Source organism: Actinoplanes sp. NPDC051470 (assembly GCF_040682035.1).
Classification (GTDB): domain Bacteria; phylum Actinomycetota; class Actinomycetes; order Mycobacteriales; family Micromonosporaceae; genus Actinoplanes.
This window is the reverse complement of record NZ_JBFBAA010000016.1, coordinates 113,760-171,082: the sequence shown is the minus strand read 5'-3', so window position 1 is coordinate 171,082 and position 57,323 is coordinate 113,760. Positions and strand designations below refer to the sequence as shown.

At 70.2% G+C, this 57,323-nt stretch carries 51 protein-coding genes and 2 tRNA genes (2 of these 53 cut by a window edge); 36 read left to right on the top strand and 17 right to left on the bottom strand.

Annotated elements, in window-relative coordinates; translation table 11 throughout:
- The 10 genes from AB0M54_RS27225 to AB0M54_RS27180 all read left to right on the top strand — a co-directional run.
- Window positions 1-560, top strand: the end of a protein-coding gene (locus tag AB0M54_RS27225) for an HSP90 family protein (RefSeq protein ID WP_364312167.1). 1,159 nt of this gene lie to the left of the window's left edge; only the last 560 of its 1,719 coding nucleotides appear in the window; its start codon lies beyond the left edge, outside the window; its stop codon occupies window positions 558-560.
- Window positions 560-1,666, top strand: a complete 1,107-nt coding sequence (locus AB0M54_RS27220) for a hypothetical protein (RefSeq protein ID WP_364312164.1) — start codon at window positions 560-562, stop codon at window positions 1,664-1,666. Before AB0M54_RS27225 ends, AB0M54_RS27220 begins: the two co-directional genes overlap by 1 nt.
- Window positions 1,667-1,699: 33 nt before the next feature.
- Window positions 1,700-2,311 carry a helix-turn-helix domain-containing protein gene (locus tag AB0M54_RS27215; protein WP_364312161.1) on the top strand — a complete coding sequence of 204 codons (612 nt, stop codon included), beginning with the start codon at window positions 1,700-1,702 and terminating at the stop codon, window positions 2,309-2,311.
- A complete protein-coding gene (locus AB0M54_RS27210) occupies window positions 2,308-3,645 on the top strand; it encodes a biotin carboxylase N-terminal domain-containing protein (RefSeq protein WP_364474392.1) in 1,338 nt (445 codons plus the stop codon). The genes AB0M54_RS27215 and AB0M54_RS27210 overlap by 4 nt, the downstream gene beginning before the upstream one ends.
- Window positions 3,642-4,523, top strand: a complete 882-nt coding sequence (locus tag AB0M54_RS27205) for a hydroxymethylglutaryl-CoA lyase (RefSeq protein ID WP_364312155.1) — start codon at window positions 3,642-3,644, stop codon at window positions 4,521-4,523. The genes AB0M54_RS27210 and AB0M54_RS27205 overlap by 4 nt, the downstream gene beginning before the upstream one ends.
- Window positions 4,524-4,642: 119 nt before the next feature.
- Window positions 4,643-5,653 carry a hypothetical protein gene (locus tag AB0M54_RS27200; RefSeq protein ID WP_364474390.1) on the top strand — a complete coding sequence of 337 codons (1,011 nt, stop codon included), beginning with the start codon at window positions 4,643-4,645 and terminating at the stop codon, window positions 5,651-5,653.
- A 223-nt stretch (window positions 5,654-5,876) separates the two neighbouring features.
- Window positions 5,877-7,145: a chaplin family protein gene (locus AB0M54_RS27195; RefSeq protein WP_364474388.1), complete on the top strand. Its 1,269-nt coding sequence runs from the start codon at window positions 5,877-5,879 to the stop codon at window positions 7,143-7,145.
- Window positions 7,146-7,362: 217 nt separating this feature from the next.
- Window positions 7,363-8,892 (top strand): acyl-CoA carboxylase subunit beta, encoded by a 1,530-nt coding sequence (locus AB0M54_RS27190; protein WP_364474386.1) that lies wholly within the window; start codon window positions 7,363-7,365, stop codon window positions 8,890-8,892.
- Between the two features lie 10 nt (window positions 8,893-8,902).
- Window positions 8,903-10,060: an acyl-CoA dehydrogenase family protein gene (locus tag AB0M54_RS27185; protein WP_364312146.1), complete on the top strand. Its 1,158-nt coding sequence runs from the start codon at window positions 8,903-8,905 to the stop codon at window positions 10,058-10,060.
- A 126-nt stretch (window positions 10,061-10,186) separates the two neighbouring features.
- Window positions 10,187-12,658 carry a helix-turn-helix domain-containing protein gene (locus tag AB0M54_RS27180; protein WP_364474385.1) on the top strand — a complete coding sequence of 824 codons (2,472 nt, stop codon included), beginning with the start codon at window positions 10,187-10,189 and terminating at the stop codon, window positions 12,656-12,658.
- A gap of 182 nt (window positions 12,659-12,840) precedes the next feature.
- Here the strand turns inward: AB0M54_RS27180 and AB0M54_RS27175 are convergent, their stop codons facing one another.
- The gene (locus tag AB0M54_RS27175; RefSeq protein WP_364474383.1) at window positions 12,841-13,344 is read right to left on the bottom strand and encodes a MarR family transcriptional regulator; all 504 of its coding nucleotides are present in this window, start codon (window positions 13,342-13,344) and stop codon (window positions 12,841-12,843) included.
- Between the two features lie 105 nt (window positions 13,345-13,449).
- Between AB0M54_RS27175 and AB0M54_RS27170 the strand changes: the two genes are divergently transcribed.
- Window positions 13,450-14,031 carry a YceI family protein gene (locus AB0M54_RS27170; protein WP_364312138.1) on the top strand — a complete coding sequence of 194 codons (582 nt, stop codon included), beginning with the start codon at window positions 13,450-13,452 and terminating at the stop codon, window positions 14,029-14,031.
- 282 nt (window positions 14,032-14,313) lie between these two features.
- Here AB0M54_RS27170 and AB0M54_RS27165 read toward each other — a convergent pair whose 3' ends face one another.
- Window positions 14,314-16,506 (bottom strand): hypothetical protein, encoded by a 2,193-nt coding sequence (locus tag AB0M54_RS27165; RefSeq protein WP_364474381.1) that lies wholly within the window; start codon window positions 16,504-16,506, stop codon window positions 14,314-14,316.
- Window positions 16,507-16,630: 124 nt separating this feature from the next.
- Between AB0M54_RS27165 and AB0M54_RS27160 the strand changes: the two genes are divergently transcribed.
- Complete coding sequence (locus AB0M54_RS27160; protein ID WP_364474379.1) at window positions 16,631-17,428, top strand: PASTA domain-containing protein; 798 nt, start codon at window positions 16,631-16,633, stop codon at window positions 17,426-17,428.
- A gap of 8 nt (window positions 17,429-17,436) precedes the next feature.
- Here the strand turns inward: AB0M54_RS27160 and AB0M54_RS27155 are convergent, their stop codons facing one another.
- Window positions 17,437-17,727 (bottom strand): hypothetical protein, encoded by a 291-nt coding sequence (locus tag AB0M54_RS27155; protein WP_364312133.1) that lies wholly within the window; start codon window positions 17,725-17,727, stop codon window positions 17,437-17,439.
- Between the two features lie 354 nt (window positions 17,728-18,081).
- On the opposite strand from AB0M54_RS27155, the gene AB0M54_RS27150 reads away from it, so the two are divergent.
- The 3 genes from AB0M54_RS27150 to AB0M54_RS27140 all read left to right on the top strand — a co-directional run bounded on the left by AB0M54_RS27150 (window position 18,082) and on the right by AB0M54_RS27140 (window position 19,763).
- Window positions 18,082-18,963: a helix-turn-helix transcriptional regulator gene (locus AB0M54_RS27150; RefSeq protein ID WP_364312130.1), complete on the top strand. Its 882-nt coding sequence runs from the start codon at window positions 18,082-18,084 to the stop codon at window positions 18,961-18,963.
- Window positions 18,933-19,151, top strand: coding sequence for a DUF397 domain-containing protein (locus AB0M54_RS27145; RefSeq protein WP_364316912.1), 219 nt, complete (start codon window positions 18,933-18,935; stop codon window positions 19,149-19,151). Before AB0M54_RS27150 ends, AB0M54_RS27145 begins: the two co-directional genes overlap by 31 nt.
- Window positions 19,152-19,322: 171 nt before the next feature.
- Window positions 19,323-19,763, top strand: a complete 441-nt coding sequence (locus AB0M54_RS27140; RefSeq protein ID WP_364312127.1) for a hypothetical protein — start codon at window positions 19,323-19,325, stop codon at window positions 19,761-19,763.
- Here AB0M54_RS27140 and AB0M54_RS27135 read toward each other — a convergent pair whose 3' ends face one another.
- From AB0M54_RS27135 to AB0M54_RS27120, 4 genes are all read right to left on the bottom strand, one after another.
- Complete coding sequence (locus tag AB0M54_RS27135) at window positions 19,764-20,366, bottom strand: hypothetical protein (protein WP_364312124.1); 603 nt, start codon at window positions 20,364-20,366, stop codon at window positions 19,764-19,766.
- A gap of 220 nt (window positions 20,367-20,586) precedes the next feature.
- Window positions 20,587-21,393: a WecB/TagA/CpsF family glycosyltransferase gene (locus tag AB0M54_RS27130; protein ID WP_364474377.1), complete on the bottom strand. Its 807-nt coding sequence runs from the start codon at window positions 21,391-21,393 to the stop codon at window positions 20,587-20,589.
- Window positions 21,390-22,466, bottom strand: coding sequence for an NAD-dependent epimerase/dehydratase family protein (locus tag AB0M54_RS27125; RefSeq protein ID WP_364312119.1), 1,077 nt, complete (start codon window positions 22,464-22,466; stop codon window positions 21,390-21,392). The genes AB0M54_RS27130 and AB0M54_RS27125 overlap by 4 nt, the downstream gene beginning before the upstream one ends.
- A gap of 243 nt (window positions 22,467-22,709) precedes the next feature.
- A tRNA-Leu gene (locus tag AB0M54_RS27120) sits at window positions 22,710-22,792 on the bottom strand.
- 166 nt (window positions 22,793-22,958) lie between these two features.
- Between AB0M54_RS27120 and AB0M54_RS27115 the strand changes: the two genes are divergently transcribed.
- The 7 genes from AB0M54_RS27115 to pknB all read left to right on the top strand — a co-directional run bounded on the left by AB0M54_RS27115 (window position 22,959) and on the right by pknB (window position 31,863).
- Window positions 22,959-23,753, top strand: coding sequence for a DUF3662 and FHA domain-containing protein (locus AB0M54_RS27115; protein ID WP_364312116.1), 795 nt, complete (start codon window positions 22,959-22,961; stop codon window positions 23,751-23,753).
- Between the two features lie 5 nt (window positions 23,754-23,758).
- Complete coding sequence (locus tag AB0M54_RS27110) at window positions 23,759-24,244, top strand: FHA domain-containing protein (protein WP_364312114.1); 486 nt, start codon at window positions 23,759-23,761, stop codon at window positions 24,242-24,244.
- Window positions 24,241-25,680: a protein phosphatase 2C domain-containing protein gene (locus tag AB0M54_RS27105; protein WP_364312112.1), complete on the top strand. Its 1,440-nt coding sequence runs from the start codon at window positions 24,241-24,243 to the stop codon at window positions 25,678-25,680. Before AB0M54_RS27110 ends, AB0M54_RS27105 begins: the two co-directional genes overlap by 4 nt.
- 79 nt (window positions 25,681-25,759) lie before the next feature.
- The gene (locus AB0M54_RS27100) at window positions 25,760-27,214 is read left to right on the top strand and encodes an FtsW/RodA/SpoVE family cell cycle protein (protein WP_364474375.1); all 1,455 of its coding nucleotides are present in this window, start codon (window positions 25,760-25,762) and stop codon (window positions 27,212-27,214) included.
- Entirely contained in the window at window positions 27,211-28,713 is a 1,503-nt protein-coding gene (locus AB0M54_RS27095) for a penicillin-binding transpeptidase domain-containing protein (RefSeq protein WP_364474373.1), read from the top strand. The genes AB0M54_RS27100 and AB0M54_RS27095 overlap by 4 nt, the downstream gene beginning before the upstream one ends.
- A 1-nt stretch (window position 28,714) precedes the next feature.
- Window positions 28,715-30,076, top strand: a complete 1,362-nt coding sequence (locus AB0M54_RS27090; RefSeq protein WP_364312106.1) for a protein kinase — start codon at window positions 28,715-28,717, stop codon at window positions 30,074-30,076.
- Window positions 30,073-31,863, top strand: a complete 1,791-nt coding sequence (gene pknB / locus AB0M54_RS27085) for a Stk1 family PASTA domain-containing Ser/Thr kinase (RefSeq protein WP_364474371.1) — start codon at window positions 30,073-30,075, stop codon at window positions 31,861-31,863. Before AB0M54_RS27090 ends, pknB begins: the two co-directional genes overlap by 4 nt.
- 69 nt (window positions 31,864-31,932) lie before the next feature.
- On the opposite strand, the gene AB0M54_RS27080 is transcribed toward pknB, so the two are convergent.
- The 4 genes from AB0M54_RS27080 to AB0M54_RS27065 form a co-directional block, all read right to left on the bottom strand.
- Window positions 31,933-32,583 (bottom strand): aminodeoxychorismate/anthranilate synthase component II, encoded by a 651-nt coding sequence (locus AB0M54_RS27080; protein WP_364312102.1) that lies wholly within the window; start codon window positions 32,581-32,583, stop codon window positions 31,933-31,935.
- A 4-nt stretch (window positions 32,584-32,587) separates the two neighbouring features.
- On the bottom strand, window positions 32,588-32,878 hold the full coding sequence (locus AB0M54_RS27075) for a hypothetical protein (protein WP_364312099.1): 291 nt from the start codon (window positions 32,876-32,878) through the stop codon (window positions 32,588-32,590).
- A gap of 8 nt (window positions 32,879-32,886) precedes the next feature.
- Window positions 32,887-38,013 (bottom strand): class E sortase, encoded by a 5,127-nt coding sequence (locus tag AB0M54_RS27070; protein ID WP_364474369.1) that lies wholly within the window; start codon window positions 38,011-38,013, stop codon window positions 32,887-32,889.
- 662 nt (window positions 38,014-38,675) lie between these two features.
- The gene (locus AB0M54_RS27065; RefSeq protein ID WP_364312093.1) at window positions 38,676-39,485 is read right to left on the bottom strand and encodes a DUF881 domain-containing protein; all 810 of its coding nucleotides are present in this window, start codon (window positions 39,483-39,485) and stop codon (window positions 38,676-38,678) included.
- Window positions 39,486-39,665: 180 nt separating this feature from the next.
- Here AB0M54_RS27065 and AB0M54_RS27060 point away from each other — a divergent pair, with 180 nt between their 5' ends.
- The 3 genes from AB0M54_RS27060 (at window position 39,666) to AB0M54_RS27050 (ending at window position 42,443) form a co-directional block, all read left to right on the top strand.
- Window positions 39,666-39,929, top strand: coding sequence for a cell division protein CrgA (locus tag AB0M54_RS27060; protein WP_364312090.1), 264 nt, complete (start codon window positions 39,666-39,668; stop codon window positions 39,927-39,929).
- A 115-nt stretch (window positions 39,930-40,044) separates the two neighbouring features.
- On the top strand, window positions 40,045-42,174 hold the full coding sequence (locus AB0M54_RS27055; protein ID WP_364474367.1) for a heterodisulfide reductase-related iron-sulfur binding cluster: 2,130 nt from the start codon (window positions 40,045-40,047) through the stop codon (window positions 42,172-42,174).
- A gap of 113 nt (window positions 42,175-42,287) precedes the next feature.
- Window positions 42,288-42,443, top strand: a complete 156-nt coding sequence (locus AB0M54_RS27050; protein WP_364474365.1) for a YciI family protein — start codon at window positions 42,288-42,290, stop codon at window positions 42,441-42,443.
- On the opposite strand, the gene AB0M54_RS27045 is transcribed toward AB0M54_RS27050, so the two are convergent.
- Window positions 42,430-42,876, bottom strand: coding sequence for a hypothetical protein (locus AB0M54_RS27045; RefSeq protein ID WP_364474363.1), 447 nt, complete (start codon window positions 42,874-42,876; stop codon window positions 42,430-42,432). The genes AB0M54_RS27050 and AB0M54_RS27045 overlap by 14 nt on opposite strands.
- Before the next feature lie 192 nt (window positions 42,877-43,068).
- Between AB0M54_RS27045 and AB0M54_RS27040 the strand changes: the two genes are divergently transcribed.
- The 4 genes from AB0M54_RS27040 to AB0M54_RS27025 all read left to right on the top strand — a co-directional run bounded on the left by AB0M54_RS27040 (window position 43,069) and on the right by AB0M54_RS27025 (window position 47,441).
- On the top strand, window positions 43,069-44,793 hold the full coding sequence (locus AB0M54_RS27040) for a hypothetical protein (protein ID WP_364474361.1): 1,725 nt from the start codon (window positions 43,069-43,071) through the stop codon (window positions 44,791-44,793).
- A 104-nt stretch (window positions 44,794-44,897) separates the two neighbouring features.
- On the top strand, window positions 44,898-46,232 hold the full coding sequence (locus tag AB0M54_RS27035; RefSeq protein WP_364312077.1) for a hemolysin family protein: 1,335 nt from the start codon (window positions 44,898-44,900) through the stop codon (window positions 46,230-46,232).
- Complete coding sequence (locus tag AB0M54_RS27030) at window positions 46,225-47,253, top strand: hemolysin family protein (protein WP_364312074.1); 1,029 nt, start codon at window positions 46,225-46,227, stop codon at window positions 47,251-47,253. Before AB0M54_RS27035 ends, AB0M54_RS27030 begins: the two co-directional genes overlap by 8 nt.
- 56 nt (window positions 47,254-47,309) lie before the next feature.
- Entirely contained in the window at window positions 47,310-47,441 is a 132-nt protein-coding gene (locus tag AB0M54_RS27025) for a hypothetical protein (protein WP_364312072.1), read from the top strand.
- Window positions 47,442-47,584: 143 nt separating this feature from the next.
- On the opposite strand, the gene AB0M54_RS27020 is transcribed toward AB0M54_RS27025, so the two are convergent.
- Window positions 47,585-48,238, bottom strand: coding sequence for a GDSL-type esterase/lipase family protein (locus tag AB0M54_RS27020; protein ID WP_364474360.1), 654 nt, complete (start codon window positions 48,236-48,238; stop codon window positions 47,585-47,587).
- Between the two features lie 51 nt (window positions 48,239-48,289).
- On the opposite strand from AB0M54_RS27020, the gene AB0M54_RS27015 reads away from it, so the two are divergent.
- The 5 genes from AB0M54_RS27015 to AB0M54_RS26995 all read left to right on the top strand — a co-directional run bounded on the left by AB0M54_RS27015 (window position 48,290) and on the right by AB0M54_RS26995 (window position 51,851).
- Entirely contained in the window at window positions 48,290-49,147 is an 858-nt protein-coding gene (locus AB0M54_RS27015; protein ID WP_364474359.1) for a LamG-like jellyroll fold domain-containing protein, read from the top strand.
- A gap of 92 nt (window positions 49,148-49,239) precedes the next feature.
- Window positions 49,240-49,659 carry a phosphotransferase gene (locus AB0M54_RS27010; RefSeq protein WP_364474357.1) on the top strand — a complete coding sequence of 140 codons (420 nt, stop codon included), beginning with the start codon at window positions 49,240-49,242 and terminating at the stop codon, window positions 49,657-49,659.
- Window positions 49,660-49,683: 24 nt separating this feature from the next.
- A complete protein-coding gene (locus tag AB0M54_RS27005) occupies window positions 49,684-49,992 on the top strand; it encodes a PadR family transcriptional regulator (protein ID WP_364312061.1) in 309 nt (102 codons plus the stop codon).
- Window positions 49,989-50,825 carry a hypothetical protein gene (locus AB0M54_RS27000; RefSeq protein WP_364474355.1) on the top strand — a complete coding sequence of 279 codons (837 nt, stop codon included), beginning with the start codon at window positions 49,989-49,991 and terminating at the stop codon, window positions 50,823-50,825. The genes AB0M54_RS27005 and AB0M54_RS27000 overlap by 4 nt, the downstream gene beginning before the upstream one ends.
- Before the next feature lie 93 nt (window positions 50,826-50,918).
- A complete protein-coding gene (locus AB0M54_RS26995; RefSeq protein WP_364474353.1) occupies window positions 50,919-51,851 on the top strand; it encodes a hypothetical protein in 933 nt (310 codons plus the stop codon).
- Between the two features lie 305 nt (window positions 51,852-52,156).
- Here the strand turns inward: AB0M54_RS26995 and dcd are convergent, their stop codons facing one another.
- Complete coding sequence (gene dcd, locus AB0M54_RS26990) at window positions 52,157-52,735, bottom strand: dCTP deaminase (RefSeq protein WP_364312053.1); 579 nt, start codon at window positions 52,733-52,735, stop codon at window positions 52,157-52,159.
- A gap of 54 nt (window positions 52,736-52,789) precedes the next feature.
- On the opposite strand from dcd, the gene AB0M54_RS26985 reads away from it, so the two are divergent.
- Complete coding sequence (locus AB0M54_RS26985) at window positions 52,790-53,290, top strand: pyridoxamine 5'-phosphate oxidase family protein (RefSeq protein ID WP_364312050.1); 501 nt, start codon at window positions 52,790-52,792, stop codon at window positions 53,288-53,290.
- A 27-nt stretch (window positions 53,291-53,317) separates the two neighbouring features.
- A tRNA-Gly gene (locus AB0M54_RS26980) sits at window positions 53,318-53,388 on the top strand.
- A 933-nt stretch (window positions 53,389-54,321) separates the two neighbouring features.
- On the opposite strand, the gene AB0M54_RS26975 is transcribed toward AB0M54_RS26980, so the two are convergent.
- The 3 genes from AB0M54_RS26975 to AB0M54_RS26965 all read right to left on the bottom strand — a co-directional run.
- On the bottom strand, window positions 54,322-55,521 hold the full coding sequence (locus AB0M54_RS26975; protein ID WP_364474351.1) for a tyrosine-type recombinase/integrase: 1,200 nt from the start codon (window positions 55,519-55,521) through the stop codon (window positions 54,322-54,324).
- A gap of 2 nt (window positions 55,522-55,523) precedes the next feature.
- On the bottom strand, window positions 55,524-55,784 hold the full coding sequence (locus AB0M54_RS26970) for a helix-turn-helix domain-containing protein (protein ID WP_364474349.1): 261 nt from the start codon (window positions 55,782-55,784) through the stop codon (window positions 55,524-55,526).
- Window positions 55,785-55,947: 163 nt separating this feature from the next.
- A protein-coding gene (locus AB0M54_RS26965; protein WP_364474347.1) for a DUF3987 domain-containing protein crosses the window boundary here: on the bottom strand, window positions 55,948-57,323 show its 3' portion. The gene runs 574 nt beyond the window's last position; 1,376 of the gene's 1,950 nt are visible here — the last part of the coding sequence; its start codon lies off the right edge, out of view; its stop codon occupies window positions 55,948-55,950.

Below are 57,323 nucleotides of genomic sequence, written 5' to 3'. Positions count from 1 at the left end.
CCGCGGCGCAGGACATGGTGCTGGTGAACGCCGGGTACGCGTACGACACCGACATCCTGTCCCGGCTGCCCGGTGTTCAGCGGATGGACCCGTCCGACCTGGCCACCCGGTTCGAGTCGGTGGAGCGGGACGCCGAGCTGGCGTTGCGCCCGTTCCTGGCCGCGGCCCAGCGCCGGCTCGACCGGCTGGGCTGCGAGGTGCTGCTGCGGGCGTTCGAGCCGAGCCGGCTGCCCGCGCTCTACCTGGTCAGCCGCAGCGCCGCGTTCGGCCGCGAGCTGAGCGCGACCCGCGACAAGGTCGACGACCTGTGGGCTGACGTGCTCGGCGCGGTGGCCGCCGCGGTGCCGGTCGACCGGCCTCAGCTGGTGTTGAACCACAACAATCCGCTGGTCCGCCGGATCTGCGGGCTGGCCGACCCCGAGCTGGCCGGTCTGGCCGTGGACGCGCTCTACGGCCAGGCGCTGCTGCTCGGCTACCACCCGATCCGGCCGGCCGACGCCGACCTGCTGAACAGCTCGTTCCTGGGCCTGCTGGGCCACGCCGTCGAGGGTGGCGCGTGATGGCGTACTCCTACAACGAGCTGTGGCAGATGCTCGGTCAGGCCACCGATCTGCCGTACGGGCCGGGCCAGGTCGCCGCGCTCGAGCAGGTGCTCCGGCACACCGACGCGGCCGGCGAGACCGAGCTGGCCTTCCAGACCCGGATGATCCTGACCCAGTCGTACGTGATGAGCGGCGAGCCGGCGAAGTCGTTCGTGACGTTCTCTCGCTGCCTGGCCGAGTACGACGCCGACCCGGGTCTCGACCACCACGAGGCCTGGAGCTGGGAGCTGCTCTGGTACTTCAAGTTCGCGGTGAGCGGGCTGCTGAAGTTCCCCGAGGTGCCGCTGGACCGGACGTACGCGGTGCTGGACGACATGGAACGCCGCTACCGCGAGGCCGGCGAGAAGACACAGGCCGTCTACCACTACCGCCACCTGGTGGCCCGGCACATCGGCGACGACGACGCGGCGGCCCGGTGGTACGAGCGCTGGGTCACCGCGCCGCGCGACGACCTGTCCGACTGCGCGGGCTGTGACCCGGACAGCCGGATGGCGTACCTGGCCACGACCGGCCGGGACGCCGAGGCGATCGCGGTCGGCGAGGCGGCGCTGGCCCAGAAGCTGGACTGCGAGAAGCAGCCGCAGTCGGTGCTCGGCGCGCTGATGTTCCCCTACCTGCGGACCGGGCGCTCGGACGAGGCGGCGGACGCGTTCCGGCGGTCGTACCGCGGGGCCAAGGACAAGCTCGGTGAGATGGGCGCGGTGGCCGACCACATCGAGTTCTGCGCGCGTACGGGCAACGAGCACCGCGGCCTGGAGCTGCTCGAACGGCACCTGAGCTGGCTGCCGAAGGCGCCGTCGCCGGCGGCGGTGATGAGTTTCACCGCGTCCGGTGGGCTGCTGCTGCGCCGGCTGACCGAGCTGGGTCACGGCGACGCGCCGGTCCGCCGGGGCGAGGAGACCGTTCCGGCCGCCGAGCTGGCGGCCGAGATGTCCCGTACGTCCCGTGAGCTGGGCACCCGGTTCGACGCCCGCAACGGCACGCCGGCCCGGTCGGCCGCGGTCGAGCGGGTGCTGACGGCCGAGCCGTACACGACGAGGGCCATCTCACTGAACGAGCGTTAAGTAAGGAACTTGACGGCGGGTTATTGTTTTCCGGTGACGGTAGATCAGCAGCAGCGGCCGGGCCCGCCCGCACCACGCCGGCGGTCGCGGCGCGACGAGATCCTCGACATCGCGGTCGGCCTTTTCGCCGCCAAGGGCTACCACGGCGTCTCGATGGACGACATCGGTTCGGCCGCCGGGGTCACCGGGCCGGCGCTCTACCACCACTTCGCCGGCAAGGAGGCGATGCTGGTCGCCGCCCTGATCCCGGTGAGCGAGGGCCTGCTCCACGGCGGCCGCGAGCGGGTGACCCGCCACCCCGACGACGCGCACGCCGCGCTGACCGACCTGATCGCCTTCCACGTCGAGTTCGCGCTGGCCAATCCGGCGGTGATCGCGCTGCACCTGCACGAGCTCGACCGGCTGCCCGAGGAGCCGCGCCGGCAGATCCGCCGCCTCCAGCGTCAGTACGTCGAGGAGTGGGTGGGCGTGCTGGCGACCCTGCGGCCCGAGCTGAACGGTGGCGAGGCCCGGGTGCTCGCCCACGCCGCGTTCGGCCTGATGAACTCCACGCCGTTCCTCGGCGACGAGGTCGAGCGGCAGCGTGCGGCGGCTCTGCTGCGTACGGCGGCGGCCTGCGCCCTCGAAGGACGGGCCCAGGAGTGATCGAATCCCTGCTGGTGGCCAACCGCGGCGAGATCGCGCGGCGGATCATCCGCACCGCGAAGCGCCTCGGCATCCGCACCGTGGCGGTCCATTCGGAGCCCGACGCCGGCCTCCCGTTCGTGCTGGAGGCCGACGAGTCGGTCGCGATCGGCCCGGCGGCGCCGGCTCAGAGCTATCGCAACGCCGAGGCGATCCTGGCCGCCGCCGCGTCCACCGGCGCCCAGGCGATCCACCCCGGCTACGGCTTCCTGAGCGAGAACGCGGCTTTTGCCCGCGCCGTCGAGGCCGGCGGCCTGGTCTGGGTCGGGCCGGGCGCCGACGCGATCACCGCGATGGGTGACAAGATCAACGCGCGCAATCTGATGGCCGCGGCCGGGGTCCCGGTCGCGCCCGGCACCCAGGATCCCGCCGGTTCGGCCGACGACGCGGTCGCGGCCGCCGCCGGCATCGGCTACCCGGTCATGGTCAAGGCGTCGGCCGGCGGCGGCGGCATGGGCATGGCGGTGGCCGAGGACGAGGCCGGGTTGCGCAAGGCGTTCGACCAGGTCTCCGCGTTCGCGGAACGGACCTTCGGCGACGGCTCGGTGCTCCTGGAGCGCTATTTCCCCCGGGTACGCCACGTCGAGGTGCAGATCCTCGGCCTGGCCGACGGCCGGGTGATCGCCCTGAGCGAGCGCGAATGCTCGGTGCAGCGGCGCAACCAGAAGCTGGTGGAAGAGGCGCCGTCCCCGGCGGTGAGCCCCGAGCTGCGGAAACGCTTCCTGGCCGCCGCGGTGCTGGCCGGCGAGGCGGTGGGCTACCGCAACGCGGGCACGGTCGAGTGCCTGCTCGACCCGGCCACCGGCGAGTTCTTCTTCCTCGAGATGAACACCCGGCTCCAGGTCGAACACCCGATCACCGAGCTGATCCACGGCATCGACCTGGTCGAGGAGCAGCTGCGGATCGCGAGCGGCCTGCCGCCCACCTTCGACCCGGACGCGCTGACCACCAGCGGCCACGCCATCGAGCTGCGGGTGAACGCCGAGGACCCGAAGCGGTTCTTCCCCGGCCCCGGCCACATCACCACCTGGGTCGAGCCGACCGGTGAGGGCGTCCGGGTCGACTCCGGGTACGCGCCCGACCTGACCGTCACGCCCCACTACGACTCGCTGATGGCCAAGCTGATCGTGTACGCCGCCGACCGCGCCGAGGCGATCGCCCGGGCCCGGACCGCGGTGGCCGGCTTCAAGATCGCCGGTCCCAAGAACAACCTGCCGTTCTTCACCGAGCTGCTGGACAACCCCGAGTTCACCAGCGGCGACTACGACACGGGCATCGTCGCCAGGATGAGGTGATCGTGATGATCTCGATCCGTGAGGTGGCACCCCGGGACGGGCTCCAGAACGAGGAGCCCATCTCGACCGACAGCAAGGTGCGGCTCATCGACGCGCTGGGCGGCACGGGCGTACGCCGGATCGAGGCGGTGTCGTTCGTGCATCCCAAGGCGATCCCGCAGATGGCCGACGCCGACGAGGTGTGGGCTCGGGTCGCGAAGCGTCCCGAGATCCGCTGGTCGGCGCTGATCCCCAACACGCGGGGCGCCCAGCGGGCCCTCGCGGCCGGCTTCGGTGAGATCGAGGTCGTCGTCTCGGCCAGCGACACGCACAACCGCCGCAACCTCAACCGCTCCACCGCCGAGTCGCTGGACGACATCACCGCCCTGATCCCGCTGGTGCACGAGGCCGGCGCCACGCTCGAGGTGATCGTGGCGACCAGCTTCGGGTGCCCGTTCGAGGGCGACATCGACCCCGACCGGGTGGCCGGCATCGTGGCCCGGGTGCGGGCCGACGGCGCCGACCGGATCGCGTTCGGCGACACCACCGGGATGGCCACCCCGCGACGGGTGCGCGACCTGCTGTCCGCGGTACGCCCGGACCTGCTGCACTTCCACAACACCCGGGGCACCGGGCTGGCCAACATCCTCACCGCGCTCGACCTGGGCGTGACCGAGTTCGACGCCAGCGTCGGCGGGATCGGCGGCTGCCCGTACGCGCCGGGCGCCTCCGGCAACGTGGCCACGGAAGAGGTGGTCCACATGCTGCACGACATGGGCCTGGACACCGGAATCGACCTGGACGCTCTGATCGAGGTCGCCGAGTTGGCCGAGAAACTGTTGGGCAAACAACTGCCGTCCGGTGTTCTCCGGGCCGGACCGCGGACGCGAACGGTGTAATTCCCGGCCCGATTATTTTTCCTATTTGTCGGCGTGACCCCGCCTCTGTCGTTTCGTTACCCATACCGAGTGGCCGATATGGGCCGTTCGGCAGGGGACCGACGACAAAGGGGTGGGACATGACGGGGTGGGTGATCGAGCGCACGCCGCTCGGGACGCTCGCGTCGTCCGTCGCGCCCACCAGCGCCCCGACCACGCCCATGCCGCCCCACAGCCAGGGGGCGGAGCGGCGCGGACGGCGTTGGGCACTGCGTGCGTTTGTCATCGGTGGCCTCGCCGGCGCTGCCTGGCTGCTCACCGGAGCCGCCGCTCAGGCCGCGGACCACGACCCGGCGACCGAGGTGTCGTCGCTGGTCGGCACGGTCCTGACCGGCAGCAGCACCGAGACGCCGGTTGACCGGGTCCTGCAGGCGGCCACCCGGCCGCTGGACACGGACCGCCCGGCGACCAGGAAAGACCGGCGTGTCACCGCCGTCCTCGACGAGCCGCTCAAGGTCGTCGGCGCGGTGGCACACGCCAAGGACGACGCGGCGCCCGTGCTCAGCACGGCCGATCACGTCGTCCGGGATCTGACCGGCCCCAGCCGTCTCACCGACGGCGCCACGGATCCCGAGCAGATCGCCCCGGTGGCGGCACCGCTCACCCGGACACCGGACCCGGTTCCCGGATCGGCCCAGGCCCTTCCGGCCGCCCCTGAGGCGGACGAGACCGAGTCGCGGCGCCCGGCACCGGCCGAGTCGCCGGTGACCGACGCGGTGGCGACCCGGATCGCGGACCCAGCACCGCCCGCGCACGTCGTGTCCCCGAGCCAGCCGGCCGGGCCGCACGACGCCGCGGCACCGAAGGCGTCCGCAGGCACGCGGCACGCGATCACCAGGCACGCCATCACGGCGGCCGAGCCGGGCCGCACGCCCGGTGGTGGCGATCTCCCCGCATCCCCGCAGGTGCAGTTCGGGGCACTCAGCGGCATCTCGACCAACGCGTCGGGTGCTCCGACGGAGGGTGGCTCAGCGGCCTTCCTCCCGGCCGCGGTCGCGAGCGGTTCGGTGGCTTCCCACCGGCTGCTCCAGGCGACCGATGTCGAGGTCCGGCGGCACGACGCCGAGGCACCGACCGTCTCACCTGACTGAGTGACCGCCGCCTCGATTCCCTGACCGTTTGCGCACAAACGGCGAATCACATTCCGGCCGGTTCACGTCACATTCCACCGCTGTTGGGCGCACGTCGACAAGCGGAGTCAGGTTCCAGCAATTGATGCCGGGCACCGCTGCGCCCCTGTGCACCGTTCTGCGAAACGCCAACTGAATATGTGCAATCACATTCTGCTTACATTCTGAAAGGCACTACTTTCTCATGAAGACTTGGGTTCGCAAGACTCTGAGCGTCGGTGTCCTGGCCGCGGGCGCCCTGCTGTTCACCTCGGCCAACGCCGCGCACGCGGACGACAAGGTCTCGCAGGACACGTCCTGGAACTACGGCATCGGCAACGGCATCCAGGCCGCCGCGCCGATCGACCTGGGCGCGAACGTCTGCGGCAACGCCATCTCCGCGCTCGGCTGGGCCAGTGGCCAGGCCGCCTGCGGCAACGTGTTCGAGGGCGGCTCCTACAAGCAGAAGTCGACCAAGAACTACGGCGCCCTGAACGGCGCGCAGGTCCTCATCCCGGTCGACGGCGGCGTGAACGTCGTCGGCAACGCCGTCGCGGCGGCCGGCGGGGCCCAGGCGGCCGGCACCGGCGTGAACAGCTTCGGTGGCCACTCCAAGGGCAAGTCCAAGGAGAGCGCCACCACCGAGAAGAAGGGCGGGGGCGACCCGACCCAGCTCTCGCACAGCAACTACGGGCTGCTCAACGGCGCCCAGATCTACGCTCCGATCAACCTCGGCGCGAACGTCTGCGGCAACTCGGCCTCCGTGCTCGGCTTCGCCAACGGCCAGGCCGCCTGCTGGAACCTCTTCGGCGGGCAGGGCAAGGGCAAGCAGGAGAGCGGCATCGAGCAGGTCACCTACGACAACTTCGGTGCCCTCAACGGCCTGCAGCTCGCCGCCCCGATCAACGGCTTCGCCAACGTGACCGGCAACGCCGTGTCCGTGGCCGGCGCCTCGCACGCCGCCGGCGCCTCGAAGAACGTCGAGAGCGGTGGCAACGACGACATCAAGCAGGACTCGCACAACAACGTCGGCATCGCGAACGGCGCCCAGATCGCCGCGCCGGTCGACCTCGGCCTGAACCTGTGCGGCAACGCGCTGGGCGTGCTGGGTGCGGCCAACGCCGCTGCCGACTGCGGCAACGACTTCGGTGGCAACGGCGGCAACGGTGGTCACCAGGGCGGTGGCAACGGTGGCGACAACGGCAACGACGACGACTACGACGCCGACCACGACGGTGACGACGATGGTCCCCACCACCACGGTGGCAACAACGGTGGCAACAACGGCGACGACGACGACTACGCCGGCAACAACGGCGACAAGTACGGCGACGCGCCGCGCAAGGCCGGCAAGGCGCACGCCAAGTCGGCGGCGACCGAGGGTTCCGCGGTCGACAGCGTGACCGGCGGCCTGGGCGGCAACAACGCCAACGTCGCGGGCCTGACCAACGGTCTGCTCGGCGGCCTGGGCTGACGCTCACCCGGTAACACCCTGAAAGGCGCGGGTCGCACCGGTCCCGGGTGCGACCCGAGCCGGCGCCTCGCGGCGTCGGATGAAGCCGGTGCTCCTCCACAGCGCCGGTGACCAATAAAACGGAAGGGAGCCTCCGCAGCCGGCGGAGGCTCCCTTCCGGTGCTGGGCGCGCTACGCTACCCTAACGATCGTTCAGGTTACGACGTCAGGGGGCACAGTGACAGCCGAGTACGAGGCGTTGGCGCAGACCCACAAGCGGGTCGAGGCGGGTGGCGCCGAGCGCTATCACGCGGCCAACGCGGCGAAGGGCAAACTCTTCGCCCGGGAGCGGATCAGGCTGCTCACCGATGAGGGTTCGTTCGTCGAGGACGGGCTCTACGCCAACAGTCTGGCCGAGGGCCTGCCCGCCGACGGCGTGATCACCGGAACCGCGAAGATCGACGGCCGGCCGGTGGGCGTGATGGCCAACGACTCGACGGTCAAGGCGGGCTCGTGGGGCGCCCGGACGGTCGAGAAGATCATCCGGGTCATCGAGCGGGCGTACGCGGACGGCGTACCCATGGTCTATCTCGTCGACTCGGCCGGCGCGCGCATCACCGACCAGGTCGACCTCTTCCCCGGCCGTCGCGGCGCCGGCAAGATCTTCCACAACCAGGTCAAGGCGTCCGGCTCGATCCCCCAGGTCTGCGCGCTGTTCGGGCCGTCCGCGGCCGGCGGGGCCTACATCCCGGCGTTCTGCGACGTGGTGGCCATGGTCGAGGGCAACGCGAGCATGTACCTCGGCTCGGACCGCATGGTCGAGATGGTCACCGGCGAGAAGACGACGCTGGAGGCGATGGGCGGCGCCCGGGTGCACTGCGCCGAGTCCGGCGTCGGCCACTTCCTCTGCAAGACCGAGCAGGACGCGCTCGACGTGGTCCGGAACTACCTCTCCTACCTGCCTGGCAACTGGCAGGGCAAGCCGCCGTCGGCGTCGGCGGCCGAGCCGGCCACTGTGGACCTCGAAGCGTTGGTCCCGGTCAGCGAGCGGCAGGCCTTCGACATGCGCAAGTACGTCAAGGGGATCGTCGACGAGGGGTCGTTCTTCGAGATCCAGGCGCTCTGGGCCCGTGAGCTGACGATCGGCTTCGCGCGGCTGAACGGCGAGGTCGTCGGCGTCGTCGGCAACAACTCGATGTTCAAGGGCGGCGTGCTCTTCGTCGACTCGGCCGACAAGGCCAGCCGCTTCGTGCAGTTGTGCGACGCGTTCAACGTCCCGCTGCTCTTCCTGTCCGACGTGCCCGGGTTCATGGTCGGCACGGCGGTCGAGAAGCAGGGCATCATCCGGCACGGCGCCAAGATGATCACGGCGATCAGCGAGGCGACCGTACCCAAGATCTGCGTCGTGGTCCGCAAGGCCTACGGCGCCGGGCTGTACGCGATGGCCGGCCCCGGTTTCGAGCCGGACGCGACCATCGCCCTGCCCACCGCCAAGATCGCCGTGATGGGCGCGGACGCGGCCGTCAACGCGGTGTACGCCAACAAGATCGCGGCGATCGAGGACGAGGCCGAGCGGGCCGAGTTCGTCGCCACCAGGCGCGCCGAGTACGAGCGCGACATCGACATCGTGCGGCTGGCCTCCGAGCTGGTCATCGACGCCATCGTGGCGCCCGCCGACCTGCGGACCGAGTTGATCCGCCGGTTCGCGGCCGCGCGTGGCAAGGAACGTTTCTTCTCTCGGCGCCGGCACGGCGTCACACCGGTGTAAGGGAGCAGTCATGGTCGACTTCCGGCTCAGCGAGGAGCAGGAGGCGCTGCGTGAGAGCGTGCGGGAGTTCGCACGTGAACAGGTCGCGCCGGTCATCGCCGAGCACTACGCGCAACACACGTTCCCGTACGACCTGGTCCGGCAGATGGCCAAGATGGGCCTGTTCGGCCTGCCCTTCCCCGAGGAGCACGGTGGCATGGGCGGCGACTACTTCGCGCTCTGCCTCGCCCTCGAGGAACTGGCCCGGATCGACAGCTCCGTCGCGGTCACCCTGGAGGCGGCGGTCTCGCTGGGCGCGATGCCGATCTACCGCTTCGGTACGCCGGAACAGCGGTCCCGCTGGCTGCCGCAACTGTGCTCGGGCGAGGCCCTGGCGGCCTTCGGTCTCACCGAGCCGGGCTTCGGCTCGGACGCCGGCGGCACCACCACCCGGGCGCGGCTCGACGAGGCCACCGGCGAGTGGGTGATCAACGGCACCAAGGCGTTCATCACCAACTCGGGCACCGACATCACGGTCCTGGTCACGGTGGCGGCGGTGACCGGCGTCAACCCGGACGGCAGCAAGGAGCTGTCCACCATCATCGTGCCCTCGGGTACGCCCGGCTTCACCGTCGCGCCGGCGTACGACAAGGTCGGCTGGTGTGCCTCGGACACCCACGAGCTGTCCTTCGACGACGTCCGGGTGCCGGCCGCGAACCTGCTCGGCGAGCGCGGCCGCGGCTTCGCCCAGTTCCTGCGGATCCTCGACGAGGGACGGATCGCGATCGCGGCGCTGTCGGTCGGGCTCGCCCAGGGCTGCGTGGACGAGTCCGTGGCGTACGCGAACCAGCGTGAGGCCTTCGGCCGGACCATCGGCAACTTCCAGGCCGTGAAGTTCATGATCGCCGACATGGAGCTGCGGGCACACACGGCGCGGCTGGCCTACTACGACGCGGCCGCCCGGATGATCGCCGGTCAGGACTTCAAGGCCAAGGCGGCGGTGGCCAAGCTGCACGCCAGCAACGCGGCCATGGAGAACGCCCGGTACGCCACCCAGGTGCACGGCGGGTACGGCTTCATGAACGAGTCGGCGGTCGGCCGGTTCTACCGGGACGCCAAGATCCTTGAGGTCGGGGAAGGCACGTCCGAGGTACAACGGATGCTCATCGCACGCGACCTGGGACTCTGAGCGATCGTTAAGGTGCACGGGGAGCGTAAGTTTCCTGTCGGTATTCCGACCCAAGCGGGTGCGTTCCCGGACAACTAGCCTGATAGCGGGCGACATGCATCGATCGACATGCCTAGGTTCATGGGCATGGCATCTGATCACGGGGCGGACCGTGTCGACGGTCCGGGATTCGGGGCCATGCTGGGCGGTCATCGCCGACAGGCCCGGCTGACCCAGGACGAACTCGCCCAGCGGGCCGGCGTCGGCGTGCGTACGGTCCGTGACCTGGAGCGCGGCCGCGCCTCCCGGCCCCAACGCACCACCGTCGAACTGCTGGCCAACGCCCTCGCCCTGACCGGGGCCGACCGGCACGCGTTCCTGCTCGCCGCGCGCGGCCAGAGCGCCGATCCGATCCCGGCCCAGCGCTACGTCCGGCTGCCGCCCTCGGCCGAGCTGATCGGCCGCGACGCCGACGCCGCCGAACTCGCCGACCTGCTCACCGGCCCGGTCCGGCACCCGCGCGTGGTCACCCTGGTCGGTCTGGCCGGCGTCGGCAAGACCGCGCTCGCCCTCTCCGTCTGCCACCGCGTGGTCGACGCGCACACGGGCGGCGTGGCCGGCCTGGTCGTCACCGACGGCTTCGCGACCGGCGACATCCTGAGCACGGTCGCCGCGGTCTTCGGCGTCGGCCGCTTCGAAGACCTGTCGGCCCGCTTCGCCGGCACCTCCGGGGTGCTGCTCATCGACGCGGTCGAGCGATCGCCCGAGGCCGTCGCCGAGGCGCTGTCCAAGCTGCTCGAACGCGTGCCCACGCTGCGTTTCATCACCACCGGCCGCCACCCGATCGGGCTGCCGGCCGAACGGGTCTGGTCGCTCGCGCCTCTCGTCGCGCCGCCCGAGTCGGCCCGCACGCTGGCCGAGGTCAGCGACTTTCCCGCGGTCGCGTTGTTCCTCGACCGCCTGGCCCGGGTACGCCGTGAGCCGGTCACGCCCGACGAGGTGGAGCCCCTGGCCACCCTGGTCCGCCGGCTGGGCGGCCTGCCGATGGCGATCGAACTGGCCGCCGCGCACGGCCGGGTGCTGACCGTGGCCGAGATCCTGCACCGCTACGGCGACCGTCTCCTCGACCTGACCGGCCGGCCCGGCGACGACGCGGTGTCGTTGCGCGACGCGGTCGCCGCCAGCTACCACCTGCTCGCCACCGAGGAGCAGTACGCCCTGCGCCGACTCGGCCTGTTCCGGCACCGCTGGTCGGTGTCGCTGGCCGAGCAGATGATCGAGCCCGGCCGCGCCGGCGACACCGACGTCGTCCACCTGCTCGACCGCCTCCTGGAGCTGGGACTGCTCAGCGTCCGGGGGAGCGGGGTATTCCGGTTCCGGCTGCTCGACGTGGTGCGCGACTACGCGGCCGAGCAGGCGGCGGCCGAGGGCGAGCTGCCCGGTGGCCGGCAGCGCCATGCCGAGGTGATCGCCGACCTGGCCGAGGGCATCGCGCCGCAGCTCGTCGGCCCTCACCTGGCCGAGGCGGCGAACCGGCTCGACGACGTCGCCGGTGACGTCGGCGCCGCCCTGGCCTTCGCGGCGTCCGAAGATCCACGCACTGCCCTGCGGCTGGCCGCCGCCCTGCCGCGCTGGTGGCGGTTCCGGGGCCGGAACGTGACCGGCCGGCAGTGGCTCCGGCGGTTGCTGGACGATCCGCGTACCGCCTCCGCCGACCCGGTGGTCCGCGCTTGGGCCAAGATCGGCCTGGCCCAGCTGGCCGCGCGGCCGAGCCCGGACGGCGACGAGATCGTCTCGGCCGCCGAGGCGCTGGCCGACTTCGAGCGGCTGGGCGTGATCGAGGGTCAGCTCGCCGCACACACCCAGCTGGCGGCACTGTGGATGGCCAAGGACGGCTTCGACCAGGCCCGCCGGCACGGCGTCGCGGCGCTCGAACTGGCCCGCGAGACGGGCCGGGTGCGCGACATGGCCGTCGCCGAGAACAACCTGACCTGGCACGAAATCCGGATCGGCGACCTGGCCGCGGCCCGCGAGCGGCTGGCCGCCGTCGACCGGCTGGCCGCCCGCTGCGGCGAACACCGGCTGCAGGCCCTGGCCCGGGCCAACCTGGCCGAGGTGGCCCGGCTCGACCGCGAGTTCGGCGAGGCGGAGATGCTCGGCCGGCAGGCGGTGGCCGAGCTCGAGGTGCTCGGCGACCCGATGCACCGTCGGCGGGTGATCGGCCGGATCGGGCTGGCGCTGGCCGAGTGGGGGCGGGTCGACGAGGCCGAGGCGATGCTGGCCGAGCTGAGCCCGGCGTCCGACGGCCCTTCTCCCTCGGACGGCCCGCTTTCCTCGGACGGCCCTGGGGGCGGCTTCCTGGACGGGCCGGCCGCCATGGTCGAGGCGGCGATCGCCATGGCCACCGGCGATCAGAAGCGTGCGGCTGAGTGCTACGCCCGCGCCGCCGACGCGTACGCCGGAGATGTGGATCCTCGGGATGTGGTCGAGGCGCTGGTCGGGCTGGCCGCGACGACGCCCGACCCCGATCAGCGGGAGGCGGCGTTGTCACGCCTCGACGAGATCTGCACCGCGGGCGGCATCGTGTTGCTGCCGCATGAGAGAGCCCGGCTGGCGTGAGACGGCCGGCGCTCTCTGTGGCCCCCCACAGCGCCGGCCGTCGCAACGCCCCACCGGTACGCGGCGAAAACGATGGCTCCCCCGTCGCCCCGCCAAACCGACCTCGGTCCGCCGCATCCCCCTTGCGGTGATCACCCTAGCGGCGATCAGTAGCCGGATTCGGGCGATTCGCTCCGTATGCCCTAGGCGCTGGCGGGTTCTGCCGGTAGTTCTGCCGGTTCGCCGGTTCCCGCCGTCGCGCACGGGTTGACCGCATCGCGAACCTTGCGCAGTCCCTCGAGCAGCGCGTCCAGTTGCCCGGGCGAGAGCGGGTCGACCAGCCAGCGCTGAATGATCTCCAGGTGCTCGGGCAGCAGGGCGTCGAGCCGTTCCAGGCCGGCGTCGGTGATCACCGCGTACGAACTGCGCCGGTCGGCCGAGCACGCCTCGCGACGAATCAGGCCGTCACGGTCCATCCGGTCGACCACCCGGGTCACCCCGCTGGTGGACAGGGAGGTCTGGCCGGCCAGGTCGGTCATCCGCAGCCGGTGGCTGGGCGTGCGGGCCAGTCGCATCAGCACCTCGAACTCGACGATCGACAGCCGGTGCTGGTCGAGTTGGGCCTCGAAGTGGCCGCGCAGGCCGGTGAAGGCCTCGGTCAGCAAGCCGATGGCCGTGAAGCGGGGGTCTGACAGGTCGACGTTCACCCTGTCAACTGTAACAGACACTTGACAGGGGGAATATTGCGCGAGATATAGTTGCTACGTCACGCAAACATCCTTCCCTCATCGTCGCTTCAAGGAGATCCAGTCATGACCGAGTCCGTCGCCACCGGTCCGCGCGAGTTCCAGGGCCTCCAGGTCCCGGCCGCCGGCACTTACCTGCTCGACGCCAACCACAAGCGCGTCGGCTTCGTGGCACGACACCTGATGGTCAGCAAGGTGCGTGGCAACTTCGAGACCGCCGAGGCCACGATCGTCGTCGGCGAGGACCCGCTGCAGTCCTCCGTCACCGCGTCGATCCAGACCGCGAGCATCAACACCAACGCCGCCGACCGCGACAACCACCTGCGCAGCGGCGACTTCTTCGACTCCGAGAAGTACCCGACCATCGACTTCCGCAGCACCGGCCTCAAGTCCTGGGACAACGGCGAGTTCGTCCTCAACGGCGAGCTCACGATCAAGGACATCACCAAGCCGGTCGAGCTGAAGGTCGAGTTCGAGGGCGCCGGCAAGAGCCCCTACGGCTTCGACGTCTTCGGCTTCAGCGCCACCACCGAGATCGACCGCGAGGACTGGGGCCTGACCTGGAACATGGCCCTCGAGTCCGGCGGCGTCATGGTCAGCAAGAAGATCAAGATCGAGATCGAGGGCGAGGCCATCCGTCAGGCCTGACCCTCTGGTTGTACACAGGCGCCGTCTCCGCTCGTCGGGGGCGGCGCCTGTGCTTTGTGGATTGTCGTCAGACCGTCACTTTCGCAGGCTACGGTCGGCGGCCCACCCAGTGACGGGGTGGGGGAGGTGGCGGCGCGCTCAATCGAAAAGCTTCGATCTCTGGGCCGGGCGGCGGGCGCGCGCTGTTGGGCTCACGCGTTGTCGGCTCGTGCGCTGTTGGGCTCGTGCGCTGTTGGGCTCGTGCGCTGTCGGGCTCGCGCGCTGTTGGCTGGCGCGCTGTGGTCAGTCAGGCTCTCGCGGCGGGTTGATCTTGGCGATCGGAGGGCTTGCCGGTGGGGCGGCGACTGTTGACTTGCGCGGTGCGGGGTCGGCCGGGCGCGGATTGTCGGCCTTCGGCTCGTCGGTGTTCCGGGGCTCTGCGGGTGGGGTGGTCTGCTTCCGGGTCGACGTTCCCTTGCGAGGGCGGCTCACCGCGCTCGGCTTGAAGGGGTCGGCTGCGGGTGCCGGAGCCTTGGCGGCGGGGCCAGGTTCGGTCGCTGCTCGCGCTGGGGATGACGGCGCTGCGGTGTTCGGGGCCTTTGGCGACGCCGCGGGTGACCTGGTTGGCGCGGCTGTTGCGCTGGTGGGCTCCGCTGAAGTGCTGGTGGGCGCTGTTGTCGCGGTTTTGGGTGCTGACGGAGTGGCGGTCGGCGCGCCTGGAGTGGCGGCTGGCGCACCCGGAGCTGTCGCTGTAGTGCCCGGAGCCGTCGGCGCACCCGGAGGCCTCGTCGGGCCTGACTGCCGGGCTGATGGGTCGAGCTGGGTGGGCGACGGGTTCTTGGATCGGCCCAGGTCGGCGGTGGGCTCGTCGCCAGCGCCAGCGCCAGCGCCAGCGGCGTCGGCGTCGGCGTCGGCGGAAGACTGCCTGCGCCGGCCGAAGAGGCCGCCTCGGGAGGGCTTCTCCGCGGGAGGCGGCGAGGTCGGCGGCTTGAGGTCGAGCGTGGGCTCGTCGTCGGGGGTGTCCTGCTTGCGCCGGCCGAAGAGGCCGCCTCGGCGAGAAGGCTTTTCGCTGGCGGGAGGTGCTTGCCCGGGAGGCGGGGCGGGTTGCCGGCGGCCTGGGGCATCGGCTCCGCCCGCCGGCTCCGGGTCCGAACTCGCGGGGCTCGCGGAGGGCTGGCGCCTGGCGGAGCTCGTGGAGGACTCGCGGGGCGTGGGGCCTGCGGCGGGTTGACGCGCGGCGGGGCTCGAGGACGACTCGCGGCTCGAGGACGACTCGCGGCTCGAGGACGACTCGCGGGCCGAGGACGACTCGCGGGCCGAGGACGACTCGCGAGTCGAGGACGACTCGCGGGTCGAGGAGCTCGAGGGGGCCTGCCGGAGCGCGGAGGCCGGGGACGACTGCCGGGGCGCGGGGCTCGCGGACGGCTGGCGGGCGGCGGGGCCTGGGACGGACTCGCGCGGCGGGCGGGTGGTGGAGCCCACGGAGGCCTGGCGGGTGGGCTCGGCGGCGGGGCGGGTGCGCTTCGTGCGGGACGGTGGGCGTTGGCCGATGGCCTCGGACCAGTCGTCATCGTCGTAATCCGTGGGTGCGCCGGCGGTGGGCGGGGCGGAGGGAGGGGAAGTGTCGGGAGGGGAGGTGGCGGCTCGGCGGTGGGCCGCGGTGGTCACCACGGCGGAGCCGGCGAGGCCGGCCAGGACGGCGTAGGGGGCGATCAGGTACGCCGACTGGAGCTGTCCGATCGCGCCCGTGAGCTGGGGCGCCAGCAAGAGGAAGGCGGCGCCGACCAGGGTGGGGCCGACGGCGCCGGATGCGGCCGTACCCACGCCGTGGTTTCCCCGGCGGGCGGCTGGCCACGCGGCGAGTACGCCGAGCAGGAACGCCGCGCCCAGGGTAATCAGGGCGCTGGGCCAGTAGATCGCGCCGTACCGGGAATCTTCGGCGATGCTGGCGAACTGCCAGCTGGTCAGGTAGGTGGCGGCGGGGCGGCCGGCGGTCAGCTCGACCACGATCGCGGTCGCCGCCAGGGCCCAGAGGTAGGCCGAGGTGGCGATCAGGTTGGCCGCGACCGGACCGGAGATCACCGCCCAGTACGCGATGAGCACGCCCAGGACGATGCCGATCACGGCGTACAGCGCTGCCGTCTGTTCGGGGTTCAAGCCGTCCGCGCGTACCGAAGCAAGGCGGGCCGGCAACGCGACCAGCGCGACCGTCAGCAGCGCACCGATCCCGGCGGCGAAGGCCAGACCGGCGCGCAAGGGCCCGGAGGGCCGAGTGCCTCGTAGCGCGGCGGCGATGATCGCGCCGAACACCGTCGAGCTCGCGGCGATCCATGTCGCCCAGCCGAGACTGCCCAGCCAGATGCTGTCGTCGGCGCCGGGGGTCACCGGCCACACCACTACGCCGAGCCCGTAGCCGAGGCCCAGCTGTGCGGCGCCCGTCGCGGCGGCCACCCCGGTCGCGGCGGCCACCTGTGTCGTCCAACCCTTCGCGGCCATGGCGGGCACTGTAGCGGCACGTGCCGATGGCTGCGAGTTCGTCATTGTCGCGCGGGTGCCACACGACGGCGGCAAGATTCGATACGTTGACCCGGGCGCCGGGTGTGCGAGAGAGGGAGCGGCGATGTCCGACCAGACACGGCAGTTCTCGCCCTTCGACGATGACGGCGATGATGATGATCGGACACGGGTGCGGCCGGGTCACCCGGACGAGACCACCGTGAACCCGTCGGCGAGCGCGGACGCGACCAGAGTGAACGCGCCGGCGAGCGCGGACGAGACCAGGGTCAACCCGTCGGCGAGCGTGGACGCGACCAGGGTCGGCGAGCCGGTGAAGGATGACGGCGCGTGGGCCGGCCGGGCGACGGTGCGTCCGCCGCGACCGACCCGTGAGGACTGGACCTCCGCCGACGACTGGGCCACCAGCTCACCCCGCGAGCCGCGCGGCAAGTGGTGGTTGCCGATCGTGGTCGGCATCGTCGGCCTGGTGCTGCTCGGCGCGCTGGGCTGGGGTGTCTACCTGATCGCGACGAACTCCGACGAGCCCTCCGATTCGCCGGCCGTGCCACAGATCTCGGCGCCGGGCGTTCAGACGCCGCGGACCACGACCACGACCACCACTAATCAGCCGACCACGACACCGCCGACCACCGAGCCCACCACGACCGAGCCGACCGGCCCGACCGAGATCACCGTGCCGGCGCTGCTCGGACTGTCCCAACAGGAGGCGCAGGAGGCGCTGACCAGGCGTGGTCTCAAGTTCCGGTCGATCGTGCGGCCGAGCGAGAACCCGGCCGGCACGGTGATCGACAGCGATCCGGCGGAGGGCCAGGAGGTCCCGCCGGACACCGTGGTCACGCTGGTCATCGCGGCGCCGCAGCAGGCTCCGCCGAGCATCGGCGGCACGCGGGGCCAGAACTGAGGGGCAGGTCAGTTGGTGGAGCGGACCCGGATCGTTCCGGTGTTCTGCCCGGGACGCCGGCCGTTACGGGTACGCGGATCAGGGGCCTTTCCCACCTGTCGCAATCCGTTGACCTGCACGAAGATCGAGCGCCGTTCCACCGCTTCGCCGGTCGAGTTCAGCTCGTAGCCGTCCAGCCAGATCCAGCCGTCGTACGTCGGCCAATCGTGCACCCGAATCACGCGGAACAGCATCGGTGCCGTGAACTGGACACTCGCCGCCTTCGTCACGTGTATGACATCGCCGGACCGAGGTAGCACGTCTTCTCCTGTCCTGAAACTCGTCTGCGGGGTGGAATTGATCAGCCGCACATGGTGACCGGCGATGCTCCAGTGTGCCCGGCTCGTACACCTTTGCAAGCCTGCCGGAGGTCAATCATCCTCTCGGTGCACCAACCTGTCGCAAAGTCGTATCACTCCATGGTGGACATTCGAATCCATGAGGGGATCATGGGCTTGCGTGACCTGATCACTCAAGAACATTTAGTGACTTGGGCCATACCCAGAAGATTGCACTACTCGCAGTATCGATGCAAGTTGCATGTCAGCCGTCCGTGATTGTTTGATCACGAAACGATGTTGAATCGGCGGACGATCATTCGCGAGACTGGGCGTGTGAATCCCCGCCGAAGCCCGACGATCCGCCGCCGCCGACTGGGCGCGGAACTGCGACGATATCGCGAGGCAGCCGGAGTCACGATAGAGGTGGTGGCGGAGCGGATCGGCTGTTCTCCCTCAAAAGTGTCCCGCATTGAAACCGGACATAACAGTGCAACTCCCCGCGATGTTGCCGACATGTTGGACATTTATCGCGTGGGAACTCGCGAAGCCGAGGAATTGGTGCAGATCGCTCGCGAGGCGCGGCAAAAAGGGTGGTGGCATCCGTACAGCGCGGTGCTCGTCGGCGCGTACGTCGGCCTCGAAGCCGCGGCCCGCGGGATCCGCGCGTACGAGCAGCTGGTCATCCCCGGTCTGCTGCAGAGCGAGGAGTACGCGCTGGCGCTGATCCGCGACGCCCGAACGAGTGATACGCCGAAGGACATTGATCGCAGGGTGCATGTCCGGCTCGCCCGGCAGTCGTTGCTGACCCAGGAAGATCCCATCTATCTCTGGGCGGTGCTCGACGAGGCGGTGCTCAGCCGGCCGGTCGGTGGCGAGGAGGTCATGCGGGAACAGCTGCGTCATCTGCTCGAGGCGCAGGAGTTGCCCAACGTGACTCTCCAGGTGCTGCCGTTCGCGGCCGGCGCGCATGCGGGCATGGACGGCGCCTTCGCGATCCTGGATTTCCCCGATCAGGTTGATCCGGACGTGGTGTACGTCGAGAACGCCACCGGTGGGCTTTTCCTTGAGAAGGAAGACGAGCTGCGGAAGTACCACTCGATCTTCGACCTCATCCGCTCGATCGCCCTGAGCCCGGATGAGTCGACAAAGTTGATCGAGTCGCTGGTAGAGGAGCCATTGTGGAGATCACGACCAAGGGATTCAGGCTCGACCTAGGCCGCGCGGCCTGGTTCAAGAGCACCAGGAGCGGCCCCAACTGCGACAACTGCGTCGAGGTCGCGTTCGTCGAGCACGCGATCGCGGTCCGTGACTCGAAGAACCCGTCCGGCCCGGCATTGATCTTCACCGCCGCCGAATGGGACGCGTTCGTCGGTGGGGCCAAGGACGGCGAGTTCGACCTCTGAGCTGCGCCGGCCGGCCCTCCGGCCGCCTGGCGGAGGGTCGGCCAGAATGCCGGCCGGGCGTTTGAGGGTATGTCCAAATGTCCCATTTGCCGTCGCCCGAACGGGCCAACCTCGTTGAACGACCTAAGCGCGGGCCGGACCGCGGTTTGATCACATCAGCGAGGCGAGACGATGAACGAGAACCTCAGCAACGGTTCCGCGACCGCGCAGGACCGGTTCAGTGGCGGCGTCAGCGCGTACCGGCAGAGCCGCCGCGAGACCGCCGACACCGACGGTGAGCTGGTCACCCGTCGTGACAGCAACCCGTTGCCGACTCGCTCGCCCGGGCTGAGCAGCCAGGGACTGGAGCCCTCCAGCGCGCTGGACCGGGCCCCCAAGCTGCCGTCCCTCGACATGCAGGGCCTGACCGAGCCGGTGTTCTCGCCGGGGAACTGGTCGGACGCGCCGCAGATCACCTCGAGCTCGATGGCCGACCACCCGCTGCTGCGGGGTCTGCTGCTCGAACTGCCGGCCCGTGGCAGCCTGCCGCCGTCGGAGTGGCTGGACCGCTGGTTCGAGGCCGCCCGGTCCATCCTCGAGCTGCTCTACGTGCAGGAAGCTCGCAACAAGTAGCTACTGGGCCCACCGCTTGGGCAGGCGCTTGATCGGGGCGATGGCGCCGACGCTCAAGCGGCTGTGCCGCAGGCCGTGCCGGATCGCGATGGCCACCGCGACCAGGCCGGCGGCGCCGCAGACGACCGCGACCAGCAGCGCCGTGGGGACGTCGATCACGCCCGCGGCGATCGGCAGCCCGGCGATCGCGGCCAGCCCGGCCACCTGCATCGGCACCACGACCAGCGGGTGCGCGGCGGCGGCGATCAGACCGGGTGGGACCGGCGCCTGCGGTGCGGTGCTCAGCGCGGCCGCACCGTGCCGGACCTGGGTGAGGCGGCGCAGGCTGATCGTCAGCACGACAGCGACGGGTACGCAGACCAGCACGGCGGCCGTACCCGCGGTCTCCGGGCCCGGCCGGCCCAGGTTGATGAGCGGAACCGCCACCAGCATCGCTGTGCCCGCCCCGGCCACCGCCGCGAGCAGGACCGCGCGGCGGCGCAGGATCGCGGCCGTGGCCGAACCGGGCAGCCCGTCGGCGATCAGGCCGGCGGTGAGCCAGAGCACGGCGAGGCCGGCGATCAGGGTGATGTCCGCGACGGTGTCCACATCGACAGACTTCACCCACCGCGCAACCCGCGAAACCGGGAGATCACCGGACGGTGACCCCTAAGGGGTGCGGCCGTCACGGATGGTCCGGAAAGATTTACGCAGAGCCATCATTCGTCCGGGCGAAGTGGACAATCACCCTGGCGTGGCGGTGATGTGCGTCCTAGTGTCGACTCACGGACTCGACCTGGGGAGGTCGGCCGGGACCCGCCGGCACGGGGGTCCCGGCACTGTCCTAGACCGCGAACGACTCGACGGGCGCGTCCGTCGCCGGCGGTGGCGTGGCCTTCCAGGCGCCCGACCGCTGTGCGCTGAGCCGGGCGACGAAGTTCGGGTTGAGCAGGACGTAGCGCTTCCACAGCCGCTTCGGCTCGAGGCCGAGCCGCCACAGCCACTCCAGGGCGTACTTCTGCATCCACGGCGGCGGGTTCTTCAGCAGACCGGCGTGATAGTCGAAGGCGGCGCCGACGGCCAGCAACGGCATGTCGAGCAGCGGGCGCATCGCGTACGTGAAGACCTCCTGGCGCGGACAGCCCAGGCCGACCAGCACGATCCGGGCCCCGGAGGCCTTGATGCGCTCGGCGATCTCGGCCGGCTCGCCGGGGTGCGACGTGCGGAACTTGGAGGCCTCGACCCCGGCGATCTTCAGGGCCGGGAACATGCCCTCCAGCGCCGGGATCAACCGGTCCAGCGTCGGCTGCGTGGAGCCGTACAGGTAGACCGGCAGCCCTTCGGCCGCGGCCTGGCGCAACACCCGCAGGGTCAGCTCGGGGCCGTAGACGCGGTCGGCGAGACCGGCGTGATGAAGCAGGTTGAGCGCGCCGCGGACCGGCTGGCCGTCCGGCGTCACCAGGTCGAACGAGTTGAGCCGGGCATTGTGGGCCGGGTCCTGCACGCCGGTCATCACGCCGTGCACGGCCAGAGCGGTCACCGCGTACGGCCGGCGATCCCGCGCGGCCTCCAGGATCTTCGCGGTGGCGGCCTCGTAGTCGACCATGTCGACCAGGACCCCCAGCACGTTTCCCTTGCCCTTGTCGATCATCCCTGGGGCACCCACTTGCCGACGTTGGCCTGGTAGATCTCCTGGAGGATCATCGGCACGTCGTAGACCTGCTTCCACTCCGGGTAGTCGGCCTGGAACCGGGCCATCGAGCCGATCCACCAGATGTGGTCGCCGACCCGGTTCTGGTCGGCGTACTCGGTGATCATCTCGGTGCCGCTGATCTTCTCGGCCAGTGCGAACGCCTCGAGGTTGGAGATGTTCGAGTGCCGGCCGCCGCCCAGGTTGTAGACGGCGCCCGAGCGGGGGTTGCGGAAGAACGCCTCGAACGCGCTGAGCACGTCGTGGCTGTGGATGGCGTCGCGGACCTGCTTGCCCTTGTACCCGAAGATCGTGTACTTCCGGCGTTCCATGTTGGCCCGCATCACGTAGCCCAGGAAGCCGTGCAGTTCAGTGGCGGAGTGCGCCGGGCCGGTCAGCGTGCCGCCGCGGAAGACCGCGGTCTTCATGCCGAAGTAGCGACCGTATTCCTGCACCATCACGTCGGCGGCGACCTTGGAGGCGCCGAAGACCGAGTGAAGCGTGTGGTCGATGGACATCTCCTCGGTGATGCCCTCGGCCGCCCAGGGGTGGGCCGGGTCGAGCTCCCACCGAGTCTCCTGCTCGACCAGCGGCAGCCGGTTCGGCGTGTCGCCGTAGACCTTGTTGGTCGAGCAGTGGATCACCGGCGCCTCGATGGCGTGCTCGCGAACGTTCTGCAGGACGTTGAGCGTGCCGGTGGCGTTCACGTCGAAGTCGGTGAACGGGTCACGCACCGCCCAGTCGTGCGAGGGCTGCGCCGCGGTGTGGATCACCACGGAGAGGTCTTGGCCGTACTTCTTGAAGATGGCGGCCAGGCCGTCGCGGTCGCGGATGTCGATGCCGTGGTGGCTGTACTTACTACCGAGGTCCTGCTGGAGGCGCTCGACGTTCCAGGCGGTGGACGCCTCCGAGCCGAAGAACTCCTGGCGCATGTCGTTGTCGATCCCGACGACATCCAGCCCCAGCCCAGCGAAGTGCCGCACCGCCTCGGAGCCGATCAGGCCCCCGGAACCGGTAACCAGCGCAACACCCACAGAAACCCCTCCAGCCCGTCCGAAACCAGCCGCGAGCATAGCCCCTCAGCCCTTTCGGCTCTCAGGAGTGCTCGGCCGCTCCGGCCCGCAGGGCCACCAGCTTCATTCACCCGTACGCGCGAGGTGATCGACTAGCTCGCGCCTACACCGCGGGGTTTCCGGGGGCTCGGCCCCCGGAGCTGGCATACGAGTGAGGGGCTTGTGCGAGCGCTTTTTGCTCGCACAAGCCCCTCACCTCACTCGTGGGGATGGGGGGAGTTGAACCCCCACGTCCTTTCGGACACACGGACCTGAACCGTGCGCGTCTGCCATTCCGCCACATCCCCGTGACGCGTTGCTAGCTGCGACAGATTACGCTGTCCCAGTTACCGCGAGAGCATACAAGCCCTTGCGACGCCGAGAAGGTTAGCACGGCGTCCGGGGGCGTTATACGAGGGTCAGAAGTGCCGGTCGCTCTTCACAGGGACGCGGAAGCGGCGGCCGGATACCATCATGTCCTCGGAACCCGAGGAGGAGCCGGTGAGCGTGCTGCAGCGCTTCGAGAAGCGGTTGGAAGGCCTGGTCGAGGGGGCCTTCGCGAAGGTGTTCAAGGGTGTCGTGCACCCGGTGGAGATTCTTAACGCCATGCAGCGGGAGGCAGAGGCGCACAAGGCGATCCTCGCCGGCGGCCGTACGCTGGTGCCGAACCGTTATGTGATTGATCTGTCACCTTACGATCACAGTCGGTTGGCGCCGTACGCCGCTGCGTTGGCTCAGGAACTCGCGCAGTCTCAGGCCGAGTTCATCGGTGAGCAGGCCTGGACCGTGTATGGCGACGTGATAGTCGAGATCGAGCGTGGGGACGGGCTGGACACGGGCATGTTCCGGGTCACGGCCGAGGTCTACACCGGTGGCGAGGTCGCCCCGGTGCAGCAACCGGCGTACGACGCTGGGCCGCAGTACTCGCCCTACGACCAGCAGGGTGGTGGCTATCAGCAGCACGGCGGTGGCGGCGGGCACAACGGGCGCAACGTGGGCCTGGTGTCCGGCGACGGGCGTACCTATCCGCTTCAGATGGGCTCGACCGTGATCGGCCGTGGTGACCAGGCGAACCTGCGCCTGCCTGACGTGGGTATCTCGCGCCGGCACGCCCGGCTCGACTACGACGGCAGTCAGGTTGTGCTGACCGACCTGGGCTCGACCAACGGGACCATGGTCAACGGTCAGCGCGTGTCCGCGGTGGCGCTCAACCCGGGCGACATGATCCAGTTGGGCACGACCACCCTCACGTTCCGAGTGGACGGCTAGTCACCTTGCCCGAATTCGTCCTCACCGTTGCCCGGTTCGGCTTCCTCATCCTGCTGTGGATCTTTGTGTTCACCGTGGTCGGGGTCATCCGCCGGGACCTCTTCGGCAGTTCGCGGTCCAAGAGCATCGTCGCCAGCCCACGCGGGGTGGGTGGCGCGGTGCTCGGCGGGCCGCCGCCGGCGAAGGCCAAGCGCGGTAAGGCGGCTCGGCAACTCGTGGTGACCGCCGGTCAGCTGGCCGGGACCCGGATCACTCTCGGGGAGGCGCAGATCACGATCGGGCGTGCCGAGGATTCCACCCTCGTCATCACCGACGACTTCGCCTCGGCCCGCCATGCTCGCCTGGTGCCCCGCGATGGGCAGTGGTTCGTCGAGGATCTCGGCTCGACGAACGGCACCTATCTTGATCGCGGTAAGGTCTCCGGACCTACCCCCGTCCCCCTCGGCGTGCCGATCCGGATCGGCCGCACATCACTCGAGTTACGGCCATGACTCTGACCCTGCGCTATGCCGCTCAAAGCGACCGCGGTCTGATCCGAGACGGAAACCAAGATTCCGTCTACGCCGGACCGCGGCTGCTTGCTGTCGCCGACGGCATGGGCGGGATGGCCGCCGGCGACGTCGCCAGCAACATCGTGATAGCCGCGATGGCCCCGCTGGACGAGGATGTCCCCGGCGATGCCCTGGTGGACGCCCTGCGTCACGCCGTCGGCAACGCCAACCAGACGCTCCGTGACACGGTCGACGCCAACCCGAGCCTCGAGGGCATGGGTACGACGCTGACCGCCGTGCTGTTCACCGGCAGCAAGCTGGGCATGGTGCACATCGGCGACAGCCGCGCCTACATGCTCCGGCAGGGTGAGTTCGCCCAGATCACCAAGGACGACACGTATGTCCAGATGCTGGTCGACGAGGGCCGGATCAGCCCCGAGGAGGCGAGCAGCCACCCGCAGCGGTCGCTGCTGACCCGGGCCTTGGACGGGCGGGACATCGACCCCGAATACTCGGTACGCCAGGTCCTCAAGGGCGACCGCTACCTGATCTGCAGCGACGGCCTGTCCGGCGTGGTGAGCGCCGAGACCATCGGCGACAGCATGCGGGACATCCACGACCCGCAGGCCTGTGTCGAGCGTCTCGTGCAGCTGGCGCTGCGCGGCGGCGGGCCCGACAACATCACCGTGGTGATCGCCGACGCGACCGACGCCGACATCATGGAGCAGGCGCCGATCGTGGGTGGCGCCGCCGCCCGTGACCGCGGCAACTCGACGGTGGCCGACGCGTCCACCGCTGCCGCCCGGGCGGCCGCTCTGCAGCAACCACCGCGCCCGGCCCAACCGGACGCCGGGGCGTACGAGGCGCCGGAGCCGGAGCCCAAGCGGCATCCCGTCCGTACCGGTCTGCTTCTGCTTCTGCTTCTCGCGATGCTCGGCGGCGGCCTGTTCCTGGGCTGGCGCTACACGCAAGATCAGTACTACGTGGGCGCGACCGATTCCGGACAGCTGGCGATCTTCCGCGGCGTGCCGGGTGAGGTGGCGGGGCTCGACCTGTCGAGCGTCAACCAGACCAGCAACGCGCGGCTGGACGACCTGACCACGACCGCGCAGGACCGGGTCAAGGAGGGCATCCAGGCGGACAACCGCCCGGACGCCGAGCGCCGGCTGGCCGAGCTGACCGCCAACGAGCCGTCCAACCCGAACCTGAAGCCGGTCTGTGCGCCGGCCGGCGGCCCGAGCGCGTCGGCCTCCGCGCCGTCGGTCACGCCTTCGACCCCACCTGTCGCGCCCTCCGCGGCCGGAGAAACCTCCGCACCGGGCCGGGTGAACGCCACCTCGGCGCCGGCCTCCGCGCCCGTCACCACGCCGGACGCTTCGCCCTCCGACGCTGCGCCGCCGGTCATCCCACCGGTCGGTTGCCGCCCGGTGGACTGAGCTTCCGCTCACCACGTCTGGGGACTGCTTCTTGACCGCGCCCGCAGTACCGGCTCCCACACCCGCGACGACGGGTGAGATGCCGCGTATCCCGGGGTTGAAGACCCACCGGAACGCCGAGCTGGGTCTCCTCGCCTTCGCGATGATCCTGGTCGCGGTGTACGGGGCCACGGTGGAGGCGAACCAGTACGACAAGCTCACCCCGACGTTCTGGGTTCCGGCCGCGCTGCTGAGCATCCTGTTCCTGAGCCTGCACGTGGTGATCAGGTTCACCGCGCCGTACGCCGACCCGGTGCTGCTGCCGACGGTCGCGCTGATCAACGGGCTCGGCGTGGGGTTCCTGCGGCGGCTCGACATCGCCCGGGCGCTCGATCGGAAGCTGCCCGAGCCGGGACTGTTCAGCGGGTTCGGCGGTCGTCAGCTCGCCTGGACGCTGGCCTCGCTGATCCTGGCCGCGGTGCTGCTCCTGGTGATCCGAGATCACAAACAGGTATCGAAATATGCCTACACGCTGGGCCTGGTCGGCATCGTCCTGGTGATGATCCCGGCCGTCCTGCCGGGCAGCATCTCCGAGATCAACGGGGCCAAGCTGTGGATCCGGATCGGCGGGTTCTCCCTCCAGCCGGGTGAGTTCGCCAAGCTGGCGCTGGTCTCGTTCTTCGCGTACTACCTGGTCCGCAAGCGCGAGGTGCTGTCGCTGGCCAGCAAGCGGTTCCTCGGCATCGACTTCCCGCGCGGCCGCGACCTCGGCCCGGTCGTCACCGTCTGGCTGCTCAGCCTCCTGGTCCTGGTCTTCGAGAAAGACCTGGGCACGGCGCTGATGTACTTCGGCCTGTTCATCGTGACGCTCTACGTCGCCACCGAACGGGCCAGCTGGCTGATCATCGGTCTGCTGATGTTCTTCGGCGGCGTCTACGTGGCCTACCTGCTCGGCGCGTCGGTGGGCGGCCCGTTCGCCAACTTCTACGACCGCGCGCAGGTCTGGCTCGACCCGTTCAACACCGAGCAGTACGAACGGGTCGGCGGGAGTTATCAGCTGGTCCAGGGCCTGCTCGGCCTGGGGACGGGCGGGCTGTTCGGCACCGGACCGGGCGCCGGTTCGCCCGGATACATCCCCGAGGTTCGTAACGACTTCATCTTCGCCGGCATGGGCGAGGAGATCGGGCTGTTCGGCCTGTCCGCGCTGCTGGTGACCTATCTGCTGATCGTCGAGCGTGGCCTGCGCGCCGCCATCGCGGTCCGCGACTCCTTCGGCAAGCTGGTCGCCGGTGGCCTGGCGTTCACCTTGGGCTTGCAGGTCTTCGTCATCGTGGGTGGCATCACCGGGTTGATCCCGTTGACCGGTCAGACCACCCCGTTCCTGTCCTCCGGAGGCTCCTCACTCATGGCGAACTGGCTTCTCGTCGCCATGCTGCTCCGGATCTCGGACGCGGGGCGCAGGCCGGCGACGGGTGGCCCCCAGGAACGGCCGGGCGGGCCGAAGGCGCCGCCGGCTCAGCTGCACGGCGCCATGACGGAGGTGATCAAGCCGTGAACGCACCACTGCGCAAGGCCGGTGTGGTCGTCCTGGTGCTGTTCGGGCTGCTCTTCGCCAACCTCAACTGGGTGCAGGGCTACAAGGCCGACGAGTACCGCACCAACGACTACAACCGCCGGGTCACCGTGGCCGAGTACGAACGGCCCCGCGGCATCATCGAGGCCGACGGTCAGCCCCTAGCCTCCAACAAGGCCACCGACGGCGTGCTCAAGTTCCAGCGGATCTACCCGAAGAAGGAGATCTACGCGCCGGTCATCGGCTACAAGCCGGTGGACAACGCGGAGACCGGCATCGAGCGCAGCGAGAACGAGTTCCTCGCCGGGACCAGCGACAAGCTGATCGCCGACCGGATCGGTGACATGTTCACCGGCGACAACACCGGCGGCGGCAACATCGTGCTGACCCTGAACACCCGGGCCCAGGAGACCGCCTACAAGGAACTCACCGAGAACAAGAAGGACGTCAAGCGGGGCGCGGCCATCGCGATCGACCCGCGGACCGGCGCCGTCCAGGCCATGGTGTCGATGCCCAGCTACGACCCGAACCCGCTGGCCAGCCACGAGGCGAAGACGTTCACGGCGACCTTCAAGGAGCTGAACGGCGACAAGCAGAAGCCGCTGCTCAACCGGGCCATCGCCGACAACAAGCCGCCCGGCTCCGCGATGAAGGTGATCATCTCGGCGGCCGCGCTCCAGGCCGGCAAGACCCAGGAGAGCGAGATCCAGGCCGGCGAGGTCTACCGGCCACCGGGCAGCGGCGCCGACATCCGCAACGCTGCCGACGAGACCTGCGCCGGCGCCCGGGTCACCCTGAAGGAAGCCCTCACCGACAGCTGCAACACCGGCTTCGCCCGGCTGGGCGTCGAGCTCGGCGCCGACCGCGTGAAGAAGACCGCGCAGGCGTTCGGGTTCGGCCAGAAAGACCTGACCGTGGGCAACCTGGACGGCAGCGGCCTGGCCGTCGCGTCCAGCGAGACCGGCGACATGGCCAACGCGGACGGCAGCACCGACCAGGCCGCGCTGGCGCAGTCCTCGATCGGGCAGCGCGACGTGCGGATGACCGTGCTGGAGGGCGCGCTGATCGCCGCCACGGTCGCCAACGACGGCAAGCAGATGAAGCCCTACCTGGTGCAGCAGCAGCTCAGCTCGGAGCGCCGCCCGCTCTACACGGCCAGCCCCCAGGTTCTGCGTACGCCGATCAACGGCGATGTGGCCAAGGACCTGCGCGAGATGATGGTCAGCGTCGTCGAGAACGGCACCGCCAAGAAGGCCCGGATCAAGGGCTTCCAGGTCGGCGGCAAGACCGGCACCGCCCAGAACGCCGAGGGCGCCGGCAACCACGGCTGGTTCATCGGGTTCGCCTACAACGAGAAGGGTGAGGCGATCTCGGCGTCGTGCGTCATGCTGGAGAACGTGCCCGGCGGCGGTGCCAGCGCCGAGGCGGCCCGGATCGCCGCGCTCATGATGCGGGCCGCGGCCGGACGGGGAGGGGACTGAGATGATCAGCCCTGGAGTCACCCTCGGCGGCCGCTATCGCCTGGACGAGCGCATCGCCGGCGGCGGGATGGGCGACGTCTGGCGCGGCACCGACGAGGTGCTGGGCCGTACGGTCGCCGTCAAGATCCTGCTGCCCGCCCTGCTGGACGAGCCCGGGTTCGCCGAGCGGTTCCGCGGCGAGGCCCGCACGATGGCCACGATCAACCACCCCGGCGTGGTCGACGTCTACGACTACGGCAGCGATCAGCAGCTCGCGTTCCTGGTCATGGAGTACGTCGAGGGCGACGCGCTGTCCCGCACGCTGAGCCGGGTGGGACGGCTGACCCCGGCCCGCACGATGGCGCTGGTGGCCCAGGCCGCCGACGCGCTGCAGGCCGCCCACGCCAACGGGATCGTCCACCGCGACGTCAAGCCCGGCAATCTTCTGGTACGCCCGAACGGCACGCTCGTGCTGACCGACTTCGGCATCGCCCGGTCGGCCATGGTCGGCCAGTTGACCGTGGCCGGGTCGGTGCTCGGCACCGCCTCCTACATCTCGCCCGAGCAGGCGTCCGGTGCGGTGGCCACGGCCGCCTCCGATGTGTACGCGCTCGGCGTGGTCGCGTACCAATGCCTCTCGGGTCATCGCCCCTTCGACGGGTCGACCCCGATCGAGATCGCTATGAAGCACGTACGGGACAGTGCCCGGCCGCTGCCGTCGGACATCCCGCCCGAGGTGCGGGCGATCGTCGAGCGCGCGATGGCGAAGGACCCGTCGGCCCGCTGGCCCACCGCGGCCGCGATGGCCGGCGTCGCCCGGCAGTCCGCCTCGTCGCTGACCACCGCCACCCACCAACCGGCCGTGAACGGGTCGGCCGGCCCGGCGATGAACCGCCCGCAGTCCGGCAGCCCGATGGTCAACCGGCCACACTCGGGCGGCCCGTCGGCGCCCGCCATGCACCCGCCAATGGGCGGACCTGCACGTCCGCCCTACCCGCCGGTGCCCCGACCGGTCTCCGGCGCCCAGGCGCGGGGGGCCGCTTCCGTGCCCCCGGCGCAACAGCCGTATCGTCACCCGTCGGCACCGCCGATGCAGCCCCATCAGCAACCGATGGCGCAGAAGGCGGAGGGTTCCGGCGGCCGACAGGTTCTGATCGTGTTGGCCGTGGTGCTCGCACTGCTGGTGTTGTTGTGCGCAGGTGTTATCTCTTTCCTGCTGAAACAGGGTGACACGACTGCCCTGGGCGATTCCGGGGGAAATGCCGCGGTCGTCCGCACGGGCGTGGCCGGCGAGGGAACGCCGGCGACGTCGTACCGTCTTAGAGAGCAGGCGTCCGATCCGCGGGCGCCGACGAGCGCGAGCGAAGGACGACGAACGCTATGACGGCGCAGGCCCGCCTGCTCGGTGGCAGGTATCAGGTCGGCGAACTGCTGGGCTACGGCGGCATGGCCGAGGTGCACAAGGGACGTGACCTCCGGCTCGGCCGCGACGTGGCCATCAAGATGTTGCGTACCGACCTGGCCCGCGACGCGACGTTCCAAGAGCGGTTCCGCCGTGAGGCGCAGAACTCCGCCGCGCTGAACCACCCCGCCATCGTGGCCGTCTACGACACCGGCGAAGAGATCTCCTCCACCGGCGAGAAACTGCCGTTCATCGTCATGGAGTACGTGAACGGAAGCACGCTGAAAGAGGTGCTCGCCCAGGAGCAGCGGATCCAGCCGCGCCGCGCCCTGGAAATGATCGCCGACATCTGTGCCGCGCTGGAGTTCAGCCACCGGCACGGGATCATCCACCGGGACATCAAGCCCGGCAACGTGATGGTCACCCCGAACGGCCAGGTCAAGGTGATGGACTTCGGTATCGCCCGGGCCCTGGCCAGCGGCGCCACCACCATGACGCAGACCAGCGCGGTGATCGGCACGGCCCAATACCTGTCGCCCGAGCAGGCTCGGGGCGAGTCGGTGGACGCGCGCTCCGACGTGTACGCCGCCGGCTGTGTGCTCTTCGAGCTGGTGGTCGGTCATCCGCCGTTCGTCGGCGACAGCCCGGTCAGCGTGGCCTACCAGCACGTACGCGAAGACCCGCGGGCGCCGAGCTCGATCAACCGTGAGGTGCCGCCGGAGATCGACGCGATCGTGCTCAAGGCGCTCGCGAAGAACCCGATCAACCGCTACCAGAGCGCGCAGGAGATGCGCGCCGACGCCCTCCGGGCCGTCTCCGGCCGTCCCGTCCTGGCCACCCCGGTGATGTCCGAGGCCGAGACGATGGCAATGACGGGACCGGCGCGTACGCCGGCCGGCGCCACCCAGGTCCACCGGCCGGTGCCCGGCGCCGTGCCGCCTCCGGGCCCGCCGCCGCGCAAGTCGTCGACCTGGGTGATGGCGGTGCTGGCCGCCCTCGGTGTGCTCGCCGTGGTGGCGCTCGGTGTCGGCCTGGCGTTGTCCCGCGGCGACAAGAAGCCCGAGACCCCGGCCACGGCCGTGGTGGCCATGCCGAAACTGACCGGCCTGACCGAGGACGAGGCGACCAAGAAGCTCACCGACGCCAAGTTCACCAGCTTCTCGGCGACCGAGCCGGAAACCACCGACAAGTGCCCCGACACGCCGACCGTGGCGAAGCAGACGCCGGAGCAGAACACCCAGATCGCGGTGGACAAGCCGGTCACCTACACGCTGTGCAAGGCGCCCGACAAGGTGCAGGTCCCGACCAACCTGGTCGGCAGCACCGAGGACGTGGCCGTCGACGCGCTGAAGAAGCTCAAGCTCGACCCGAAGATTCGCGAGGTCGACGACACCCGCGAAGAGGGCCAGGTCATCAAGGTGGAGAAGTCGGGCGACCAGGTCGACCCGGGCACCACCATCGAGGTGCAGGTCTCGCGGGGCAACCTGGTCGAGGTGCCGGATGTGACCGGCCGCAGCGAGGACACCGCCAAGGCGCTGCTCGAGGGCTTCAACGTCACCGTCAAGGAGGTCCCGACCGGGGGCGAGCCGGGCACGGTGGCCAGTCAGACCCCGAAGGGCAAGTCGAAGGCGAAGCGGGGCAGCTCAGTGACGATCAACGTGGTGGCGCAGCCCGACCCGGATCCCGATCCGACGGGCACCGAGTCGCCGACGAACCCCGACCCGGGCAACGGTGGCGGTATCACCGATCCGGGTGGCGGGATCTTCTAGCTCTTGTGCTTCACGCGGCGCGGCCTTCGGGTCGCGCCGCCTTCGTTTGCGCTTTGCTTCTGCCGCTGCTCAGGCTGAGGCGAAGGCGGCGCGGCGGCGGGACTCGACCTCGGCGGCCAGAGCCGGGGCGCGGTCGAGGGCGGAAGGCAGGCCGCACACGGCGAGCCAGTTGGCGAGCATGGTGTGACCGCCCTCGGTCAGGACCGACTCGGGGTGGAACTGGACGCCCTCGACCGGCAGTTCGCGGTGGCGCATGGCCATCACGATGCCGTTTTCGGTCTGTCCGGTGACCTCGAGCTCGTCCGGCAGCGTCTCGGGGAGCACGGCGAGCGAGTGGTAGCGGGTCGCGGTGAACGGGTCGGGCAGGCCGGCCAGCACCCCGGTGCCCTTGTGGTGCACCTCGGACGTCTTGCCGTGCAGCAGCTCGGGCGCCCGCTCGACAGTGCCGCCGAAGGCCGCCCCGATCGCCTGGTGTCCCAGGCAGACGCCGAACAGCGGCAGCTTTCCGGCGTACTCCCGGATCACGTCCATCATGATCCCGGCCCGTTCCGGCGTGCCCGGGCCCGGCGACAGCAGCACACCCGCGGCCCCGAACCCGGCGACGTCGGCGACCGAAATCTCGTCGTTCCGCCGCACCTCGCACTCGGCGCCGAGCTGGCCGAGGTACTGGACGATGTTGAAGACGAACGAGTCGTAGTTGTCGATCACCAGGATACGCACGAGATCACCCGCCCGGGATCGACGACGGGTGCGGGGCGTTCGACTCGGTGCTGTACGGGATCTCGTCCGGCGCGGACTCCTCGCTCGGATGCACCGCGTTCGGGTTCTGCTGGGCCGGTCCTTGGTCCTGCTGGGTGCCGGTTCCCACCTGCACGTCGTCGAAGGGCAGCAGCGGCGTCGCCCAGGGGAACACGAAGAACCAGAGCACCGCCACGATCGCACCGGCGATCACGACGGACCCGGTCAGCTTCCCGGGCAGACCGAAGGGCAGCTTGCGCCAGATCCAGGCGTACATGAAATCTCCTACGACTTGATCTTCGCGAGCGCAGCGGGGATCCCGGCGTCCGGAAGGGTCTGGTCGCGGGTGATGGTATCGGTCAGCTTCGCATGCACGATGAGTCGTTCGTAGTTGTTGAACTTCGGGTTGCAAGTGGTCAGCGTCAGCATCGCCGTGGTCGGCTTGGCCTTGGGCTTGCCCGGCACCGCCGCGACCACCTCGACCGCTGTCGGCAGCACGACCTCGGTGCTGGACACCTTGTAGATGAACCAGTTGTTCCGGGTCTCCACGCCGATGATGTCACCGTCGCGCATCTCGTCGAGACGCCAGAAGATCGACCGGATCCGGTGACCCGCCACCGAGAAGTTGCCGACCTTGCCCGGCAGCGCGGTGTCCGGGTAGTGCCCCGGCCCGAGCCTGATGTCCTGCGCGCGCACGCCGTCGACGACGACCCACTTCTTGTTCAGCTTCGGGATGTAGAGCCGGCCGACCAGCCCCTTGCCCGGTGCGTCCGGCCCGATCGGAGCCGGGCTCGACGGGCCCACGACCGGCGCGTTCCACTCCTGCGCCAGCGCGTCGTCCAGGGTCGACTGCTCGTCATTCACCGCCGCGGTGTTGCCGAACACCTCGTACCCGGCGAACAACAGCACGATCAACCCGAGAGTGATCATCATCTCGCCGGTGCCGCGGACACCCGCGCGAACGCGAGAGCCCATCGTGGGGCGGGTCAGTTCGGAGTACACGCTCTTGTAACCGTCACTCGTCTGCTCAGGACGCAACTTGACGACCTTTTCGCCCCGTTTCGGCGCGGTGTCATCAGCGTCTTGGTTCTCCTCGAGCGGGGCAGCGGCCGCCTTCGCGGCCGCCTCGGCCACATTGGCGGCCCCCTTGGCACCGTCGCCCACGGTCTCCCGGGCCGGTTTGGCGCCCCGCTCACCCGCTAAAGGCACAATAGGTAGAAGCCCGGTGGGCGCGTCAGCGGTGTTGATGATCGCCGTACGCGCGGCGTCCGACTCCGCCACCTGCGGGTACGCACCCGAGGCGGCCCGCCACTCATCGCGGGCGTCGACCCGGGCCTCATCCAGCCCCGCACCCATGCCGCGCTGCTCGCCGTGCCCAAGAGCACCGCGCCGCCCCTGACCACCGTCAGCGCCGCCACGCAACGCCCCCAGCCAGTCGTCACCCGCGTCGTCAGCCTGCTCACGCCAGTCACCGGCGCCCGCATCCCAGCTGTCGGCCTCGGGCGCGCCGTGCTGACCGCGCCTGGCTCGCTGGTCGCCTGCTATCGCTGTCGCAGCATCTCGCCCCCGCCCGCCGCCGCCGTCCTCGGCCGCTGGGGTTTCGTAGCCCGGCAGCCCGGGTTGCGACCCGTCAGCGCCTGGCCAGCCGCTGGTCGTGCGGGCCGCATGGCCGTTGCCCGGCTGCTGCTCGTCCGGCCGGCCGTTGGGCGTGTTCGGCCGGGCGCGTCGTCCGCCCGGAGGCTGCTGCCCGTCGGCGGGCCAGCCGTTGGTGCCGGGGGCCGCGTCGCCGCGCTGTCCGCCGACCGGGTCCTGGCCGTTAGGGGTCTGCCAGCCGTTGGCCCCTGCTGTCCCGTTGGCGTGCTGTCCGCCACCGGGCTGCTGCTCATTCGGGTTCGGCCACCCGTTGGCCGTGGAGTCTTCCCGCCGGCGCCGCCCGACGCCCGATTGCTGGCTGCCCGCGGCCTGCCAGTCGGCGTTGGCGCCGTGCCGTCCAGCGCCCAGCTGCTCGCCACCCGCGGCCTTCCACTCGGTGTTCGTGGCGGCTCCGTTGTCATGCCTGCCACCACCAAGCTGACTGCTGCCCCTTGCTTGCCAGTCGCTGTTAGCGGCCGGTGCGCTGTCGTGCCGGCCGCCACCAAGCTGCTGGCTGCCCGTGGATTGCCGGTCGGCGTTCGCGGCGGCTGCGCTGTCGTGCCGGCCGCTGCCCGGCTGCTGATCATCCGCGGTCGGCCAGCCGTTGGCCGTGGTGTCTTCCCGCCGGCGCCGCCGGCCACCGGATTGCTGCTCGTCGGCGCGCTGCCGTCCACTCATCGCAGCGCCAGCGTCAGTGCGGCCTTGGCTGGTCCGAGGCTCGCTATCGCTCTGCCAGCCGTTGGCCGTCGTGGTGGCGTTCCGGCCGCCGTCGGTCTGCCAGCCGTTGGCGGTGGTGGTGGCGTTCTGGTCGTCAGGCTGCTGGGCGTGGTCGGTCGACCAGGCGCCATTCGCCGTGGCGTCGTCGCTGCGCCGCCCTGCTGGCTGGCCGTCGGACGCCGGCCAAGCCGCAGAGCCGTTGGTCTCGGCCCGGCCGCGTCGCCCGCCTTCTGGCCGCTGGTCCTCGGACGGCTGCCAGCCGGTCAACCCAGCGGCACCGTTACGACCGCGGATCTCGGAGTCGGCGTCCTCGCTGCCTGCGTGCTGCCAACCGACCGCGGCCGCGCCCTGCTCGGTCTGACCGGAGTGCAGGTCACGAGCCTGGCCGGTCCAGCCGTTCGCCAGACCGGTCTGATCGGGGTGTGGCTGCACGTTGCCGGCCGCCCGGCCGTTCGGAAGACCGGACTGGTCGGGGTAGGGCTGGGCCTGAGCGGCTGCATGACCGTTCGTCAGGGCGGGATGGACGGCGCTCGGCGCGGCTCGACCGGGTTGGGTCGGGCCGGACACCTGACCGTTCGCCCAGGTGTCCGCCGGAGCGGAGGTGGCCCGTCCCCAACCGGCTGCCTGCAAGCCGTCGACTGCTGAGCCATATCCGCGCTGCTCACGGTGGTCGTTCGGCGCGAAGCCGGACCGGTCGGCAGCAGTGCCGTTCGGATCACCAGGGCGTCGGATCTCGCCGTTCGTGGCCGGTTGGCCGGTGGTTCGGTCGGGCTCGTCGTCCGGGCCGGTGAAGAACCTGGTGGAGCCTCGACGATCGCCCACCAGCCCGTCGGAGTCGCCAAGGTGCTGGCTACGCGGGCCGTTGGCGATGCCTAGGCCGGAACCCGCCACGAATGGCGGATCACCGGCCGCGCTGCTCGCTGCGGAGGTCGTCGTGCCGGGGGCGAAAGGTGTGCCGCCGGGGACGACTGGGATGCCGCCGTGGACAGAGGCCGTCCCGCTGGGGGCGAAAGGCGCGTCGCTGGACGCCATCGGTGCGGAGGGTGCCGCGCCGGGAGTGAAAGGGGTGCCACCTTGAACGACGGGTGCGGCGCCGGGGATGGCGGCCGGTCGGGCCGAAGGGAATCCGGGAGCGGGGGCCTGGCCCGGCACCGATGCGGTTCCGTTCTGCCGGGAGACTGCGACGCCCGGTGCTGAAGCGGGCCGGGCCGAGTTTGGCGCGGGGGCGAAGGCCGGCCCGTTCAGGGTGGGGGCGGGGAGGTTCGGGGCGGTGGCGGCCGGGTCCAGGCTTTGAGCGGGGTTCGGGGCGGCCGCTTGCGGCGTCGCGGCGGCGTTGAACCCGTTCTGGGCGAAGGGCATGGCGGCTGCGGCGCGGGGCTGGGTGGGGTCGATCGACGGGACCGCGGAACGGACCAGCGGGTCCTGGCCTCGCCGGCCGAAGGCGACGCCGGTGTCGGAGGGGGCAGGGTTGTGCCAGTCGTCGCCCTCGCTGAGGGGACCGCCGGCCACGCCGCCCTCGGCCGACCACTGGGTGTCCTGGCCGTCGCCGGGCACCGGCCATTCCGGTCGGGCTGCTCGTCGGCCGCCGAGCGCCTGGCCATGGATCCCCTCGGCCTCCCAGCCACCGCGAGGGTCACCTGGCTGACCGGGATGAGCGTCGGGGTATTGCTCGGCAGTCCAGCCGTCGGCGACCGTCTCGTCGGTTGTCGCACTGCGCTGCGGGACGGCGTGGCCACCCGTGGCATCGTTCGGCGCCCAGGTGCTTGCTCCGGCGGCCTGGCTACCCGGGACACTGTCCGGCGTCCAGGTGCCCACCTCGGCGGCCTGGCCATCGCGGACGTCGGTGTCTAGGTGGTGGGCCCGGCGGCCGGCTCGGCCGTTCTGGTCGGGCGCGACGTTCGAAGGGTCACCGCCGTCGGCGGGCTGCGGAGCCCACGTGTTGTCCTCCGGCTGGACGACATGACGCGAGGCGGGTCGATCATCCCAACCGGTGGTGTCTTCCGGGTGGCGCGCCGCAACGCCGTTGGAGGCGCCCCAACCGGCAGCTTGATCGCCGAACTGCGAGCTCGCGGCAGACTCTGAATGGCCCGCGCCGTCGAGGGCCGGTGCCCAGCCGTCGCCGGCTGCGGGAAGGTCGCGGCGGGGTGCCGGTGTATCGGTCGCGGTCGGCCAGTCGCTCACCCCGGACTGCCCGTTGTCACCGGAGACGGCCAGTTGGACGGCGGCGTCGCCGCGCGGCACGGACCCCACATTGGGCTGGGTCACCCAGGGAGCATCGTCATGGTCGGCTCGGGGAGCGGCGGCAGATGGCTGGGCCACACCGGCGCCGCGCGACGGAACGGAACCCGCCGGGACTTGAGCCGTGCCGGCCGGCGGTTGACTCGCGCCGGCAAAGGGGGGTTGAGCGGCCGCCTCAGTAGCCCAAGCAGGCTCGTCGCGCCACGCTCCGTCGTCGACGGCACGGGTCTGGCGGGCGCGCTGCGGGGCGGCTGCCGCAGCGGCCGAAACCGCCTCGACAGCAGCAGGCTCGGCAGTCCGATCCGGCCGGCCGAAAGCGGGCTCGGCAGTCCGATCTCCCTGGCCAGCAGCGGGCTCGGCAGTCCGATCCGGCCGGCCGAAAGCGGGCTCGGCAGTCCGATCCGCCTGGCCAGCAGCGGGCTCGGCAGTCCGATCCGGCTGGCCGAAAGCGGGCTTGGCGGGCTGATTCGGCGGGCCGAATGCAGGCTTGGCGGGCTGATTCGGCGGGCTGAAAGCCGGCTTGGCCGACCAATCCGCCTGGCCAGCAGTGGGCTCGGGAGACCAATCCGGCCGGCCGAAAGCGGGCTCGGAGGACCGATCTGCCGGGCCGCCGGCGGGCTCGGAGGACCAATCCATCTGCCCGGCGCCAGACTGGGCCGGCCAGTTCATCTCGGCACCGCCAGGCTCAACCGCACCGGCAGCGCGCCCGGCGACCGGAAACTCGCCATAGCCAGCCGAGGAGTCAAAGCCAGCCGAGGAGTCAGACCAGGCCTGACCCGCGGCCGGGCGGTCGTCACGGCTGGTCCAAGGGGCGTCGTCGGACACCCAGCCACCATCGGGGGCAGGGTCATCGGCCCAGCCGCGACCGGCCGGCGTGCCGCCGCCGTTCACTCCGGACGACATCTCTTGATCCACTCCCTCGGGCCGGTTGCCGGGCGCGCGGAGATCGTCCGCGCCGACCCATCCTGCACCGCCGGTGTCCGCAGTGGGGGGCGCGATGTGGATAACCCCGTCACGTTGGAGGGCGGGACGGTCGCGATGAAGATCTTCGTCCGTTTGGTCCGAACCTTGATCGATGCCTGCCGGTACCGGTTCGCCGGGATTCCGCTGTGGATCTTGGACACCGACATCTGCCTGCTCAGCGGCCGTGCCAGGCGGTGTGGCAGCGGGCGGCGAAGGCGGAGCGGCAGCGGGCGGGGAAGGCCGATCGGCGTCCGGAAAATCTGTCGTATCACCGACACCAGGGCCGTCGTGACCAGGAGTTTTGGCGCCATCGCGGACAGTGGCGCCGATCCAGCCGCCGGGAATCTGGGTCGGCCCGAGCGCGGGGTGGGGCATCGCCTCGTCGCCGAGGCCGCTCACCCACTCGCCGATGCTGGGCTTCGGCCGTTTGTCGCGCGCGGCCGACACAGCGGGGTCCGAGGAGGCAGCGGGGTCCGAAGAGGACGAGGACGTTGCCCGGTGGCGCCCCGAGTTCGGCGGTTCCGTCACTGGCCGGCCCGCGCGGATCGGAGGTCACTCGACCCGTCGTACGCCCGCACTGTCACGTTCCTCTCGGTGGTTTCGGAATACCCGAGGCCGAAGTCGGCGACCGCATCTCGGAACTGCCGGACGCCCTCCGCGGACTCCAACGCGCGATGCAGTGCTGTGGGTTCGCCGATCGCCGTGATCTTGAACGGCGGCGAGAAGACCTGGCCGTGCAGAAGAAGGGTGTTGCCGACGCATCTTACCGCGCTGGTCGAGATGACGCGGACATCCATGATCGTCATCGCCTCGGCGCCGCCGGCCCACAGCGCGTTCACCACGGCCTGCACATCGCCCTGGTGAACGACCAGGTCATCGTTCCTCGGGTTGTTCGGGCTGCCGTCGCCGACGCGGCGCGGTGAGTCGTTCAGGACGACGGTCAGACCGGGGCCCTGGAGGGCGGTGAAGCCGGCCGCAGCCTGCATGCGGTCGGCCCGTTTCCGGGCCTCCCGGACCGGTGCGTCGACCTCAGCCAGGCGCTCGGTGTCCTGGTCGACCTGGGTACGCAACTGAGCCGCCCGTGCCCCGCGATCGTCCAGCCTCGCCCGCTTGTCGGTGATCAGCTGGGTCACCTGAGGCCGCCGGTCGTCCCGGAGCGCCGTACCCCCGGCCGTGGTCGCCGAGGTGGTGAACAGCAAACCCGCGGCCAGGGCGATCAGCGGAACCCCGATCGACCATCCTCGTTGCTTCTGATGACGTACGCGGGGCCGCAGGCCACCGAGCGCGCGACGCAGCACGAGGCGCCACGAGGGGGCGCCGGTGGTGTACTCCACGCGCTACCCTCCGACGTCGTAAATGGTCCAAGCGGAACGAAAGTTACCCCGGTGGGTGCCGGTCTGCGTGCCGCCTTGACTACGCTAGCTGTCGAACAGTATTCGCCACCGGCAGCATCGGGTTCCCCGGAGCCGCTCAGCGGTGGGTTGTTCACCACTTGTTGCCCTCAGGAGAGCACCGTGCCGAAGTCACAGGTTCGCAAGAAGAAGGTCTACACGCCGCCGACGGATGTTCGTCCGGCGGTCAATGCCAACAACAAGAAGCCGAGCCCGGTGTGGCTGCCGGCTACCGCGGTCACGCTGATCGTGGTCGGCATCGCGTGGCTGGTGGTGTATTACCTCTCCGAGCAGCAGTACCCGGTCGAGGCCTGGCGCTACTGGAACCTCGCGGTGGGCTTCGGCGCGATGGTGGCGTCGCTGGCGATCCTGGCCCGTTGGCGCTAAGCGACCTTTAACGTCCACAAGATCGGAAACGCACCCCGGTGTTTTTGCACTAGGGGTGCGTTTATCGTGGGAACCCCAGGGATGCGCGAACCTTACTGACGGGTAACATATCGCCATGGGCACTGCTCAGATCATCGCCTCCGTGCTGGCCGCCGCGGTCACCGTGGTCGCCGTCGTCCTCGCCGTGCGGGCCGTCCTGCAGATGACGTCGGTGATCCGGCTCGGTAAACCCGACCCGGCCCGCACCACCGACAAGGGCACCCGCACCAGGACGATGCTGGTGGAGATCGCCGGCCACACCCGCATGCTCAAGTGGGGCGCGGTCGGGGCGGCGCACTGGTTCGTGATGGTGGCGTTCGTCGTGCTGTCGCTGCTGGTGCTCGAGGCGTACTTCGAGGTGGCCGACCCCGACCGGGGGCTGCCGATCATCGGGCACTGGACGGTGTTCGGCCTGGTCACCGAGTGGATCGGCGTCCTCGGCATGGTCGGCATCCTCTACCTGATCTACCGGCGGCAGGCCGACCGGGCCAAGAAGCGGAGCCGGTTCACCGGTTCGGCGATGTGGCAGGGCTACTTCGTCGAGGCGATCATTGTGGCCGTACTCGTCTGTGGGTTCCTGATCCGCGGTTTCAAGGTGGCCACCGGACATTTCGAATACCCGGTCTGGGCCGCCCCGGTCAGCCACGCCATCGGCGCCGCGCTGCCGAACTGGGAGAACGGCGCCACCTGGGTCGCGCTGGTCAAGATCTACATCTCGATGGCCTGGCTGATCACGATCGCGTTGAACGTGACGATGGGCGTGGCCTGGCACCGGTTCCTGGCCTTCTTCAACATCTTCTTCAAGCGTGCGCCCGAGAAGCCCGCCGGTTCCGGCCTGGGCGCGCTGCGGCCGATGATGAGCGAGGGCAAGCCACTCGACTTCGAGGAGGCCGACCCCGAGAAGGACCAGTTCGGCGTGGCCCAGGTCGAGCAGTTCACCTGGAAGGGCCTGCTCGACTTCTCCACCTGCACCGAGTGTGGCCGCTGCCAGTCGCAGTGTCCGGCCTGGAACACGGCCAAGCCGCTGTCGCCGAAACTGTTGATCACGAGCTTGCGAGATCACGCGTACGCGAAAGCGCCCTATCTTCTGGCCGGTGGCGGCAAAGACCTCACCGGCGAGGAGAAGGCGACCGAGGCCCAGCTCGCCCACATGGACGTGCTGGCGCTGGCCGAGGGCAACCGCCCGCTGATCGGCACCGAGGACGAGCAGGGCGTCATCGACCCCGACGTGCTCTGGTCGTGCACCACCTGCGGCGCCTGCGTCGAGCAGTGCCCGGTCGACATCGAGCACGTCGACCACATCGTGGACATGCGCCGCTACCAGGTGCTGATCGAGTCGAGCTTCCCGGCCGAGGCCGGCGTCATGCTGCGCAACCTGGAGAACAAGGGCAACCCGTGGGGCGCGCCGCAGAACACCCGGGAGGACTGGACCAAGGGTCTGGACTTCGAGGTGCCGCGGGTCGGCGAGACCGAGGACTTCGACTACCTGTTCTGGGTCGGCTGCGCGGGCGCCTTCGAGGACCGGGCCAAGAAGACCACCCGGGCGGTGGCCACGCTGCTGCACGAGGCCGGCGTCAACTACGCGATCCTCGGCGAGGGCGAGACGTGTACGGGCGACCCGGCGCGCCGCATCGGCAACGAGTTCGTCTTCCAGATGCTCGCCCAGCAGAACGTCGAGACGCTGCAGGAGGCGAACGTCAAGAAGATCGTCGCCACCTGCCCGCACTGTTTCAACACCCTGGGCAACGAGTACGAGCAACTCGGCCTGAAGGTCGAGGTCGTGCACCACACCCAGTTGCTCGCCCACCTGGTCAAGGAGGGCAAGCTCACCCCGGTCCAGCCGATCGAGGGCGACGTCACCTACCACGACCCCTGCTACCTGGGCCGGCACAACCGGGTCTTCGACGCCCCCCGCGAGGTTCTGGGCGCGGCGGCCGACGTGATCGAGATGCCCCGCACCAAGGAACGCTCCTTCTGCTGCGGCGCCGGCGGCGCGCGCATGTGGATGGAGGAGAAGATCGGCAAGCGGATCAACGTCGAGCGCACCGAGGAGGCCCTGGCCACCGGGGCCAAGACCATCGCGGTCGGCTGCCCGTTCTGCTACACGATGATCGGCGACGGGGTCACCGGCAAGGGTGAGCAGGAGAACGTCGAGGTGGTGGACGTGGCCACCGTGCTGCTGAGGTCGCTGAAGCAAGAAGTGTGAGCCGGGTGTCGAGTCGCCGCCCACGCCGATCGTCATCCGGTCAAACACACGTCAAGACGGGAGGATCCACATCATGCGGTACGTCCGCCACCGGCGCTGACGGCACCCCGACCGTGACCGACGGCCCCTACCTGGAGATCAAGGAGGTCGTCGGCGGCTTCATCCACATCGTGGCCAACGACATCGACGAGGCGGTGGCCGTGGCCGGTGGCTGGCCGGGCATCCGGGTGGGCGACAAGATCGAGGTCCGCCCGGTCATGGAACGCTAGCCAGCCTTCGGGCCAGGAGTTCGCGTTCGGCCGGGTTGGTGGCCAGCGCGAGCGCCCGCCGCAGGTTGGCCGTGGGATCGCGCCCGAGCCGGCTCAGCAGGTCGGCCCGGGTCGCGTGCCACAGCCGATATCCGGACAGGTCCTTCTCGAGCCCGTCCACCTCGGCCAGCGCGGCCTCCGGCCCGTCGACGTGGCTGGTCGCCACGGCCCGGCTCAGCCGCGCGACCGGTGACGGCTTCATGATCATGAGGGCGTCGTAGAGCCGGCGCACCGCGGCCCAGTCGGTCGCCTGGTAGGACGGCGCCAGCGAGTGCTGTGCCGCGATGGCCGCTTCGAGCTGGTACGGACCGGGCTGGTCGAGCGCGGCGGCCCGGGCCAGCCGGGACAGCGCGGACTTGACCAGCGAGATGTCCCATCGGCGTCCGCCGGCCACCGCCGCAGCGCCTCGGCCACCGCGTCCTGCAGAGCCTCCTCGGCCCGGTCCAGGTCGCCGAGCCGGCGGGCCAGCACGCCGAGCACGCCGCCGGCCTCACTCCGCCACAGCCGATCGAGCTCTTCCCGCACGTCAGACACCCCTGCAGTCTGCCGAAACCGCCCCCCGAGGGGTGACGCGTGTGCTTGCCTGATGCTGATGCTCACGACCAGCCGCCGGTGGCGGATCGTTGCCGCGGCGGCGATCGCGCTCCTCGTACCGGCCACAGCCGCACCCGTACACGCCGCTCCGCCGGACGACCCGTCGATCCTGGCCAAGGCGCTGACGTTGCAGCAGCAGCTGTACAAGACGAAGAAGGCCGGCGTCGCCGACTTCGACGACGGCGACCCCGGTGGCCAGCCGATCGCGGCCGGCGGCGACGTGTCCTGCGCCGCGGGCTTCCTGGAGCTGTGGTGCTGGGGCGCCGGGAACGCCGAGCCCGAGGCGCCGACCAACGCGCTGGCGAACTCGGCCGGCCCGGTAACGGCCGGGGGCGCGCATCAGTGCGTGCTGGAGTTGTTCGACGACAGCGACGTCGGCGGTGACCTCTACTGCTGGGGCGACAACACCTACGGGCAGGTCGGCGACGGCACCACGACCGCGCGTCCGGCGCCGGTCAAGGTGCGCGGCGGCGTGCTCCAGGTGGCGGCCGGCGCCGACCACACCTGCGCGATCCTGGTCGACCGGAGCCTGGTCTGCTGGGGACGGGACGACGCCGGTCAGCTCGGCCAGGGCGCCGCCGGTGTGCCGGTGACGACGCCGCAGGCCGTGCCCGGTCTGGATGACCTGGCCGACGTCGCCGCGGGCGGCGACACCACCTGCGCCCTCGACGACGCGGGGGCGGCGTGGTGCTGGGGTTCCAACTCCGACGGCCAGGTCGGCGACGGCACCGCGGGCGCGACCCCGGTGGCCACGCCGACCTCGGTGGACACCGCTCCGCTCGGCTCCGACGACGAGCTGGGCCAGATCGAGGTCGGCGCCCGGCACACCTGCGCGGTGACGTATGACGAGCGCGTCTGGTGCTGGGGCGCGGACGGGCACGGCCAGCTCGGTGACGATCCCGCGCAGGCAGCCCAGAACCTGCCGGTCGACACCGGGCTGGAGGCCGCGTGGATGGTCACCGCCGGCGGCGACAGCACCTGCGCGGTGATCGAGGACGGTCAGGGGTGGTGCTGGGGTGACAACACCGAGGGCCAGCTCGGGACCGGTGACCACACCGACCGGGCCGAACCGGCCAAGCTCGACCAGAGCGGGCTCACCGGCTCCAGCCTCTACGAATACGTCTTCGGCGCGACCGGCGGGCTGCTCTTCGGGATCTCGATGGGTGAGCGCCACGCCTGCGGCATGGACGTCGCGGGGAACGCGTACTGCTGGGGTGACAACGCGGGCGGTCAGCTCGGCGACGGCACCACGACCGACCGGCTCCGGCCGACCGCGACGCTGCTGAGGCCCGGTGCGCCGCGCGACGTGGACACTCAGGCGCGGGACGCGGAGATCGGCGTCGACTGGACCTCGTCGGACGAGCTCGGACTCGGGTCGGTGCGCGGCAGCCAGGCCGTCGCGTTCACCGAGGAGGGTGGGTTCGGCTCCTGCTCGCCGGGCGACTCGACGAGCACCGGCTGCACGATCAGCAGCCTGACCAACGACGCCGAGTATCTGGTCTTCGTGAGCACGATGACCACCGGCGGCATGGCCACCGCGGAGCCCGTGGCGGCCACGCCACTCGGGATGGCGTCGCCGGCCCCGGTCGCGGGTGGTGGTGGCGGGCAGCTGCCGATCACCGGCGCCGCGGTCTCCCTGCTGATCGCGATCGGCGGCGGGCTGGTCATGGGCGGCATGGCGCTGCGCCGGAGGGCTCGGGAGCGCCGCCCTCGCTGAACGATCAGGAGGCGCCTCCCGGCCAGGGCCAGATCACCTGCCGGGACGCGACCCTTCGGTGTGCTGCCGCGGTCCGGCACAATGAGGGCCGAGGTGAACCGATCATGGACGGCCTGCTCCTGACCGCGGTGCTCCCCTTGGCGGCGTTTGTGCTGCTCACGGCGGGCAATGCGTTCTTCGTGGTCGCCGAGTTCGGCCTGGTCACGGTGGACCGGGCCGAGATCGAGAAGCGGGCCAACGCCGGCGACCGCCGCGCGCGTACGGTCCGTCACGCTCTGCACGAATTGTCGTTCCAGTTGTCCGGCGCGCAGCTCGGCATCACCATCACGACGGTGCTCACCGGCTACCTGGCCGAGCCGGCGCTGTCCCGGGTCTTCCGGCCGGTGATCGAGCCGATCACCGGGGGCGCCACCGAGACCGTGACCCATGTGCTGTCCCTGGTGCTGGCCACGCTGGTCTCGATGCTGTTCGGGGAACTCGTACCCAAGAACGCGGCGCTGGCCCGCCCGATGCGGGCCGCGCTCGTCGCGGTGATGCCGCTGCGAGCCTTCGCGCGTCTCTTCCGGCTGCCGATCGCCGCGCTCAACGGCTCGGCGAACTGGTTGGTCCGCCGCCTCGGCATCGAACCCCAGGAAGAGCTGGCCAGCGCCCGCAGCCCCGAGGAACTGGGCCTGCTCGCCGCGATCAGCGCCCGGGCCGGCGCGCTGCCGACCGAGACGGCGACGCTGCTGCGCCGGACCATCCGGTTCGGTGAGAAGCGCGCGGCCCGGGCCATGACCCCGCGCGTCGACGTGGTCGGGCTCAAGGTGACGGCCAGCGTCGCCGACCTGCTCGCGCTCTCGCGCGAGACCGGCCACACCCGCTTTCCGGTGTACGAGAGCACGCTCGACCTGGTCACCGGGGTGGCGGCGGTGCCCGAGGCGCTCGGCGTCGAACCGGCCCGGCGGGCCACTACGGCCGTCTCGTCGATCGCCCGGGAACCGGTCTACGTGCCGGAGAGCCTCGACCTGGACAAGGTGCTCGCCGCCCTGCGCGCGGCCGACGCCGATCTGGCCATCGTGGTCGACGAGTACGGCGGCACGGACGGCGTGGTCACCGTCGAGGACCTGATCGAGGAGCTGGTCGGGGAGATCTCCGACGAGTACGACCTGGACCTGCCCGAGACGGCCACCCAGGTGCTGACCGCGCCCAGTGGCGAGAAGACGTTCCTGGTCGACGGGCTGCTGCGCGAGGACGAGCTGCTGGAGCTGACCGGGTTCGCGCTGCCCGAGGGCCCGTACGAGACGCTCGCGGGTTTTCTGCTGGCCCGCCTCGGCCACATCCCGGTGCCGGGGGAGTCGCTCACCGAGGACGGCTGGGAGTTCACCGTGACGCAGGTCGACCGGCACCGCATCGAACAGGTCCGGATGGTCGCCCCGGTGGAGCCGATCGATGCTTGAGCTGCTGGTCACCGTCCTTCTGCTGCTGGGCAACGCGCTGTTCGTCGGCGGCGAGTTCGCGCTGATCGCGTCCCGGCGTACCGCCCTCGAACCGCTGCTCCCGGCCAAGCGCGCCCAATGGGCCCTGGCCGCGATGAACCAGATCCCGCTGATGATCGCCGGCGCCCAGCTCGGCATCACGATCTGCTCGCTCGGCCTGGGCGCCATCTCCGAGCCGGCCCTGGCGCATCTGATCGAGGGCCCGTTCGAGGCGGCCGGCCTGTCCTCCCGGTTCGTGCACCCGGTCGCCTTCGTGCTCGCGCTGGGCGTGGTGGTGTTCCTGCACACCGTGGTCGGCGAGATGGTCCCGAAGAACATCACGCTGGCCGGCCCGGAACGCTCGGCGCTCGTCCTCGGCCCGTTCATGCTGGCCTTCTGCATCGCCACCAAGCCGGTCCTGACCGCGATGCGCTGGCTGGCCCGGCACGTGCTCAGCCTGTGGAAGATCGAGGCCACCGACGCGGTCAAGACGGTCTTCACGGCCGAGGAACTCGCCGGCATGGTCACCCAGGCCCGCACCGAGGGCCTGCTCGGCACCGAACAGTACGCACGCATCCACGCCGCGCTGGGCCTCAACGACCGCACCGCCGCCGACACCCTCCGCCCGTGGGCCCGCGTCACCACGGTCACCGACGCCGTGACACCAGCCGAGCTCGAGACGGTCGCCACCAACAGCGGCCGCTCCCGCTTCCCGGTGGTCCAGCACGAGACGAGGCGCGTGCTCGGCTTCGTCCACATCAAAGACATCCTCGGGTACGCCGACAGCCAGCGCGCCCTCCCGATCCCGGCCGAGATCATCCGTCCCCTGGCCGTGATCCCACCGGACCGAACCCTGGCCGACCTCCTCCTCACCATGCGCCGCGACCGCCGCCACATCCTCCTGGTCAGCGACGGCCGCCGCCCCTTGGGCGTGGTGACCCTCGACGACGTCCTGCACGCCGTGGTCGGCGAACCCGCCCACGCGACAACGCCCGCCGCCTGACCCCGCTTTTCTCGGGTCCTGACGGACCACAACTCCTTGCCCGCATCCCGGCGCACATGGCCGGCGGTCAGAGCGTCTTCGTGGTTCCGTCGAAGGCCGAACTCACCACTCAGCAGGCCGCCGGCCTCGTGAACGTGTCACGTCCCGGCCTGATCGGCCTGCTCGACGCCGGAGAGATCGCCGCCTGAATCAAGACATGGTTCTGGACTGAACGGGTGGCCGTTGTAGTCGGTCAACGACGCCTTTGGCCTGCCGCGATCCGAGCTGGCGCACAGGTCATCGTGACGTCCCACTGGAGGAATCTGCTGGCGGAACCCGGCCGGAACGGGTTTTAGCGGTCGGTGTTCGCGGCTGACGCGGCCTCGTGGATGGTGGCTGACAGGGCGGCCGTGATGACGGCGTAGCCGGCGCTGGACGGGTGGAAGCGGTCGGCGCTGAACATGGCTGTCGGGTCGGTGGTGAAGGCTGTGGCCGAGGTGGCGGTGATGTCGGCGATGCGGGCGCCGGCCGCGGTCGCGGCGCTGGCCTGCTCCTGGCGGAGGAGGTGGCTCGCGGCCTGGACGGTCGGGCGCATCTGCGGCGGGCACCAGGGGACCACGCTGAGGTCGGGTGCGGGGGCCACGACCACCTCGGCGCCGGCCTTGCGCAGGGTTCGCACGGCGTTGCCGAGCAAGAGGGCCGCCTGCTGGGCGGGGACGAAGTGGGTGAGGTCGTTGGCGCCGATGATGATCAGCGCGAGGCCGGGGCGCCAGGCCGTCGCCTGCTTGACCTGGGCGGCCAGGCCTCGGCTGTCGGCGCCGGACACGGCGAACACCCGGGTGTCGACGAGGATGCCGGCCTCGGTCAGCTGGGCGGCGAGGCGTGCGCCGACCGTGTCGGCCGTGCGCGACGCGCCCAGACCGTAGGCGATGGAGTCGCCGAGGACAGCGAAGGCGAGGGTCACGACAATCGGCAACGCCGGAGGCGCCGGTTTCGTTCCGCTCACTAAATCGGACCCTGCGTGAAGGACGAATTCGGCGATCCGGACAATAACCGCATGTCTCACACCCGCCGCCTGGCCGGCGCGGTCATCGCAGCGCTGGTTCTCGGAGCGGGCGTGATCGGCGCCGTGCACCTGTCCCGCGCCGAGGCGATGCCGCTGCGCGACCCCGCGCCCATGCAGGCCCTGATGCCGCCACCTTCGGCCGGCGTGATCACCCCGAGCACGATCCTCTCCGAGCCCAAGGACGACGGCCGGGTCATGGTGCCCGATCAGCCGGTCGGTGTGCGCTACACCTTCGACGGCGGCGTCGACAAGCCGATCCTGGACGCGCACGGCGGCCGCGAGCTGCGGGCGGTCGCCCAGAACGGCGGCCGGCTCAGCCTGGTGCCGCAGGGTCTCGGCCTGGCCGTCGAATATCCGGACCGCTGCACGATGCCGCGGGAACGGGACTGCCCGCGCGCCATCCTTGAAGGCGACCGGGACGACACGCTCAACCCCGGGACCAGGCCGCTCGAGTACGGAGCGTCGGTGCTGATGACGCACGCCGACCTGGCCGACGGCGCGAACGTCGTCCAGAAGGGCTATTCGGTCGGCGGAGTCAGCCAGTTCAAGCTCCAGGTCGACCACCGGCAGGGGCATCCGAGCTGCGTGATCGCCAGCCGCTCGCGGATCTACCGGGCCGAGCCGTCACTCGACGTCGCGGACGGCACCTGGCACCAGCTCACCTGTGCCCGCAGCCGGGAGCGGCTCGCCATCATCGTGGACGGCGCCGAGCGCGCCGCCGTACCCGTGCCCGCGAATCTCTCGATCGCCAACGCGGAACCGCTGCGCATCGGTGGCAAGGGCGCCAACCGTGGCAACGACCAGTTCGCCGGCCGCATCGACAACGTCTTCCTGACGATCAGCGCCTAACGGTCTTTCTTCTTGTTGGTGGCCCGGATGATCGCCACCAGCGCGGTCGCACCGCCGGCGACGACGATCAGGCAGAACAGCATGATGAGGAGATGCCACGGTCTCAGCGCGCCCATGACGCCACCCTAGAGGTTGAGCCCCACCTGGCCCGGCAGCTTGTGGACAACCAGTTCCCGGCGTGGGCGGGCCGGCCGCTGAGGCGCTGGGAGCAGGCCGGCTCGGACCACGTGATCTACCGGCTGGGTGATGAGCTGTCGGTGCGCTTCCCGCGGCACACCGGGGCGATCGGGCAGGCCCGCAAGGAGATGGAGTGGCTGCCCCGGCTGGCGCCGCATCTGCCGCTGTCGATCCCGGTGCCGGTGGCCGTGGGTGAGCCGGCGCTCGGTTATCCGTGGGCGTGGGCGGTCGCGGGGTGGCTGCCGGGCGCCGTGGCCACTATGGACGAACTGGGGCGATTCGCTGGCTGTGGCGCGTACCCCGCCAACTCGACGCGGTTCTCGCTAGATAGGTAGTTGACCGACATATATAGTCGGGGCATGCGGGAACCGACGTACTTCATCCTCGCCGCGCTCCAGGACGAGCCACGGCATGGCTACGCGATCATCAAGCAGGCCGAACTGCTGTCCCGAGGGCGGGTGCGGCTGGCGACCGGCACGCTCTACACGGCGCTCGACCGGCTCACCACCGAGGCGTACCTCCAGGTGGTCAAGGAGGAGACCGTCAACGGGCGGGCGCGGCGCTACTACGCGCTCACCCCGACCGGCCGCGCGGCCCTGCAGGCTGAGGCGTCGCAGCTGGCGTCGGCGGCGCGCGTGGTCACCGAGTTCCGCGTGCGGCCGGCATGAGCAAGATCGAGCGACGGTACGCCCGGCTGATCCGCCTCTACCCCGCCGCCCACCGGGCCGCCCGTGGCCCCGAGATGCTCGACGCGCTGCTCCAATCCCCGTTCCGCCTGCGCGAGGTTCGTGCCCTGCTCCTCGGCGCGCTCCGGGCGCATGCCGCGCACGACGACGTGTCCCCGCGGCAGGACTGGCTCACCGCCGTCCGCGCGGCCGCCCTGATGCTCCTGGCCGCCGGCGTCGTCAGCCGGGCCGTCTACGTCGTCCAACCGTTCCTGTCGTCGGCCGAGACAGCCGGCAACCTGGCCGTGGCAGCCCTCGGGCTGGCCGCGCTGGCGTGTGCCCTTCGCGGCCGCTATCTGCTGTCCGCTCTCGGGGCGCTGCTCACGCTGGTGGCCTCCGCCTTCTGGCCGGTCTTCGACATCGCGCTCTGGGGACTGTGGGGCTACCCGTTCGCGATCCTGCTGCTGATCCCGTTGCGGTGGTTCCGGCCCGGCCGGGCATCCGGCGTCCTGAGGTATCTGCCGCTGCTCCCGGTCGTCCTGGTTCTCGGCAACCAGCTCTTCTCCGAGGTGTTCCCGGCGGTCAGCGGCATCCTGCAGGGCGGTGCGAACGTCGGGGTGGTCATGGGCGCGCTGCTGTGGCTGGCGGTGGACGAGCGCGTGTCCATGGCCGTGGGACTGTACTGTCTCGACACCCTGTTCGTGGGTCTGGTGTATATGGCGGACGGCTGGACGAGCCTCCCCGCGATGGTGCTCAGACTGGTCGTCATCGGCGTGCCGCCGGTCGTTCTGCTGGCCGCCGCCGCGGGCCGAAACCGTTACCAGGTAACGCCTTGACGGCGCCCTCGGGCTAGGATGGTGATCGCAATCGATGGGCCGGGGCGGCTTGCTCCGGCCGTACGGGGAATCGATGAGAGGAACCACCAACCCATGCGCACCCTGATGCGCGCGGGCGCGATCGCGCTCGCCGCCAGTTCCCTCCTGCTCACCGGCGGGGTCGCGGCCCAGGCCGCACCGACCGCCGCCGGCGTGACCTTCACGCTCAACCGCCTGATCCTCAGCCCCGCCGACCACGGCTACGCCGGCGCGCTCCGGGTGACCATCACCAACAACACCGACCAGCCGTACGACGACGGCATCACCGTGGTCGAGCCGCTGGCCCGCACGGTCCGCGACGTCGGCAACGGGGTCTGCGGCATCAACACGCTGCCCGACCGGCGCTACGAGGTCGGCTGTGGCCTCGACCGCGCGATCCCGCCGGGCGCCACCCGCCGGGTCACGATCACCTTCGAGTCGCCGGCCGCGCCGAAGCCGTTCGCCCGCCAGTCGGCCACCTCCGGCAGCGTCTCCATCGCCGGCGTGACCACCGAGTTCACGGCCCTGTTCCGCTCGTCGACCGGCTCGGTGAGCAAGCCGGTCGCCTACACGCCCGCCGCGGCCCAGAGCCTGACCATCGCCGCGCCCGACGCGGTCACCCTGACCCGCCAGGACGACGGCACCTACTCGGCCACGGTCCCGGTCACGGTCACCAACCACAACGACGCCCCGCACGGAGGCTGGGGCTCCTCCCTGGCCGAGCCGGCCGGTCTCAGCGGCTTCCCGTACGCCACCGACGGCACCTGCGGCCTCGGCGGCACCTTCCCGCCGGCCCCGCCCGGCGGCGCCAACACCGGCTGCGTCCACGAGGGCCTGCTCACCGAGGGCGAAACCCGCACCATCAACTGGATCCTGTCGGCCCCGGCCGACGCCGAGCCCGGCGCCAAGGGCACCGCAACCGTCGCCACCAACCTGACCGGCGACGCCGCCGACGCCCAGCCCGGCGACGACTACCTCACATCGTTCCAGGTCTCGATCGCCGGCTGACCCTAGCCACCGGCTTTGCCGGTTGCGGCCCTGGCCATGACCGGGCGGAAGCGCCCATCGACACCTAGACCCGCTCGCCCGCGTCCTACGGATGCGGGCGAGCGGCATTTGTCGTAGGGGGAGACGTCAGGCGTCGAGGTCTTGCCAGAGGCGTCTGGGTTCATCTTGAAGGGTGACCACTTACGCAGAATGAAGGGGGCGCGGCTCTGTTCTGGCCGGTCACGGCCTTGGAGCCGCGCGCCCGGCCTCGGCGGGAGCGACGGTCTGCACCACCCACCGAGCCACGACATCAGGGTCTTGATCTTTCAGCTGGTCGGCCAGGTGCGGAACTTCTGCGCCGAGCGGCTGGGGGTGGGGCCGCGTTGGCCCTGATAGCGGCTGCCGTAGACGGCCGAGCCGTAAGGATGCTCGGCGGGGCTCGACAGGCGGAAGATGCAGAGCTGGCCGATCTTCATGCCGGGCCACAGCTTGATCGGCAGGGTGGCCACGTTGGACAGCTCCAGCGTGACGTGGCCGGAGAAGCCGGGGTCGATGAAGCCGGCGGTGCTGTGCGTGAGCAGGCCCAGGCGGCCCAGGCTGCTCTTGCCCTCCAGGCGGCCGGCCAGCTGGTCGCCCAGCGTGATGACCTCGAGCGTGGACGCCAGCACGAACTCGCCCGGATGCAGCACGAACGGCTCGCCGTCGCCGACCTCGACCAGCGCGGTCAGGTCGTCCTGCTGCACGGACGGGTCGATGTGCGTGTAGAGGTGGTTGTTGAAGACCCGGAAGAAGCGGTCCAGGCGCACGTCGATGCTGGACGGCTGCATCAGCTCCGGCGCGAACGGCTCGAGCGAGAGATTGTCCGACTTGATCTCAGAGACCAGGTCACGGTCGGAGAGCAGCATCGCAACACCATACTGCGGTGGTTCTTTCGTACGTGTGTTCGATATGATCGGGCGATGGCAACCTGGTCCACCTTCGCCGCGGCCGCGCCCGCCCTGGCCGCCGGCGTGCGCATGCTGCTGCAACAGTACGGTCCCGGCCTCGGCTACCTCGCCACCGTGCGACCCGACGGGGCGCCCCGCGTCCACCCGGTGTCACCGGTGATCACCGACGACGGGCTCTACTGCTTCGTCGTCGACTCGCCGAAACGCCGTGACCTCCAGCGCGACGGTCGGTACGCGCTGCACTCCTACCCGCCCGAGGAGAACGACGACGAAGCCATGATCAGCGGCGTCGCCACCCCGGTCGACGACCCGCTCGTCATCGACCGCCTGGCCGGCGCCCTCCACGCGTCGCCGGTGATCGATTGGCGGCTGTTCGAGCTGTCCGTCGACACCGCCATGCTCCGCCGCCACGGCACGGCCGGCGCCCTGCCGTTCGCCACCCGGGTGCCTCCGATCACCCAGAAGTGGCATGACCCGGCCGGCCACTTAGGGCTCTCGCTGGTCGCAACCTGATCGGGTACAGTGACGGGGCTGTGCCACGCGGGTGTAGTTCAATGGCAGAACATCAGCTTCCCAAGCTGACAGTGCGGGTTCGATTCCCGTCACCCGCTCGATACACGGAAGCCCTGGTCAGGACTGATGTCCCGCCAGGGCTTCCGTGTCGCAAGACCGTGTCCAAGCAAGGATGGGCCATTAACGGGCCATTAGTGATGTGGAACAGCCGGCATGCGTCCCTTGGGTGCGCCGGCCACAGTTTGCAGCGTGCTGCGCACTGCTGAAGGCGTGGCACCGAGTCTGTGGAGTCTGCCTGTTGAGCGAGTCTGGGTCTTCATCCTCCGAAACCGACGAAGCGCGGTCGGCGGGCGAGGCGTACGGCGACCCGGGTACGACGCGATACTTGCCTGTCGTCTGCACGGACCGAGGCCAACATAAGCGCCGGTTACTCACTGTCGCCAGGCGGGAGCCTGACGGGTCCGGCGGCATGAGTTCGGCCTTGGAGTGGTTCGCCCCACCGATGGGGGAGCAGGCGACCCCACGAAGCATGACGGGGCGAGATTCGTACATTTTTAGGTGTCCCTCCTGTCGCCGGACACCGCAAATCAAGCGCAAGACGTGGTGGGACCTGATAGACGAGGCGCTGCGGCGAGAGGTGCTAGAGCTGGATATATCTCTGCTACCCTTTTAGTGCTGCGAGTGGTTGTCGCAGTCCCCGGCGCGAGGACGGGGTGACGTTCAGCCGAAAGGCTCATCCGTAAAAGGATGCTCGCCAAAGCCCACTCATCCGGTGGGGCGGTTATTTGCGCCCTCCGGAGGTTTAGGTGGCATCCCAGGATGTAGAGCCGGTCGGTGGTGCGCCGGCGCCAAAGCGTCGACGCACCACCAGAGCCCGTGCGTCAATTCACGGCACCCCTGATGCGCTCCTCACCGCAGCGAAATCTGGTTGGGGAACCACTTTCCGGTACTCCCTGCTGCTTCTGATTCATCGCGCGCCGGTTCCTGTGGTGGGTCTTGTCGCCTACCAGGTTGCACGCGCTAGGGGCTGGCTATGAGTGCCTTCGCGGTTGCCGTTTCCCGGTACCTAGGCTCCGAGTTGGTGGCTTCGGATGGCGCCTGCTTGGCTTGCGCCGAGCTGCCTCTACGGCCTGGTCGATGGCGTCGGCGATCGTCTGGTCGGCCTCTCGACTGGCGTGTTGGTAGATCAGTGCGGCGCGCGGGCTGTCGTGGCCCATCCGCGCCATGATGTCCCGCAGGCTCGCGCCTGGAGCCCTGGACGCAAGCGTGTTTCCGGTGTGCCGCAGTTCGTGGAAGTGCAGGCCGGGTGCGTTCACCGCGGCGACCGCCTCCTTCCACTTGACCAGTTTGTTGAAGTTGCCGCGCCACAGGGTCCGACCGCTTTCGCCCGTAAAAACAAACGCCTCGGCCGCTTGGCCGACGTGGCCCCTTAGGTGTTCCGTCAGCGCGGGCAGGGCCGCTTTGGGTAGCGCGACCGTTCGCACGCCCGCCCGAGATTTCGGCGGGCTTAGGATCAGGCCTGTTCCCCGGTGCTCGACGAACGCCTGTCGCACCCGCACTGTGCCGGCCGACAGGTCGATGTCGCTGCGCTGCAAGGCGACCGCCTCACCCCAACGCAGGCACCCGAACGTCGTGACCAGGATCAGCGCTCGGAAGCGCTCCGGCATGTGTTCGGCCAAGGCGAAGATCTGCGGGACAGTAAGCACTGGCCGTTCCGCCGGCTTCTCCTGATCGGCGCCGACTACGCGGCAGGGGTTGATCCTGATTAGTTCGTCCTCCTTGACGGCGGTCATCAGAACCGCGCGTAGCAGGCGGTACGCCTTGGCAGCCATGGTTACTGATACGCCCTCGGCCAGCAGCCGCGCCCGCCACTCGCGCACCATGGGAGTGTCAATCCGGTTGAGCGGCATGTCGCCGAGCTGCGGCGTGATGTGCCTGCCGAGCGTCCAGCGGTACAGGTGCACGGTGCGGGGCCGCAGATTGGGCCGCTCGGTGATCCACCGCTCGGCGTAGTCGGATAGCCGAATCTTGCCGCGCTCAGGGTCGATCCACTCACCGCGAGCCATCTGGGTTTCGACCAGTGAGAGGTACTTCTCGGCCTCGGCCTTGCGAGCGAATGTCTGCGGGGCGGCGCGCATTCGTCCGTCCGGGCCGGGGTAGCGAGCCTGGTATCGACCGGACTCGCGCTTGCGGATGTTGCCGAATCGGCGGTGTCCGTCTTGATTGGCCATGATCAGGCAACGCTCCTCAATCCGCGCCAAACGGTTTCTGCGGTCATGGGCTCTACTCGACCCGCCTGAACGAAGGCGGCAAGGTCGACCGGGTCGAACCGGATAGAACGGCCGAGTCGGTGGAAAGCAATTCGTCGCTCCGCTACGGCGCGCCGGAGATAGCGCGCGCTCATCTTGAGTCGGGCAGCGGCCTCTTCGATGGTCAGTAGTTCAGTGGGAAGCATCGGAACGGGTGCATTCGCGTTGGTGATCCGCCTAGCCAACGGTGTCCTTCCGGGCGTTCGCGACGATGTCTCAGGGGGTCCCACCGGGAGCGCTCAGGCCCGGCGTACGGGTGCGGTTGATCAACGGCTGACGGAACTGACAGAACTGACGGAACCTCGATCGGAAGCGGTTGTGTCAGTTCTGTCAGTTCTGTCAGGCCGCCTACGACGCTCTGCGCGCGGCGAGCGGGTGCACTGTCGCGGCCGGTCGATGCACTTCTGGGTTGACGAGGTAGCTCGGTGACGGTGGGCGTCCGCCGGCCCGTTTTGGTGCGGGTGGGTCGAGCTGCCGGAGGTAGCCATGGGTTTCCAGCACGGCTAAGGCAGGATCGAGGTCGGCCATCGTCTTGAACTGGCTCGATTGCACGGCCCGGAATGCCTCCCGCTTCGTGAAGGCGGTCATGCCCGCTCGCTCGATCCACGCGAGCAGGTGTTGAGCCTTGCGCGTGGCGGCGTCCGCCCCCATGTCGTCGAACGCACCCAGGGCGTGTGCCGCGTAGTACTCGCCGATGAGGGCCGCCCGCTCGATGGTGTGAGCGTCGAGGCTTTGGCCCCATCCGCTGTGCAGATGTTCGGCGAGGTGGATCAGGCCAGCGATCCGTACCACCGCCCCGGTGTATTTCGACCCCCAGTCGACGATGTGCGACCACGCACCGCCGGGAGCGAGCCGGGGCTCTACGTGCCGCTCGATCTCCAGGACCAGATCGTTGGCTTCGGAGGTCAGGACCAGTACGGCCGGATCGGTCCACTCGGCGAGCGCGAGGACCAGGGCGTGAAGGCTGGCGTGGTAGTCCGCGGCGACCGAGGTCGGAATCGGATCGGCACCGATCTTCCGGCGTCCGACCGTGTTCTCCGGGACCGCGAACAGGATGCGGGCCAGCAGGCCGAGGCCCCGGAATCCGGGCATGCCCGCGATGTCGCGCAGGATTTCCGGCTGTACGGCGAGGCCCATGGTCAGGGCCGGTTTGCCGACGTGCTCTGATTCGCGGGAGCGCCGGTCGACCCGCATGAGGTCGCCTGCGTGGCCCTTGAGGAACACCTCAAGATTCGGTGTTCCGGAGTAGCGACCCGCGATGGTCGCGAAGATGCCGCCTTCCGGAGAGAGCACGGCAAGCCGGCCGTTCTGCTCGGCGAGCAGGGAGGCGGCCGTTTCGCTGGTCACGTCGTCGGCGACAAGGCGTGGTCTGACCGGAACGGCGATCGCCTCGGCGTTCATCGCGGCGGCCGTCGCCTCGGCGATCAGCGTGTCCCGCCCGGCGCTGTCCGCGTTGGCGGCGGCAAGCGCCGCTTTTTCGGCCGCCTTTCCCGCCACCTTGGCAGACAACTCGGCCTCGATGATTGCCGGGGCGGTCCGCTCGGTCAGTGACTTCTCGGCCGCGAGGATCGGGCCGACCATCGCGGCGAAGACGGCGCTCTTGCGGGATCCGGGCGGCAAGACGACGACCGTGTAGAGGTTGGTCGGTTCCCGCCAGGACCCGCGTACTTCCACCTCGGCTCGGCCGCCGGCCGCCGTCGACAGGCAGGCCAGCGCCAGGCTTC

Bases quoted from the DNA above. Each gene is read 5' to 3' on its own strand.
- AB0M54_RS27100 (WP_364474375.1), top strand. From the start codon at position 25,760: ATGCCGCGTATCCCGGGGTTGAAGACCCACCGGAACGCCGAGCTGGGT.
- AB0M54_RS27000 (WP_364474355.1), top strand. From the start codon at position 49,989: ATGAGCAAGATCGAGCGACGGTACGCCCGGCTGATCCGCCTCTACCCC.
- AB0M54_RS27170 (WP_364312138.1), top strand. From the start codon at position 13,450: ATGACCGAGTCCGTCGCCACCGGTCCGCGCGAGTTCCAGGGCCTCCAG.
- AB0M54_RS27090 (WP_364312106.1), top strand. From the start codon at position 28,715: ATGATCAGCCCTGGAGTCACCCTCGGCGGCCGCTATCGCCTGGACGAG.
- AB0M54_RS27025 (WP_364312072.1), top strand. From the start codon at position 47,310: ATGGCCGGCGGTCAGAGCGTCTTCGTGGTTCCGTCGAAGGCCGAACTC.
- AB0M54_RS26995 (WP_364474353.1), top strand. From the start codon at position 50,919: ATGCGCACCCTGATGCGCGCGGGCGCGATCGCGCTCGCCGCCAGTTCC.
- pknB (WP_364474371.1), top strand. From the start codon at position 30,073: ATGACGGCGCAGGCCCGCCTGCTCGGTGGCAGGTATCAGGTCGGCGAA.
- AB0M54_RS27105 (WP_364312112.1), top strand. From the start codon at position 24,241: ATGACTCTGACCCTGCGCTATGCCGCTCAAAGCGACCGCGGTCTGATC.
- AB0M54_RS27165 (WP_364474381.1), bottom strand. From the start codon at position 16,506: ATGGCCGCGAAGGGTTGGACGACACAGGTGGCCGCCGCGACCGGGGTG.
- AB0M54_RS27185 (WP_364312146.1), top strand. From the start codon at position 8,903: ATGGTCGACTTCCGGCTCAGCGAGGAGCAGGAGGCGCTGCGTGAGAGC.
- AB0M54_RS27220 (WP_364312164.1), top strand. From the start codon at position 560: ATGGCGTACTCCTACAACGAGCTGTGGCAGATGCTCGGTCAGGCCACC.
- AB0M54_RS27015 (WP_364474359.1), top strand. From the start codon at position 48,290: ATGTCTCACACCCGCCGCCTGGCCGGCGCGGTCATCGCAGCGCTGGTT.
- AB0M54_RS27030 (WP_364312074.1), top strand. From the start codon at position 46,225: ATGCTTGAGCTGCTGGTCACCGTCCTTCTGCTGCTGGGCAACGCGCTG.
- AB0M54_RS27140 (WP_364312127.1), top strand. From the start codon at position 19,323: ATGAACGAGAACCTCAGCAACGGTTCCGCGACCGCGCAGGACCGGTTC.
- AB0M54_RS27035 (WP_364312077.1), top strand. From the start codon at position 44,898: ATGGACGGCCTGCTCCTGACCGCGGTGCTCCCCTTGGCGGCGTTTGTG.
- AB0M54_RS27055 (WP_364474367.1), top strand. From the start codon at position 40,045: ATGGGCACTGCTCAGATCATCGCCTCCGTGCTGGCCGCCGCGGTCACC.
- AB0M54_RS26985 (WP_364312050.1), top strand. From the start codon at position 52,790: ATGGCAACCTGGTCCACCTTCGCCGCGGCCGCGCCCGCCCTGGCCGCC.
- AB0M54_RS27195 (WP_364474388.1), top strand. From the start codon at position 5,877: ATGAAGACTTGGGTTCGCAAGACTCTGAGCGTCGGTGTCCTGGCCGCG.
- AB0M54_RS27130 (WP_364474377.1), bottom strand. From the start codon at position 21,393: ATGATCGACAAGGGCAAGGGAAACGTGCTGGGGGTCCTGGTCGACATG.
- AB0M54_RS27040 (WP_364474361.1), top strand. From the start codon at position 43,069: ATGCTGATGCTCACGACCAGCCGCCGGTGGCGGATCGTTGCCGCGGCG.
- AB0M54_RS27160 (WP_364474379.1), top strand. From the start codon at position 16,631: ATGTCCGACCAGACACGGCAGTTCTCGCCCTTCGACGATGACGGCGAT.
- AB0M54_RS27075 (WP_364312099.1), bottom strand. From the start codon at position 32,878: ATGTACGCCTGGATCTGGCGCAAGCTGCCCTTCGGTCTGCCCGGGAAG.
- AB0M54_RS27200 (WP_364474390.1), top strand. From the start codon at position 4,643: ATGACGGGGTGGGTGATCGAGCGCACGCCGCTCGGGACGCTCGCGTCG.
- AB0M54_RS27005 (WP_364312061.1), top strand. From the start codon at position 49,684: ATGCGGGAACCGACGTACTTCATCCTCGCCGCGCTCCAGGACGAGCCA.
- AB0M54_RS27010 (WP_364474357.1), top strand. From the start codon at position 49,240: ATGCCACGGTCTCAGCGCGCCCATGACGCCACCCTAGAGGTTGAGCCC.
- AB0M54_RS26975 (WP_364474351.1), bottom strand. From the start codon at position 55,521: ATGGCCAATCAAGACGGACACCGCCGATTCGGCAACATCCGCAAGCGC.
- AB0M54_RS27180 (WP_364474385.1), top strand. From the start codon at position 10,187: ATGGCATCTGATCACGGGGCGGACCGTGTCGACGGTCCGGGATTCGGG.
- dcd (WP_364312053.1), bottom strand. From the start codon at position 52,735: ATGCTGCTCTCCGACCGTGACCTGGTCTCTGAGATCAAGTCGGACAAT.
- AB0M54_RS27115 (WP_364312116.1), top strand. From the start codon at position 22,959: ATGTCCTCGGAACCCGAGGAGGAGCCGGTGAGCGTGCTGCAGCGCTTC.